Source organism: Streptomyces beigongshangae (assembly GCF_019710745.1).
GTDB classification, from domain to species: Bacteria; Actinomycetota; Actinomycetes; order Streptomycetales; family Streptomycetaceae; genus Streptomyces; species Streptomyces beigongshangae.
Genome location: NZ_JAHKJW010000026.1, coordinates 1 through 57671, shown reverse-complemented (window position 1 = coordinate 57671; position 57671 = coordinate 1). Strand labels below are relative to the sequence as shown.

At 71.5% G+C, this 57671-nt stretch carries 44 protein-coding genes; 28 read left to right on the top strand and 16 right to left on the bottom strand.

The window, feature by feature from the left end:
- Positions 1-42: 42 nt before the first annotated feature.
- The 9 genes from gatC to KM933_RS21175 all read left to right on the top strand — a co-directional run bounded on the left by gatC (position 43) and on the right by KM933_RS21175 (position 11171).
- The gene (gene gatC / locus KM933_RS21215; protein ID WP_149509469.1) at positions 43-339 is read left to right on the top strand and encodes an Asp-tRNA(Asn)/Glu-tRNA(Gln) amidotransferase subunit GatC; all 297 of its coding nucleotides are present in this window, start codon (positions 43-45) and stop codon (positions 337-339) included.
- 5 nt (positions 340-344) lie between these two features.
- A complete protein-coding gene (gatA, locus tag KM933_RS21210; RefSeq protein WP_221354498.1) occupies positions 345-1868 on the top strand; it encodes an Asp-tRNA(Asn)/Glu-tRNA(Gln) amidotransferase subunit GatA in 1524 nt (507 codons plus the stop codon).
- A gap of 5 nt (positions 1869-1873) precedes the next feature.
- Entirely contained in the window at positions 1874-2107 is a 234-nt protein-coding gene (locus KM933_RS21205; protein ID WP_221354496.1) for a hypothetical protein, read from the top strand.
- Positions 2108-2122: 15 nt separating this feature from the next.
- Positions 2123-3634 carry an Asp-tRNA(Asn)/Glu-tRNA(Gln) amidotransferase subunit GatB gene (gene gatB, locus KM933_RS21200; protein ID WP_221354494.1) on the top strand — a complete coding sequence of 504 codons (1512 nt, stop codon included), beginning with the start codon at positions 2123-2125 and terminating at the stop codon, positions 3632-3634.
- A 292-nt stretch (positions 3635-3926) separates the two neighbouring features.
- Positions 3927-6182, top strand: coding sequence for an MMPL family transporter (locus KM933_RS21195; protein WP_221354492.1), 2256 nt, complete (start codon positions 3927-3929; stop codon positions 6180-6182).
- Complete coding sequence (locus KM933_RS21190; RefSeq protein WP_221354490.1) at positions 6160-6732, top strand: GNAT family N-acetyltransferase; 573 nt, start codon at positions 6160-6162, stop codon at positions 6730-6732. The genes KM933_RS21195 and KM933_RS21190 overlap by 23 nt, the downstream gene beginning before the upstream one ends.
- 34 nt (positions 6733-6766) lie before the next feature.
- Positions 6767-7408, top strand: a complete 642-nt coding sequence (locus tag KM933_RS21185) for a hypothetical protein (RefSeq protein WP_221354488.1) — start codon at positions 6767-6769, stop codon at positions 7406-7408.
- Between the two features lie 209 nt (positions 7409-7617).
- Positions 7618-7812 (top strand): hypothetical protein, encoded by a 195-nt coding sequence (locus KM933_RS21180; protein WP_221354486.1) that lies wholly within the window; start codon positions 7618-7620, stop codon positions 7810-7812.
- Positions 7809-11171: a helix-turn-helix transcriptional regulator gene (locus KM933_RS21175; protein ID WP_430727349.1), complete on the top strand. Its 3363-nt coding sequence runs from the start codon at positions 7809-7811 to the stop codon at positions 11169-11171. The genes KM933_RS21180 and KM933_RS21175 overlap by 4 nt, the downstream gene beginning before the upstream one ends.
- Before the next feature lie 64 nt (positions 11172-11235).
- On the opposite strand, the gene KM933_RS21170 is transcribed toward KM933_RS21175, so the two are convergent.
- Both KM933_RS21170 and KM933_RS21165 read right to left on the bottom strand, forming a co-directional pair.
- On the bottom strand, positions 11236-12387 hold the full coding sequence (locus KM933_RS21170; protein WP_221354484.1) for a PQQ-dependent sugar dehydrogenase: 1152 nt from the start codon (positions 12385-12387) through the stop codon (positions 11236-11238).
- 166 nt (positions 12388-12553) lie between these two features.
- The gene (locus KM933_RS21165; RefSeq protein ID WP_221354482.1) at positions 12554-13564 is read right to left on the bottom strand and encodes an aldo/keto reductase; all 1011 of its coding nucleotides are present in this window, start codon (positions 13562-13564) and stop codon (positions 12554-12556) included.
- Between the two features lie 74 nt (positions 13565-13638).
- Here KM933_RS21165 and KM933_RS21160 point away from each other — a divergent pair, with 74 nt between their 5' ends.
- The 7 genes from KM933_RS21160 to KM933_RS21130 all read left to right on the top strand — a co-directional run bounded on the left by KM933_RS21160 (position 13639) and on the right by KM933_RS21130 (position 24765).
- Positions 13639-14580, top strand: coding sequence for a 2-hydroxyacid dehydrogenase (locus KM933_RS21160; protein ID WP_221354480.1), 942 nt, complete (start codon positions 13639-13641; stop codon positions 14578-14580).
- Positions 14581-14984: 404 nt separating this feature from the next.
- The gene (locus tag KM933_RS21155) at positions 14985-17969 is read left to right on the top strand and encodes a putative bifunctional diguanylate cyclase/phosphodiesterase (RefSeq protein ID WP_430727348.1); all 2985 of its coding nucleotides are present in this window, start codon (positions 14985-14987) and stop codon (positions 17967-17969) included.
- 240 nt (positions 17970-18209) lie between these two features.
- Positions 18210-20066 carry an acetolactate synthase large subunit gene (locus KM933_RS21150; RefSeq protein WP_221354478.1) on the top strand — a complete coding sequence of 619 codons (1857 nt, stop codon included), beginning with the start codon at positions 18210-18212 and terminating at the stop codon, positions 20064-20066.
- Between the two features lie 25 nt (positions 20067-20091).
- Positions 20092-20619: an acetolactate synthase small subunit gene (ilvN, locus tag KM933_RS21145; protein WP_221354476.1), complete on the top strand. Its 528-nt coding sequence runs from the start codon at positions 20092-20094 to the stop codon at positions 20617-20619.
- Between the two features lie 115 nt (positions 20620-20734).
- Positions 20735-21733, top strand: a complete 999-nt coding sequence (ilvC, locus tag KM933_RS21140) for a ketol-acid reductoisomerase (RefSeq protein ID WP_173894258.1) — start codon at positions 20735-20737, stop codon at positions 21731-21733.
- A 291-nt stretch (positions 21734-22024) separates the two neighbouring features.
- Positions 22025-23614 carry a phosphoglycerate dehydrogenase gene (serA, locus tag KM933_RS21135; protein ID WP_173894259.1) on the top strand — a complete coding sequence of 530 codons (1590 nt, stop codon included), beginning with the start codon at positions 22025-22027 and terminating at the stop codon, positions 23612-23614.
- A 533-nt stretch (positions 23615-24147) separates the two neighbouring features.
- The gene (locus tag KM933_RS21130) at positions 24148-24765 is read left to right on the top strand and encodes a TetR/AcrR family transcriptional regulator (RefSeq protein WP_221354474.1); all 618 of its coding nucleotides are present in this window, start codon (positions 24148-24150) and stop codon (positions 24763-24765) included.
- 199 nt (positions 24766-24964) lie between these two features.
- On the opposite strand, the gene KM933_RS21125 is transcribed toward KM933_RS21130, so the two are convergent.
- On the bottom strand, positions 24965-26200 hold the full coding sequence (locus KM933_RS21125; RefSeq protein ID WP_221354472.1) for a PucR family transcriptional regulator: 1236 nt from the start codon (positions 26198-26200) through the stop codon (positions 24965-24967).
- A gap of 189 nt (positions 26201-26389) precedes the next feature.
- On the opposite strand from KM933_RS21125, the gene KM933_RS21120 reads away from it, so the two are divergent.
- The 3 genes from KM933_RS21120 to KM933_RS39525 all read left to right on the top strand — a co-directional run bounded on the left by KM933_RS21120 (position 26390) and on the right by KM933_RS39525 (position 29583).
- Complete coding sequence (locus KM933_RS21120; protein WP_221354470.1) at positions 26390-27316, top strand: proline dehydrogenase family protein; 927 nt, start codon at positions 26390-26392, stop codon at positions 27314-27316.
- 64 nt (positions 27317-27380) lie between these two features.
- Positions 27381-29012, top strand: coding sequence for an L-glutamate gamma-semialdehyde dehydrogenase (pruA, locus tag KM933_RS21115; protein WP_221354468.1), 1632 nt, complete (start codon positions 27381-27383; stop codon positions 29010-29012).
- 442 nt (positions 29013-29454) lie between these two features.
- Entirely contained in the window at positions 29455-29583 is a 129-nt protein-coding gene (locus KM933_RS39525) for a hypothetical protein (RefSeq protein WP_260333910.1), read from the top strand.
- 36 nt (positions 29584-29619) lie between these two features.
- Here the strand turns inward: KM933_RS39525 and KM933_RS21110 are convergent, their stop codons facing one another.
- Positions 29620-31206, bottom strand: a complete 1587-nt coding sequence (locus KM933_RS21110) for a purple acid phosphatase family protein (RefSeq protein ID WP_221354466.1) — start codon at positions 31204-31206, stop codon at positions 29620-29622.
- 164 nt (positions 31207-31370) lie between these two features.
- Between KM933_RS21110 and KM933_RS21105 the strand changes: the two genes are divergently transcribed.
- From KM933_RS21105 to cimA, 3 genes are all read left to right on the top strand, one after another.
- Positions 31371-32411: a 3-isopropylmalate dehydrogenase gene (locus KM933_RS21105; RefSeq protein WP_221354464.1), complete on the top strand. Its 1041-nt coding sequence runs from the start codon at positions 31371-31373 to the stop codon at positions 32409-32411.
- A gap of 273 nt (positions 32412-32684) precedes the next feature.
- A complete protein-coding gene (locus KM933_RS21100; RefSeq protein ID WP_221354462.1) occupies positions 32685-33773 on the top strand; it encodes a branched-chain amino acid aminotransferase in 1089 nt (362 codons plus the stop codon).
- 586 nt (positions 33774-34359) lie between these two features.
- A complete protein-coding gene (gene cimA, locus KM933_RS21095) occupies positions 34360-35964 on the top strand; it encodes a citramalate synthase (RefSeq protein ID WP_221354460.1) in 1605 nt (534 codons plus the stop codon).
- 71 nt (positions 35965-36035) lie between these two features.
- On the opposite strand, the gene KM933_RS21090 is transcribed toward cimA, so the two are convergent.
- A complete protein-coding gene (locus KM933_RS21090; RefSeq protein WP_221354458.1) occupies positions 36036-37913 on the bottom strand; it encodes a ricin-type beta-trefoil lectin domain protein in 1878 nt (625 codons plus the stop codon).
- Positions 37914-38175: 262 nt separating this feature from the next.
- On the opposite strand from KM933_RS21090, the gene KM933_RS21085 reads away from it, so the two are divergent.
- Together KM933_RS21085 and KM933_RS21080 are read left to right on the top strand one after the other, a co-directional pair.
- Positions 38176-41196: a glycoside hydrolase family 3 protein gene (locus KM933_RS21085; protein ID WP_221354456.1), complete on the top strand. Its 3021-nt coding sequence runs from the start codon at positions 38176-38178 to the stop codon at positions 41194-41196.
- A 155-nt stretch (positions 41197-41351) separates the two neighbouring features.
- Positions 41352-42740 carry a hypothetical protein gene (locus KM933_RS21080; protein ID WP_221354454.1) on the top strand — a complete coding sequence of 463 codons (1389 nt, stop codon included), beginning with the start codon at positions 41352-41354 and terminating at the stop codon, positions 42738-42740.
- A gap of 129 nt (positions 42741-42869) precedes the next feature.
- Here KM933_RS21080 and KM933_RS21075 read toward each other — a convergent pair whose 3' ends face one another.
- The 6 genes from KM933_RS21075 to KM933_RS21050 all read right to left on the bottom strand — a co-directional run bounded on the left by KM933_RS21075 (position 42870) and on the right by KM933_RS21050 (position 49647).
- Positions 42870-43652, bottom strand: coding sequence for a S1 family peptidase (locus tag KM933_RS21075; RefSeq protein ID WP_221354598.1), 783 nt, complete (start codon positions 43650-43652; stop codon positions 42870-42872).
- Between the two features lie 264 nt (positions 43653-43916).
- On the bottom strand, positions 43917-44417 hold the full coding sequence (locus KM933_RS21070; RefSeq protein WP_221354452.1) for an N-acetyltransferase: 501 nt from the start codon (positions 44415-44417) through the stop codon (positions 43917-43919).
- A gap of 265 nt (positions 44418-44682) precedes the next feature.
- Positions 44683-45342 carry a hypothetical protein gene (locus KM933_RS21065; RefSeq protein WP_221354450.1) on the bottom strand — a complete coding sequence of 220 codons (660 nt, stop codon included), beginning with the start codon at positions 45340-45342 and terminating at the stop codon, positions 44683-44685.
- Positions 45343-45523: 181 nt separating this feature from the next.
- Complete coding sequence (locus tag KM933_RS40315) at positions 45524-46786, bottom strand: CHAT domain-containing protein (protein WP_221354448.1); 1263 nt, start codon at positions 46784-46786, stop codon at positions 45524-45526.
- On the bottom strand, positions 46783-48813 hold the full coding sequence (locus KM933_RS21055; protein WP_221354446.1) for a hypothetical protein: 2031 nt from the start codon (positions 48811-48813) through the stop codon (positions 46783-46785). The genes KM933_RS40315 and KM933_RS21055 overlap by 4 nt, the downstream gene beginning before the upstream one ends.
- Before the next feature lie 222 nt (positions 48814-49035).
- The gene (locus KM933_RS21050; RefSeq protein WP_221354444.1) at positions 49036-49647 is read right to left on the bottom strand and encodes a YceI family protein; all 612 of its coding nucleotides are present in this window, start codon (positions 49645-49647) and stop codon (positions 49036-49038) included.
- A gap of 394 nt (positions 49648-50041) precedes the next feature.
- On the opposite strand from KM933_RS21050, the gene KM933_RS21045 reads away from it, so the two are divergent.
- The 3 genes from KM933_RS21045 to KM933_RS21035 all read left to right on the top strand — a co-directional run bounded on the left by KM933_RS21045 (position 50042) and on the right by KM933_RS21035 (position 54452).
- Positions 50042-52450 carry a polysaccharide lyase 8 family protein gene (locus tag KM933_RS21045; protein WP_221354442.1) on the top strand — a complete coding sequence of 803 codons (2409 nt, stop codon included), beginning with the start codon at positions 50042-50044 and terminating at the stop codon, positions 52448-52450.
- Between the two features lie 154 nt (positions 52451-52604).
- Positions 52605-54197 carry an acyl-CoA carboxylase subunit beta gene (locus KM933_RS21040; protein WP_221354441.1) on the top strand — a complete coding sequence of 531 codons (1593 nt, stop codon included), beginning with the start codon at positions 52605-52607 and terminating at the stop codon, positions 54195-54197.
- 60 nt (positions 54198-54257) lie between these two features.
- Positions 54258-54452 (top strand): acyl-CoA carboxylase subunit epsilon, encoded by a 195-nt coding sequence (locus KM933_RS21035; protein ID WP_221354439.1) that lies wholly within the window; start codon positions 54258-54260, stop codon positions 54450-54452.
- A gap of 107 nt (positions 54453-54559) precedes the next feature.
- On the opposite strand, the gene KM933_RS21030 is transcribed toward KM933_RS21035, so the two are convergent.
- The 4 genes from KM933_RS21030 to KM933_RS21015 form a co-directional block, all read right to left on the bottom strand.
- The gene (locus tag KM933_RS21030) at positions 54560-54997 is read right to left on the bottom strand and encodes a hypothetical protein (RefSeq protein ID WP_221354437.1); all 438 of its coding nucleotides are present in this window, start codon (positions 54995-54997) and stop codon (positions 54560-54562) included.
- The gene (locus KM933_RS21025) at positions 54997-55158 is read right to left on the bottom strand and encodes a hypothetical protein (RefSeq protein WP_221354435.1); all 162 of its coding nucleotides are present in this window, start codon (positions 55156-55158) and stop codon (positions 54997-54999) included. The genes KM933_RS21030 and KM933_RS21025 overlap by 1 nt, the downstream gene beginning before the upstream one ends.
- A gap of 76 nt (positions 55159-55234) precedes the next feature.
- Positions 55235-55441, bottom strand: a complete 207-nt coding sequence (locus KM933_RS21020; protein ID WP_308013488.1) for a DUF397 domain-containing protein — start codon at positions 55439-55441, stop codon at positions 55235-55237.
- Between the two features lie 5 nt (positions 55442-55446).
- Positions 55447-56301 carry a helix-turn-helix domain-containing protein gene (locus KM933_RS21015; protein ID WP_221354434.1) on the bottom strand — a complete coding sequence of 285 codons (855 nt, stop codon included), beginning with the start codon at positions 56299-56301 and terminating at the stop codon, positions 55447-55449.
- Between the two features lie 285 nt (positions 56302-56586).
- On the opposite strand from KM933_RS21015, the gene KM933_RS21010 reads away from it, so the two are divergent.
- Positions 56587-57168, top strand: coding sequence for an ATP-binding protein (locus KM933_RS21010; RefSeq protein WP_430727347.1), 582 nt, complete (start codon positions 56587-56589; stop codon positions 57166-57168).
- A gap of 178 nt (positions 57169-57346) precedes the next feature.
- Here the strand turns inward: KM933_RS21010 and KM933_RS21005 are convergent.
- The coding region (locus KM933_RS21005) for a GTP-binding protein (protein WP_221354430.1) at positions 57347-57671 on the bottom strand (325 nt) is incomplete at its 5' end.

Below are 57671 nucleotides of genomic sequence, written 5' to 3'. Positions count from 1 at the left end.
GATTGGGGCACATCACACGTACTCACCCCTGAGGATCGCCGCATGGCTGGCATCACGCGCGAGGAGGTCGCCCACCTCGCCCGACTGGCGCGTCTGGAGCTGAAAAGCGAAGAGCTCGACCACTTCGCCGGGCAGCTCGACGACATCATCGGCGCGGTCGCCCGCGTCAGCGAGGTCGCCGACCAAGACGTACCGCCGACCTCCCACCCGCTGCCGCTGACGAACGTCATGCGCGCGGACGAGGTCCGTCCGTCGCTCACCCCCGAGCAGGCGCTCTCCGGCGCCCCGGCCCAGGAGCAGCAGCGTTTCAAGGTGCCGCAGATCCTGGGGGAGGACTAATCACCATGACGGACAGCACGATCGACAACGTCGAGAACGTCGACATCATCAAGCTCACCGCCGCGCAGATCGCCTCCGCGGTCGCCTCCGGCGAACTCACCGCCGTCGAGGTCACCGAGGCCCACCTCGCGCGCATCGGGGCCGTCGACGAGAAGGTGCACGCCTTCCTGCACGTCGACCGCGAAGGGGCGCTCGCCCAGGCCCGCGCGGTCGACGGGAAGCGGGAGCGGGGCGAGAAGCTCGGACCGCTCGCCGGCGTGCCGCTCGCCCTCAAGGACATCTTCACCACCGAGGGCGTCCCGACCACGGTCGGGTCGAAGATGCTCGAAGGCTGGATCCCGCCGTACGACGCCACGGTCACCAGGCGGCTGAAGGACGCCGACGTCGTCATCCTCGGCAAGACCAACATGGACGAGTTCGCCATGGGGTCCAGCACCGAGAACAGCGCGTACGGGGTCACCGGCAACCCCTGGGACCTGACGCGCATCCCCGGCGGCTCCGGCGGCGGCTCGTCCGCGGCCCTCGCCTCCTACCAGGCACCCCTCGCCATCGGCACCGACACCGGCGGCTCCATCCGCCAGCCCGCCGCCGTCACCGGCACGGTCGGCGTGAAGCCGACGTACGGCGCGGTGTCGCGGTACGGCATGGTGGCCTTCAGCAGCAGCCTCGACCAGGGCGGGCCCTGCGCCCGCACGGTCCTCGACGCGGCCCTGCTGCACGAGGTCATCGCCGGGCACGACCCGCTGGACTCGACCTCCGTCGACGAGCCGGTCCCGGCCGTCGTCGAGGCGGCCCGCAACGGCAGCGTGGACGGCATGCGCGTCGGCGTCGTCAAGCAGTTCCGCGGCGAGGGCTACCAGGCCGGTGTCGTGCAGCGCTTCGACGAGTCGGTCGAGCTCCTCAAGGAGCTGGGCGCCGAGATCGTCGAACTGGACTGCCCGTCCTTCGACCTGGCCCTGTCGGCGTACTACCTGATCGCCCCGTCCGAGTGTTCGAGCAACCTCGCCCGCTTCGACGGCCTGCGCTACGGCCTGCGCGTCGGCGACGACGGCACGCACTCCGCCGAGGAGGTCACCGCCCTCACCCGTGAGGCGGGCTTCGGCGACGAGGTCAAGCGCCGCATCATGCTCGGCACGTACGCCCTCAGCTCCGGCTACTACGACGCGTACTACGGCAGCGCCCAGAAGGTCCGTACGCTCATCACCCGGGACTTCGAGAAGGCGTTCGAGCAGGTCGACGTGATCGTCTCCCCGACGACCCCGACCACCGCCTTCCCGATCGGCGAGCGCGCCGACGACCCGATGGCGATGTACCTCGCCGACCTGTGCACCATCCCCACGAACCTCGCGGGCAACGCCGCGATGTCGCTGCCCTGCGGCCTCGCGCCCGAGGACAACCTGCCCGTCGGCCTGCAGATCATCGCACCGGCCCTCAAGGACGACCGCCTGTACAAGGTGGGAGCCGCCGTCGAGGCCGCGTTCGTGGAACGCTGGGGCCACCCGCTGATCGAGGAGGCTCCGTCGCTGTGAGTGCCATGGCCAAGAAGGCAAAGAACTTCAAGAAGTCGAAGACCGGGCTGTACGTGTCGCTCGGCAGTACCGCGTTCGGCATGATCAGCGTCGCCAAGCAGGCCAAGCTGGCCCGCAGCGACGGCGACACGCTGAGGCTCGTCGACGCCGCCGTGTCCGCCGCCGCCATCGTCACCGGCCTCGCCATCCTCTACCGGGAGCTCAAGCGCCTGGGCGACGAAGACGTCCTGCTGGGCTGAGAGGGAAAGTTCACCGTGACTGCCACGACTGACCTGGTGTCGTACGAGGACGCGCTGGCGTCGTACGACCCCGTCATGGGCCTGGAGGTCCATGTCGAGCTCGGCACCAGGACCAAGATGTTCTGCGGGTGCTCCACCGAGCTGGGCGCCGCGCCCAACTCGCAGACCTGCCCGACCTGTCTCGGCATGCCCGGCGCGCTGCCGGTCGTGAACGCGATCGGCGTCGAGTCCGCCATCAAGATCGGTCTCGCGCTGCACTGCGAGATCGCCGAGTGGTGCCGCTTCGCCCGGAAGAACTACTTCTACCCGGACATGCCGAAGAACTTCCAGACCTCCCAGTACGACGAGCCGATCGCCTTCAACGGCTACCTCGACGTGCAGCTGGAGGACGGCGAGGTCTTCCGCGTGGAGATCGAGCGCGCCCACATGGAGGAGGACACCGGCAAGTCCACGCACGTGGGCGGCGCCACCGGCCGCATCCACGGCGCCTCGCACTCGCTGCTCGACTACAACCGCGCGGGCATCCCCCTCATCGAGATCGTCACCAAGCCGATCGAGGGCGCGGGCGAGCGCGCCCCCGAGGTCGCCAAGGCGTACGTCGCCGAGCTGCGCGAGCTCATCAGGGCGCTCGGCGTGTCCGAGGCCCGCATGGAGATGGGCCAGATGCGCTGCGACGTGAACCTGTCGCTGCGCCCGCACGGCCGGGAGAAGTTCGGCACGCGCAGCGAGACGAAGAACGTCAACTCGCTGCGTTCCGTCGAGCGCGCGGCCCGCTTCGAGATCCAGCGGCACGCGGCCGTGCTGAACGACGGCGGCACGATCATCCAGGAGACCCGCCACTTCCACGAGGACACGGGCTCCACGACCTCGGGCCGGGTGAAGGAGGAGGCGGAGGACTACCGCTACTTCCCCGAGCCGGACCTCGTCCCGGTCGCCCCGTCCCGCGAGTGGGTCGAGGAGCTGCGCGCGGGCCTGCCCGAGCTGCCGCTGGCCCGCCGCAACCGGCTGCGCGAGGAGTGGGGCGTGAGCGCCCACGACATGCAGTCGATGCTCAACGCCGGGGCCATCGACCTCATCGTCGCCACGATCGCGGCGGGTGCCGACGCGACGTCCGCCCGCAAGTGGTGGATGGGCGAGCTGGCGCGCACGGCCAACGAGACGGGGGTGTCCCTGGACGCCCTCGCCATCACGCCCGAGCAGGTCGCCCGGGTGACCGCCCTGGTCGCCGAGGGTTCCCTCAACGACAAGCTGGCCCGCCAGGTCATCGAGGGCGTCGTCAAGGGCGAGGGCGCGCCGGACGAGGTCGTCGAGAAGCGCGGTCTGAAGGTCGTCTCCGACGAGGGGGCCCTGACGGCCGCCGTCGACGAGGCCATCGCCGGCAACCCGGGCGTCGCGGACAAGATCCGCGGCGGCAAGGTGGCCGCGGTCGGCGCCCTGGTGGGCGCCGTCATGAAGGCCACGCGGGGGCAGGCCGACGCCGCCCGTGTCAAGGAGCTGATCCTGGAGAAGCTCGGCGTCGAGGGCTAGCCCTCGGTCCTTCCGCCCAACCGAAGGGGCGGGGCACCCGATCACGGGTGCCCCGCCCCTTCGCGTTCCGCCACCGGGCGTCCTGGGGCCGCGCGGCTCCCCGCGCCCCCATGGGACGACAGAGTCCGTCGGATCGTCGTGTGAGTCGTGTGAACCGCCCCGCACTCCTGTGAGTAACACCACGAACAAGACCAACGATCACTTTTGGCTGCAAGGGTGACAAGGCATCGTTCATGTGTTCTTTGCGGGCGATTCCCGATGAAGATCCACGAATCACTCAGGGAGCTCGTCCGTGGCAGCCCCAGCACGCTGGTGCGTCCAGCACCGCCTCGCCACCCTCCTGCTCTGGCTGCTGGCGCTCGGCGGCACCGCCGTCGCCGCCTCCGTCACCGGATCCGCGTACTCCAACGACTACCAGGTGCCGGGCACCGAGTCGGGCCGTGCCACCGAGCTCCTCCAGGACAACTTCCCGGGCCTGGAGGGCGACAGCGCCACCGTCGTCTGGCGCTCCGGCCCCGGCACGGTGCGTGCCGCCGACGTCGAGCAGACCATGACCCGCGCCCTCGACACCGTCGCCGGTCTGCCGGGGGTCGCCGGGGTCGACGGCCCGTACCGGGGCCGCGCCCCGGAGCGGATCAGCGAGGACGGGCGTACGGCCTACGCCACGGTGGCCTTCGACGACCCGGCCGAGGACGTCGACCGGGGCGAGGCGGCGGCGGTCGTCCGTGCCGCGAAGGCCGCCGAGGCCGACGGACTCCAGGTGGAACTGGGCGGCCAGGCCATAGGTCTCACCGAGTCCCCGGACGGGCACCTCGCCGAGACCGTCGGCGTGGCCGTCGCCGCCGTGGTCCTCTTCCTGGCCTTCGGCTCCCTCGCCGCCTCGCTGCTGCCCATCGCCACGGCCCTGGTGAGCGTCGGCACCGCGTACGCGGGGATCGTGCTCCTCGGCCACGTGATGACCGTCGCCGACTTCGCGCCGATGCTCGGCCTGCTGATCGGGCTCGGCGTCGGCATCGACTACGCGCTGTTCATCGTGACCAGGCACCGCCGCGGCCTGAAGCGCGGCCTCCCCGTCGAGGAGGCCGCACGCAGCGCCGTGGCCACCACCGGGCGCGCGGTCGTCTTCGCGGGCGCCACCGTCTGCATCGCCCTGCTCGGCATGCTGATCCTGCGGCTCGGCTTCCTCAACGGCGTCGCGATCGCGGCGTCCCTCACCGTGGTCCTGACCGTCGCGGCCTCGGTGACCCTGCTGCCCGCGCTGCTCTCCTTCATCGGCACGCGCGCGCTGAGCCGCCGCGAACGCCGTCTGCTGGACGAGCACGGGCCCCGGCCGGAGGTCCCGGCCGGGCTCGCCGCCCGCTGGTCCGCCTTCGTCGAACGGCACCCCAAGCTCCTGGGCGGCGCCGCCCTGGCCGTCATGGCGCTGCTCGCGCTGCCGGTGTCCTCCCTGCACCTGGGCACCTCCGACCAGGGCAACAACCCGGGGACGACCACCACACGGCAGGCGTACGACCTGATCGCGGACGGCTTCGGGCCCGGCCTGAACGGGCCGTTGACCCTCGTCACACCCGTCACCGGAGCCCAGGACAGACTGGCCCTCGACGACCTCGACGCCACGCTCCGGGGGACCGAGGGCGTCCGGAGCGCGACCCCGGTGACGTACGACACCGACGGGGACACCGCCCACCTCACCGTCGTACCGGAGTCCGCGCCGCAGTCCCGGCGGACCAGCGAACTCGTCGACCGGCTGCGCGAGGAGGTGCTGCCGCGGGCCGAGCGCGGCACCGCGCTCGACCTGGACGTCGGCGGGACGACCGCCGGGTACGACGACTTCGCCGATGTCGTCGTCGGCAAGCTGCCCCTCTTCGTGGGCGTGGTGATCGGTCTCGGCTGCGTCCTGCTGCTGCTCGCCTTCCGGTCCGTCGGCATCCCCCTGAAGGCCGCCGCGATGAACGTCGCGGCCGTCGCCGCCGCCTTCGGGGTCGTCGTCGCGATCTTCCAGTGGGGCTGGGGCAGCGAACTGCTGGGTCTTGGCCGGGCGGGCCCGATCGAGCCCTTCCTGCCCGTGATCATGGTCTCCGTGCTCTTCGGGCTCTCCATGGACTACCAGGTGTTCCTGGTCAGCAGGATGTACGAGGAGTGGCTGGAGACCGGTGACAACCGCCGGGCCGTCCGCGTGGGCCTCGCCGAGACCGGCCGGGTGATCAACTCCGCCGCCGTGATCATGATCTCGGTCTTCCTGGCCTTCGTGCTCAGCGGCGACCGCGTCATAGCGATGTTCGGCATAGCCCTGGCCGCCGCCGTCGCCCTGGACGCCTTCGTGCTCCGTACGCTCCTGGTGCCCGCCCTGATGCACCTGCTGGGCGGGGCCAACTGGTGGCTGCCCGGCTGGCTCGACCGGCGGCTGCCGCACCTGAGCATCGAGCCGCCGGAAATCCGTACCCCCGGCGAGGGCCGCCGTGCGAAGATCCCGAAGGCGCGCGGGGACGCGCCCGTGGACGTGAGGGTGAGGGAGCGGCAACCGGATGTACGCGATATCGCTGGGTGACGACGGAGCCGAGCTGCGACCCCTGGAACCCTGGCACGCGGAGGAGTTCCTCGCCCACCTCGACCGCGGACGCGGGTTCGTCCAGCAGTACATCCCCTTCGGGTCGCGCGCCACGGACGTGGCCTCCGCGCGCGAGCTGCTCCAGTTGTTCGCCGACAAGAAGGCCACCGACACCGGCGGCCTGCACGGCGTGTGGCTGGACGGACTGCTCGTCGGCGGTGTGCTCTTCCGCACCTTCGACGCGGAGCAGGGCACCTGCGAGGTCGGCTGCTGGCTGGAGCCCGCCGCGGTCGGCCGGGGCCTGATCACCCGCGCGGCACGCGTCCTCATCGACTGGGCGGTCGACGAGCGCGGCATCCACCGGGTGGAGTGGTACGCGGCCGCCGCCAACGAACCCAGTCTGAACGTGGCACGACGGCTCGGCATGAGCCGCGAGGGCGTCCTCAGGGAGAACCGGCTCCACCGCGGCGTCCGCCAGGACACCGAGGTCTGGTCGGTGCTCGCACCGGAATGGCGCAACGCCCGCGCGCGTCGATCGGGGAATCTTTAAGAAATTCTCAGACAGCGTCCGTACGGTGCGGAGCATGGGAACCAAGTCAGAGAACGAAGCCGGAATCGAGACCGGCACCGGGGCACGGCGCGACGACGAGGCAGTGAGGCTCGACAAGGCCGCAGGGACCGCAGGGGCCGGGGAAGCCGGACAGATCGGAGAGGTCGAGGAAGCCAGGGAGGCAGGGGAGACAACAGGGGAGCCCGAGAGGGGCGGGGAGACCCAGGAGGGCGAGGGAATCGGGGACGAGCGGGCCGGGGCCGCGGCGCACACCGCCCCGGGCGTGGCCATGGGCGCCGCCGCCGTCGTCTCCGCCGGACTCGGCGTCGTCTCGCTGACCGGCAGCTGGGTCGGCACCGTCGCCCAGGCCCGCGACTCGCTGTACGGCCAGCTCGAAACCGTGCAGGGCGCGCCGGTCGCCACCCAGATCGAGCAGGTGTACGCCGACTCCTGGAACGCCAACGCGCTGGTCGCCGGCTTCTTCGCGCTCGCCGCGCTGATCGTCGGCGTCGTGGTGCTGGTGCGCCCCGCCTTCGGCAACCCGGACCGGATCCCCGCCCAGTCCCCGTGGGTCAAGTCCGTCGCCTGGGCGGGCGTCTCGCTCGGCGTCGTCGGCCTGCTGCTGGCCGCGCTCAAGTACTCCGACGTCCTGCTCGGTGTGCCGAGCACCGGCTGAGGGACCGCAGGTCCTGAGGGGCCTTAGTTCCCCCGTGAGGCACTCACGGGGGAACTAAGGCCCCTCGTGCGTCCAGGATGCGGAACCCTCCCGATGCGGCGCACCCCCCTCAGGAACGAAGGTCGAGCCATCGCCACGGGCGAGACCGGGCGAGACCGGGCGAGGCCGACAGCGACTTTCGACGAGTCGCTCTTCACGAGGGGTACGACATGCTCGCGTACGAGCTCCAGAAGATCCGTTCCGCGGAGATGATCCGCGACGCCGACGACTACCGCAGGGCCCGCGAGGCCGTCCGCGGCCGCCGTACCGCCGGGCACGCGTCCGCGCGGTCCGGCCGCGACGACGGCGAGGGGCGGGTGAACGGCCGCCGTCACCGCAGGCTCCGGTTCGCGCGCACGGCATGAGCGCGGGAGCGGGAAAGGGCGGCCGGGCGGGAGGGGGCGGCCGGGCAGGGGGCCGGGCCGTGACCGGATCGCCGGCGGCCGGGGCCGCGGTGACGGACCCCTGTGCGATGCTCGGCGCTGTGGAGACCCGGTCCGTCAGCCCCGTCTTCGTCGGCCGGACCGACGAACTGGCCGTACTGGACGAGGCGCTCGCCCGCGCCGCCGCGGGCGGGCCGCAGGCGCTGCTGCTCGGCGGTGAGGCCGGCGTCGGGAAGACCCGGCTCATGGAGGAGTTCGCGGTGGGCGCCCGCCGGAAGGGCGCCGTCGTGGCGGTCGGCGGCTGCGTCGAGATCGGCGCCGACGGCCTGCCCTTCGCCCCGTTCTCCGCCGCCCTGCGGGCCCTGCGCCGCGAGCTGCCCGCCGCACTGGCCGCGGCGGCCGCGGGGCAGGAGGGGGAACTGGCCCGGCTGCTGCCCGAACTGGGGGAGAGCGCGCGGGGGCGGCACGACGAGGACGGCACGGCCCGCCTCTTCGACCTCACCGTCCGTCTCCTGGAGCGCGTCGCCGCCGAGCGGCCCGTCGTCCTCCTCCTGGAGGACCTGCACTGGGCGGACGCCTCGACCCGCCACCTCCTCGCCCACCTCCTGCGGACCCTGCGCGACGGACGGCTCCTCGTCGTCGCCACCTACCGCGCCGACGACATCCACCGCCGTCACCCGCTGCGCCCCCTGCTCGCCGAACTCGACCGGCTGCGCACCGTCCGCCGGATCGGGCTGGGCCGCCTCGGCCGGGCCGAGGTCGCCCGCCAGATCGCCGGGATCCTCGCCCGCGAACCCGACCCGGCCCGGGTCGACGACATCTTCGCCCGCTCCGACGGAAACGCGTTCTTCGTCGAGGAGCTGGCCGTGGCCGCCCGGGACGGCGGCCCCACCGGCCTCACCGACACCCTGCGCGACCTGCTCCTCGTCCGGGTCGAGAACCTGCCCGAGGACTCCCGGCGGGTCGTCGCGATCGTCGCCGGGGGCGGCTCGGCCGTGGAGCACCGGCTGCTCGCCGCCGTGGCCGGGCTCTCCGGGGACGACCTCGCCGAGGACGCCCTCATCGAGGCCCTGCGGGCCGCCGTCGGCGCCCACATCCTGCTCGCCGCACCCGGCGGGGACGGCTACCGCTTCCGCCACTCCCTGGTGCGCGAGGCCGTCGTCGACGACCTGCTGCCCGCTGAGCGCGCCCGCCTCCACCGCCGGTACGCCGAGGCCCTGGAGGCCGACCCCTCGCTCGTCCCGGCGGAGGAGCACGCCGCCCGGCTGGCCGGCCACTGGTACCACGCGCACGACGCCGCCAAGGCCCTGCCCGCGGTCCTCGACGCCGCGGCCGCGGCCCGCCGCCGCCACGCCTACGCGGAGCAGTTGCGGCTCCTGGAGCGGGCGATGGAACTGTGGGACAGGGCTCCCGAGTCCGTACGCGCCGGACTGCGGCCCGTCGACCGCACCGGGACGTACCCCTCCTCCCCGCCGCCCGAAGGACGCGGGCCTGGCGGGTGCGGCTCCGAAGGACGCGGGGGCATCCCCGGTGACGGCACCCCGGCCGCCGCGCCGCCGCGCTACCTGGACCTGATGGCCGAGGCCACCGTGGCGGGCCGGTTCTGCGGCGAGCGCCGACGCGCCCTGCGGATCACCGAACGAGCGCTGCGCCTGCTGGAGGACGGGCGGGACCCCCTGCGCGCGGCCTGGTTCTGGATCCAGCGCTCCCGGCTCGTCGAGGGGCAGGGCCTCGGCGACGGCCGGCGGGAACTCGCCACCGCGCAGGAACTGGTCAGGGGATTGCCGCCGTCCGGGGTGCACGCCGAGGTCCTCGCCAACGTCGCCAACTGGTCGATGATCCACAGACCCGGCCCGGACGCGCTCCGGGCCGCCGAGCGCGCCGTCCAGTACGCCCGCATGGTCGGGGCCCGCGACATCGAGCTGAACGCCCGGCTCACCCTGGGCGGGCTCCTCGTCGAGTCGGGCGACGTCGAGGCCGGACTCGCTGAGGTCCACGCGGTCAGGGAGCACGCCGCGGAATCCGGCGCCACCTACGTGACGGGCCGCGCCCATGTGAACCTGCCGGCCCATCTGGAGGGCGTCGGCCGCTCCCTGGAGGCCGTGCGCATCCTCCGGGAGAGCGTCGGGGTCGCCCGGGGGCTGGGCCTGCCGGACACCGAGGCATGGGTCTGGAGCAACCTCGGCGAGTCCCTCTTCTCGCTGGGCCGCTGGGACGAGGCCGCCGAGGCCGGCCAGCACGCGGAGCGGGTGGGCCGGAGCGTCCGGTCCCGCGGCCTCCGCGCCACCCTGCGCGCCCAGATCTCGCTCGCCCGCGGCGACCTGGCCACCGCCGGCGAACAACTGGCGCGGGCGCGCGAGCACTTCGGCGTCCACGACACCGTGCCCCAGCAGGCGCTGCCGCTCGCCACGGTCGCGATCGGCGCCGCCGCCGCGGAAGGCCGTCTCGCCGACGCCCGCGCGGAACTGGACGGGGCGCTGGGCCCCGGCATCCCGCCGGGCGCCCAGCGCTACGGGTGGCCCCTGCTGATCGCCGCGGCCGCGGCGGAGGCCGACGCCCGGGGACTGCCCGCCGCGGGGGAGGGCCGCGCCGAACTCGTCGAGCGCCTCCGCGCGACCGCGAAGTCCCTCGCCGCGAACGTGCCCGTCTGGCGGGCGCACGAGTGCTGGACGCGCGCCGAACTGCTGTGTGCGGAGGGCCGGGACACCCCGGACGACTGGTTCGAGGCGGTCTCCGCCTTCGAGACGCTGGAGCGTCCGTACGACCTGGCCCGCGTCCGGTACCGGCTCGCGGAGGCGCTGCTGTGCTCCGGCGGTACGGAGGAGGAGCGGGGCCGCGCCACCGAGCTGCTGCGGCTGGCCGGGGCCGTGGCCGACCACCTCGGCGCGCGACCGCTCTCCGACGCCGTGTCCCTGCTGGCGCGGCGCGCCCGTCTCACGCTCGCCGGTCCGCCCGGACGGACCCCGTCCGCTCCCGCCGACCCGGCCGGGGCGCTGGGCCTCACCGGCCGGGAGCGCGAGGTGCTGCGGCTGGTGGCCGCCGGCCGCAGCAACCGGCAGATCGCCGGGGAGCTGTTCATCTCCCCGAAGACGGCCAGCGTGCACGTCTCGAACATCCTGGCCAAGCTCGGGGTCTCCGGGCGGGGCGAGGCGGCGGCGCTGGCGCACCGGATGCGCCTGTTCCCACCGGAACAGACCGGTCCGCCGGTCACCGGCGCGCCTGTCAGCGGCGGGTCCGTCACCGGTCCGTCCGTCACCGGTCCGCCCGCCACCGGTCCGCCCGCCACCGGCGAGTCGGTCGCCGGCGAGTCGGTCACCGGTCCGGCCGGCCGGACCGGCTGAGTTCCGGGTGCCCGGAGCTCAGCCCTCCGGCCGGGCCGGAGGCCGCCGCGCGGACGGCCCCGGCTCACTTCACCCGCAGCTCCAGGATCCGGTCGCCGGTCGCGCCCGAGCTCCCCCGTCCGTCCGTCTCGCTCGTGACCAGCCACAGCCTGTCGCCGCCCGCCGCCACCACCGTGCGCAGACGGCCGTACTCGCCGGTCAGGAATGCCTGCGGGTCCGCCGACTTCCCGGTGCCGTCCAGCGGGACACGCCACAGCCGCTTGCCGCGCAGGCCGGCCATCCAGACGGAGCCCTTCGCGTAGGCGATGCCGCTGGGGGACGCCTCGTCAGTGCTCCACTGGTCGACGGGGTTCTCGTACCGGGAGTCGTCGGCCTCGCCCTCCGCGTCCGGCCAGCCGTAGTTGCCGCCCGGCTTGATGTGGTTCAGCTCGTCCCAGGTGTCCTGGCCGAACTCCGAGGCGAAGAGGCGCTGCTCGGTGTCCCAGGCGAGACCCTGCACATTGCGGTGGCCGTACGAGTAGACCGGCGAGCCGAACGGGTTGCCCGGTGCCGGCTCGCCCTCCGGCGTCAGACGGAGGATCTTGCCGCCCGTCGACTTCTTGTCCTGGGCCAGCTCGGTGACGTAGGTCTCGCCCGTGCCCACGTACAGCATCCTGTCCGGGCCGAAGGCGATCCGGCCGCCGTTGTGGTTTGTGCCCTTCGGGATGCCCCGGAACACCGTGTCGGGGGCGCCCAGCTGCTCACCGGCCGGCTTCTCCGCGTCGTACTGCATGCGCACGACGCGGTTGTCGGAGTCCGAGGTGAAGTACGCGTAGACCATGTGGTCCGACGCGTAGGACGGGGAGAGGGCCAGCCCCATCAGACCGCCCTCGCCGCCGGGGGCGACTCCGGGCACCGAGCCCAGCTCGGTCTTCTTCCCGGTCCTCTCGTCGACCCGGGTGATCGTCCCCCCGTCCCGCGAGGACACCAGGAGGCCGCCCTCGGGCAGCGGAGCGAGGCCCCAGGGCGACTTGAGGCCCTCGGTGACGGTCCGTACGACCTTCACGGAGCCCTTGGCGGGCGGTGTCGGTGCGGCCGCCCGCCCGGAGGCCGGGGCCGAGGTGCCGGGCTCCGGGCTGCCCGGGGACGAGCTCCTGCCGTCGCCCGGACCCTCCCCGCCGTCCGAGGAGCAGCCGGCCGTCAGCAGGAGCGCGGCTGCGGCCAACACGGCCGTCACAGCTCGACGTTGCACGATCAGGTTCCCTTCGCCGCGGCACGTTCTCTTTTTCATACACCGCCCGGACCCCACGAGTTCCCGATCACGGAGACCGAATCGCCGGTACGCCGCCGGAACCGGGCGATCCGGCCCCGGAGGGCCCGCCCGGTACCGCCGGGAGTCCTGTTCAGTCCCAGGACCCCAGTGCCGGGGGCAGAGCCGCGATCTCGGCCAGGTCCCCCTCCGTGAGGCGCAGCCCGGCCGCTCCCGCGTTCTCCGCGACCCAGCACTCCCGCTTGGCGCCGGGCACCGGAACCACGTGCGGCCCGCACGACAGCACCCACGCGAGAGCCACCTGCGCGGGGGTGACGTTCGCCCCCCGCGCCGCCGAGTGGCGGGCGGCCACGCGGCGCAGACCCACGACTATCGGCTGGTTCGCGGCCATCATCTCGGCGGTGAACCGGGGGTGCCGGGCCCGCATGTCGTGGCGCTCGAACCCCTCGCCGGGGGTGAGCGTCCCGGTCAGGAAGCCGTTGCCGAGGGGCATCGCCGCCAGGAACCCGACACCGCGCGCCCCGCACCACGGCAGCAGGGCCTCCAGCGCCTCCGGCGACCACACCGACAACTCGGCCTGCACCGCGCTCACCGGGAAGACCTGCTGCACCCGCTCCAGGGTGCGGATCGTCCCGTCGTACGGCCGCGCCCCCGGCCTGCGGCGGAAGTGCGCCCCCACCGCGCACAGCCCGAGGGCCCGCACCTTCCCCGCCGTGACGAGTTCCGCCATCGCGCCCCAGGTCTCCTCGACCGGCACCTCCGGGTCCTCGCGGTGCAGCTGGTAGAGGTCTATGACATCCGTCTGGAGCCGGCGCAGCGAGGCGTCGCACGCCCGTCTCACGTAGCTGGGGCGGCCGTTGGCCACGAGGTGCTGCTCGCCCACCAGCAGGCCGACCTTGGTCGACACGAAGGCCCGCGCGCGCCGGTCCTTCAGCGCGCGCCCCACCAGCAGCTCGTTGGTGAAGGGCCCGTACATGTCGGCGGTGTCCAGCAGCGTCGCACCCCGGTCGAGGGCCGCGTGCACGGTCCGCAGCGACTCGGCGCCCCGCTGCCGCGAACCCGAGTACGCCCAGCTCATCGGCATGCAGCCGAGGCCCACAGCCCCCACTTCGAGCGCCGCCGCCCCGATCGTCCTGCGCTCCACCGGCCGCGCCCTCCCTTTCCTGGCACCCCAAACTAACCCCTGCGTCCACGGGTGCTTCGCATAGCCTCCTGACCATGACGTACGAAGTGTGGCTCCCGTTTCCCGCAGCCGAACTCGAAGGACTTCCCCAAGGGCCCGACTACCGCCACTGGGACGGCGGGGACGGCTTCCCCGGCGACCCCGCGCACTGCTCCTTCTACGTCGTGCCGTACATGAAAGGCAGCGAGGTCTCGGTGCGCCCCCTGGCCGGCATGACGTCAGTGGAGGTCGTGCAGACCCTGACGGCGGGGATCGACCATGTCGAGCCGGGACTCCACCTGCTGCCTTCCGGAGTGCGGTTGTGCAACGCGCGCGGGGTGCACGACGCCAGCACCGCCGAACTGGCCCTCACCCTGATCCTCGCCTCGCTGCGCGGCATCCCCGACTTCGTCCGCGGACAGGACCGCGAGGAGTGGCGAGCCGGATTCCGTCCCGCGCTCGCGGACCGGAGCGTCCTGATCGTCGGCTACGGGGCGATCGGCTCGGCCGTCGAGGACCGGCTCGTACCGTTCGAGCCCGCGCGGGTGGCGCGCGTCGCGCGCTCCGCCCGTGAGACGGCGCGCGGCTCCGTGCATCCGATCGCCTCCTTGCCTCGACTTCTCCCCGAGGCCGATGTCGTGGTGCTCGTCACGCCCCTCACCGAGCAGACGAAGGGCCTGGCCGGCGCCGACTTCCTGGCCCGGATGAAGGACGGGGCGCTCCTGGTGAACGTGGCCCGCGGCGGGATCGTCGACACCGGGGCGCTGCTCGCCGAGCTGGAGAGCGGCCGGCTCCGGGCGGCCCTGGACGTCACCGACCCCGAGCCGCTGCCCCCGGGACACCCCCTGTGGCATGCGCCGAACGTGCTCATCAGCCCTCACGTGGGCGGGCCGACCTCGGCGTTCCTCCCACGCGCCCGACGGCTCCTGGTGGACCAGTTGAACCGTTTCGTGAACCGCGAGCCCCTGCGGAACGTGGTCCTTACGACGGGCTCGTAGTCCTCCCCGCTCCCGGCCGCGCGCGAGCGGGGAGCGCCCGCGGGCACCCTCCGCAGTCCCCCGAATGCGCACCGTGGCCGTATCCCCGTTGATCGTCACGGAGCGTAGAGGTGCTATGTCCCTGAGTGACGAGTCTGGTGTATCGTCCCGACAGGGGACGCGCCACGCACGATTCGGCGCCGGGGACTGAGACAGCAGCAGTGAGGGGGGCGACGGGCGATGCATGGCCTGAGGACCAACGATCCGACGCGGCGGGACCGGCGACAGCGACCCTGGTGTCCACCCGCGCGCAGAAGCCGCCACGGCGGCCGGCACCTCCGGCGGCCGGGCGGCCGCCGCAGGCACGGTCCCCCGGCGCACCGGGACCAGAGGGACTCGGGGGCGGCTCGGACCGGGGAAAAGCAGTGAGCACCCCGGGGGTACTGTCGGCCCGCGGGTCGGTCGCCACGGGCAGGGCGGGCGCCGTCCCGCAGCTCGTCCTCGTCCTGATGTGCGCGGGGTACGCCGCCGGCGCCGCGCTGGGCTGGGGCTCACCCGAACTCGCCCTGATCATGGGCGACTTCGGTCTGAGCGCCGCCGCCGCCACCGCGGCCGTCTCCTGCTTCCTCTGCGCCCGCACCCGGCGCAGCCGCTTTCGACCCGCGTGGCTGCTCTTCTCGCTCTCCTCCGCGATGGCCGCCGCGGGCAACTTCGTCTGGGGCTGGTACGAGGTCGTCCTGGGTGTCCCGGTGCCCAACCCGAGCTACGCCGACCTGTTCTTCCTGTGCTTCGCGCCGCCCGCCATCGTGGGACTGCTCGTCCTCGCCAAACGGCCCGTGAGCAGGGCCGGCTGGGTCTGCCTGGGACTCGACGCGTGGCTGATCGGCGGCTCGCTGCTCACGCTCTCCTGGAGCCTCGCACTCGCCCAGGCGGCGAAGGCGGAGGGGCCGGGCGTCCCCCACACCGCGCTGTCGCTCGCCTATCCGCTGCTGGACATCGCCCTCGTCAGCATGGTGCTCGCACTGCACTTCAAGCGCTCGGCGGTGAACCGCTCCGCGGTGAACACCGCGATCGGGGCGCTGGCCCTCACGGTGGTGTGCGACGCCCTGTTCACCTCGCCGCTGCTGCACGACGACTACCGCTCCGGGCAGCTGCTCGACGCCGGCTGGTTCGCCGGCTCGCTGCTGCTCGCCTACGCCCCCTGGATGGGGCACCGAAACGGACCCACGGAAGAAGAAGGGCGCACGCGCGTGGTGCACGGCTACGTGCCCGGGCCCCGGCAGGGACAACCGGCACACGTGCCCCTCCAGGAAGGAGGCCACAGTCGGTATCCGGCCAGCCGGCCCCTCACCAGCTCGCTGGCGGCACTCACGCCCTACCTGGCCGCCGCCGTCTGCACGCTGGGGATCCTCTACAACGTGCTCAACGGCCGCAGCGTCGACCGCGTGGTGCTCGTCACCGGCGGGACGGTCGTGCTCGCCCTCGTCGTGCGCCAGGGCATCATGCTCCTCGACAACATCACGCTCACCCAGGAACTGGCCCAGAAGGAGAACCACTTCCGCTCCCTGGTGCAGGGCTCCAGCGACGTCATCATGATCGCCGCCCCGAACGGCATCCTCCGGTACGTCAGCCCGGCCGCCGCCGGGGTCTACGGACGCCCCGCCGAGGAACTGGTCGGGTCCGAACTCGCCTCGCTGATCCATCCGGAGGACCTGGACTGCGTGGTGCACGAGCTGCGCCGCTTCCTCTCCGCCAGCCCCGCCGAGGAACCCACCACCCGCATCGAGTGCCGCTTCCGGTCCGGCGGCGGGGGCACCTCCCGCTCGAACGGAGCCGGGGGAGGCTGGCTCAACGTCGAGTCGACCGTCAAGCGGCACCACGGCAACCTCATCCTCAACAGCCGCGACGTGACCGAGCGGGTCCGCCTCCAGGCCCAGCTGCAGCACAACGCCGAGCACGACCCGCTCACCGACCTGCCCAACCGGGCCCTGTTCACCAAGCGCGTCGGCCAGGCGCTGTCCGGCCGGCGCTCCTCCGACCACGGCACCGCCGTCCTCTTCATCGACCTGGACGGTTTCAAGGCGGTCAACGACACGATCGGCCACCAGGCCGGCGACGAGCTCCTCGTGCAGGCCGCCCGCAGACTCCAGGACGCGGTCCGCAAGGGGGACACCGCCTCCCGGCTAGGCGGCGACGAGTTCGCGGCCCTGATCGTCGGCGACGGCTCCCGCGACCGCGCCGCGCGCGAGCGCCACATCTTCGAACTCGCCGACCGGCTCCGTACGACCCTCTCGCAGCCGTACCGCATCGACGGCAACGATGTCCGGGTCGCCGCCTCCATCGGCGTGTCCTTCTCCGAGCCGGGCCTCGGCGCGGGGGAACTGCTGCGCAACGCCGACCTGGCGATGTACCGCGCCAAGGCGGCGGGCAAGGGCCGTGTCGAGCTGTACGCGCCCCAGATGCAGCAGGACGTCGTACGGAAGGCGGAGCTGGCCACCCGGCTGCGCGCCGCCCTGCACGACGGCGAGTTCACGCTGCTGCACCAGCCCGTGGTCTCCCTGCAGACCGGCCGCATCACGGCGGTGACCGCGCAGGCGCGCTGGCGCTCGGCCCAAGGGGTGCTCTTCACCCCCGACGAGTTCCTGCGCGTGGCCGAGGACGGCGAGCGCAGCGCCGAGCTCGGCCGCTGGATGCTGGAGGAGGCCGTCGAACAGGCCGCCGAGCGCACCGCCACCGGGCACGCCGTGCCCGTCGCCGTCCGGATGACCGCCCGCAGACTGCTCGACCGCTCCATGCCCCTCAGCTCCGTGGAGGCCCTGCTGACGCGGTACGGACTGCCCTCGGGCGGCCTGATCGTCGAACTGGCCGAAACCGACCCCAAGGTGTCCCTGGACGAGCTGGAGCGCCGGCTGAAGGCGCTCAGGCGGCTGGGCGTCCGGATCGCCCTCGACGGCTTCGGCAGCGGCTGGGCCGGCGTCACCGCGCTGCGCCGGCTGCCCCTGGACGTACTGAAACTGGACCGCGGTCTGGTCGAGGGGGTCGTCGAGTCCGCCCGGCTCCACAAGATCACCAGTGGGCTGCTGCGGATCGCGAACGACCTGGGGCTGCAGTCCGTGGCCGAGGGGGTGGACCTGCCCGAACAGGTCGTCGCCCTGCGGTCGATGGGGTGCACCCACGGGCAGGGCCTGGCCTTCTCCGGGCCGCTGGACGAGTACCGGCTGCGCCGCGCCCTGGCGTCCGGCGGCCACTCCGTGCCGCACGGTCCCATCGAGCCCGTCTTCGTGGGAAGCGGCAGCGGCGTCTACGCGGGCGGGGGCGCCAGCGCCTACGCGGCGGGGGCGGCCTCGGGAGGCTACGGAACCGGGACCGCTCTGCGCTCACATGATGAGACTCCCGTCCCACCCGCTTGACACGCACAGTGCGCCAGGGAGAGGGTCTGTGCCATGCGCACCCGAATTCTCGTACTTGGAAAGCGCGTCGGCTGAGCTGGGATGCGCCGGATCGGATGATCCGGACCCCCCGGTGACCGCACCCGACGCGCTCCCCTCGCCTGCCTCACGGCACGAGGGGTTTTTTGTTGCACGAGTGCCTGTCGACCAGTAACCGCACACCGCGCAAAACGCGCAAAAACCCTCAGCATCGAGAAGAGAATGCCGATGACCGAGCAGGCCACCGGGGCCCATCACCCGCAGCCGCGGCCCCGTTCCGGAGGACAGCAGTCCGCCCCTGAGCAGGTGACGGGAGCGCAGTCCCTCATCCGCTCCCTCGAGGAGGTCGGGGCCGAGACGGTATTCGGCATTCCCGGCGGTGCGATCCTTCCGGCCTACGACCCGCTGATGGACTCCAAGCGGGTGCGGCACGTGCTCGTCCGCCACGAGCAGGGTGCGGGTCACGCGGCCACCGGTTACGCCCAGGCCACCGGCAGGGTCGGCGTCTGCATGGCGACCAGCGGCCCCGGCGCCACCAACCTGGTCACCCCGATCGCCGACGCGCACATGGACTCCGTGCCGGTGGTCGCGATCACCGGTCAGGTCGCCTCCAAGGCGATCGGCACGGACGCCTTCCAGGAGGCGGACATCGTCGGCATCACCATGCCGATCACCAAGCACAACTTCCTGGTGACCAAGGCCGAGGACATCCCGCGGACGATCGCGGAGGCCTTCCACATCGCCTCCACCGGCCGCCCGGGACCGGTCCTGGTCGACATCGCCAAGGACGCCCTCCAGGCGCGGACCACGTTCCAGTGGCCGCCCGTCCAGGACCTGCCCGGCTACCGCCCGGTCACCAAGCCGCACGCCAAGCAGATCCGCGAGGCGGCCCGGCTGATCACGCAGGCCAGGCGCCCCGTCCTCTACGTCGGCGGCGGCGTCATCAAGGCCGGCGCCACCGCCGAGCTGAAGGTCCTCGCCGAACTCACCGGAGCGCCCGTCACCACCACCCTGATGGCGCTCGGCGCGTTCCCCGACAGCCACCCGCTGCACGTGGGGATGCCGGGCATGCACGGTTCGGTCACCGCCGTCACCGCGCTGCAGAAGGCCGACCTGATCGTCGCCCTCGGAGCCCGCTTCGACGACCGCGTCACCGGCAAGCTGGACAGCTTCGCCCCGCACGCGAAGGTCGTCCACGCCGACATCGACCCGGCCGAGATCGGCAAGAACCGCGCCGCCGACGTGCCGATCGTCGGAGACGCCCGCGAGGTCATCGCCGATCTGGTCCAGGCCGTGCAGAAGGAGCACAGCGAGGGCCGCACCGGGGACTGCACCGCCTGGTGGAAGGACCTCGACCGCTGGCGTGAGACGTACCCGCTCGGCTACGAGCAGCCCACGGACGGCTCGCTCTCCCCGCAGCAGGTCATCGAGCGCATCGGGCAGCTCGCGCCCGAGGGCACGATCTTCGCCGCGGGCGTCGGCCAGCACCAGATGTGGTCCGCGCACTACATCCAGTACGAGCAGCCCGCGACCTGGCTGAACTCCGGGGGCGCCGGGACCATGGGCTACGCGGTGCCCGCCGCGATGGGCGCCAAGGCCGGCGCGCCGGACCGCACGGTCTGGGCGATCGACGGCGACGGCTGCTTCCAGATGACCAACCAGGAGCTCACCACCTGCGCCCTGAACAACATCCCGATCAAGGTCGCCATCATCAACAACGGCGCCCTCGGGATGGTCCGCCAGTGGCAGACCCTCTTCTACAACCAGCGCTACTCCAACACCGTGCTGCACTCCGGCCCCGACGCGGACGGCAAGCAGCCGAGTGCCGGCACCCGCGTCCCCGACTTCGTGAAGCTGTCGGAGGCCATGGGCTGCCACGCGATCCGCTGCGAGTCGCCGGACGACCTCGACAAGGTCATCGAAGAGGCGAACGCGATCAACGACCGCCCCGTCGTCATCGACTTCATCGTCCACGAGGACGCCATGGTGTGGCCGATGGTCCCCGCCGGCACCTCCAACGACACGATCCTGGCCGCCCGGGACGTCCGCCCCGACTTCGGCGACGGCGAAGACGACTGAGAGCCGTAGGTAAAGGAAGCAGACCATGTCCAAGCACACGCTCTCCGTCCTGGTGGAGAACAAGCCCGGTGTCCTCGCCCGGATCACCGCCCTCTTCTCCCGCCGCGGCTTCAACATCGACTCGCTGGCGGTCGGTGTCACCGAGCACACCGACATCTCCCGCATCACCATCGTGGTGAACGTGATCGAGGAGCTCCCGCTCGAACAGGTCACGAAGCAGCTCAACAAGCTCGTCAACGTCCTGAAGATCGTCGAACTGGAGCCGGGCGCGGCCGTCCAGCGCGAACTCGTCCTGGTGAAGGTGCGCGCCGACAACGAGACGCGCTCCCAGATCGTCGAGATCGTCCAGCTCTTCCGCGCCAAGACCGTCGACGTCTCCCCGGAGGCCGTCACCGTCGAGGCCACCGGCGCCAGCGACAAGCTGGAGGCCATGCTCAAGATGCTGGAGCCGTTCGGCATCAAGGAACTCGTCCAGTCCGGCACGATCGCCGTCGGCCGCGGCTCCCGCTCCATCACCGACCGGTCGCTGCGCGCACTGGACCGCTCCGCGTAGGCCCCGTACGCCCACGCGGGATTCGTACGCCCGCATTCCGAGACCCCGGAACCTGCCCCCACCCCACCGGCATACGGTGGGGAGCAACACCTGCACACCAAGGAGAGAACCCAAAGTGGCCGAGCTGTTCTACGACGCTGACGCCGACCTGTCCATCATCCAGGGCCGCAAGGTCGCGGTCATCGGTTACGGCAGCCAGGGCCACGCCCACGCGCTGTCGCTCCGTGACTCGGGTGTCGACGTCCGGGTCGGTCTGCACGAGGGCTCCAAGTCCAAGGCCAAGGCCGAGGAGCAGGGCCTGCGCGTGGTGACCCCCTCGGAGGCCGCCGCCGAGGCCGACGTCATCATGATCCTGGTCCCGGACCCGATCCAGGCCCAGGTCTACGAGGAGTCCGTCAAGGACAACCTGAAGGACGGCGACGCGCTGTTCTTCGGCCACGGCCTGAACATCCGCTTCGGCTTCATCAAGCCCCCGGCCGGCGTCGACGTCTGCATGGTCGCCCCCAAGGGCCCGGGCCACCTGGTCCGCCGCCAGTACGAGGAGGGCCGCGGCGTCCCGTGTATCGCGGCCGTCGAGCAGGACGCCACCGGCAACGGCTTCGCGCTGGCGCTCTCGTACGCCAAGGGCATCGGCGGCACCCGCGCCGGCGTGATCAAGACGACCTTCACCGAGGAGACCGAGACCGACCTGTTCGGTGAGCAGGCAGTCCTCTGCGGCGGTACGGCCGCGCTGGTCAAGGCGGGCTTCGAGACGCTGACCGAGGCCGGTTACCAGCCGGAGATCGCGTACTTCGAGTGCCTGCACGAGCTGAAGCTCATCGTCGACCTCATGTACGAGGGCGGCCTGGAGAAGATGCGCTGGTCCATCTCGGAGACCGCCGAGTGGGGCGACTACGTCACCGGCCCGCGGATCATCACGGACGCCACCAAGGCCGAGATGAAGAAGGTCCTCGCCGAGATCCAGGACGGCACCTTCGCGCAGGCGTGGATGGACGAGTACCACGGCGGTCTGAAGAAGTACAACGAGTACAAGACCCAGGACGAGAACCACCTCCTGGAGACCACGGGCAAGGAGCTGCGCAAGCTCATGTCGTGGGTCAACGACGACGAGTGACTCCGCCGGTTCGGCCGCGGTGCCGGGACGTCCCGGTGCCGCGGCCGCGCCTGTCCGCCCGAGGTGCCGTCAGGGGCTCTGCCCCGGATCCCGCCCCTCGACCACCGGAGGGGCCGAAGTCCGCACGTGCGGGTGATCCTTCTGCGGAGGCGCGTGAACACGGCGCGCGACCACTAGACTGCTCAACCAATACGCGTCGGGCCCACAGCGTCGTGCGTCTCTCAACGCGGCAACCCTCCACCGCCTGCGGCCGTCGGGACGGCCGTCCGCAATGGACTTGTGAGGACTCACGTGAGCTCGAAACCTGTCGTACTCATCGCTGAAGAGCTGTCGCCCGCGACCGTCGACGCCCTGGGCCCGGACTTCGAGATCCGGCACTGCAACGGCGCGGACCGCGCCGAGCTGCTGCCCGCCGTCGCCGACGTCGACGCCATCCTGATCCGTTCCGCGACGAAGGTCGACGCCGAGGCCGTCGCCGCGGCGAGGAAGCTGAAGGTCGTCGCACGAGCCGGCGTCGGCCTGGACAACGTCGACGTCGCCGCCGCCACCAAGGCCGGCGTGATGGTCGTCAACGCCCCCACCTCGAACATCGTGACCGCCGCCGAGCTGGCCTGCGGTCTGCTCCTCGCCACCGCGCGCCACATTCCGCAGGCCAACACGGCCCTGAAGAACGGCGAGTGGAAGCGCAGCAAGTACACGGGCGTCGAACTCGCGGAGAAGACCCTCGGCGTCGTCGGCCTGGGCCGCATCGGCGCGCTCGTCGCCCAGCGCATGTCGGCCTTCGGCATGAAGGTCGTCGCCTACGACCCCTACGTACAGCCCGCGCGGGCCGCGCAGATGGGCGTCAAGGTCCTCTCGCTGGACGAGCTGCTCGAAGTCAGCGACTTCATCACCGTCCACCTGCCGAAGACGCCCGAGACCCTCGGCCTCATCGGCGACGACGCGCTGCACAAGGTCAAGCCGTCGGTGCGGATCGTCAACGCCGCGCGCGGCGGGATCGTCGACGAGGCCGCGTTGTACTCGGCGCTCAAGGAGGGCCGCGTCGCCGGCGCCGGCCTCGACGTGTACGCGAAGGAGCCCTGCACGGACTCCCCGCTCTTCGAGCTCGACCAGGTCGTCTGCACCCCGCACCTCGGCGCCTCCACGGACGAGGCGCAGGAGAAGGCCGGTATCGCCGTCGCCCGCTCGGTGCGCCTCGCCCTCGCCGGCGAGCTGGTCCCGGACGCGGTGAACGTGCAGGGCGGCGTCATCGCCGAGGACGTCAAGCCGGGTCTGCCGCTCGCCGAGCGGCTCGGGCGCATCTTCACCGCGCTCGCGGGGGAGGTCGCGGTCCGCCTCGACGTCGAGGTGTACGGCGAGATCACCCAGCACGACGTCAAGGTGCTCGAACTCTCCGCGCTCAAGGGCGTGTTCGAGGACGTCGTCGACGAGACCGTGTCGTACGTCAACGCCCCGCTGTTCGCGCAGGAGCGCGGTGTCGAGGTGCGGCTGACCACGAGCTCCGAGTCGCCGGACCACCGGAACGTGGTCACCGTGCGCGGCACCCTGGGCGACGGCCAGGAGGTCTCGGTGTCCGGCACGCTCGCCGGCCCCAAGAACCACCAGAAGATCGTCGCCGTGGGCGAGTACGACGTGGACCTGGCGCTCGCCGACCACATGGTCGTCCTCAACTACACCGACCGCCCCGGCGTGGTCGGCACGCTCGGCCGGATCCTCGGCGAGGCCGGCATCAACATCGCCGGTATGCAGGTCGCCCGCGCGGACGTGGGCGGCGAGGCACTGGCCGTCCTGACGGTGGACGACACGGTTCCGCAGCCGGTGCTGACGGAGCTGGCGGACGAGATCGGCGCGACGCAGGCGCGTTCGGTCAACCTGGTCTGAGGCTGCCCGAACCACTGAGGGCTGCCGCCCTCAGACCTCCGCCCCCGGACCTCCGCCCTCAGACCCCGCCCCCGGGATTCCGTCCGCGGCTTCGGTGGGGAGGGCTGGTCGCGCGGTTTCCCGCGCCCTGGGTACCCAGGGCGCGGGAAACCGCGCAGCAGAGGTGCGAGGGCGGGAGCGAGGTGCTCCGTGGCGCCGACCCGTACCCGGCGTGGCGTCGGTACGGTCAGGGCCGCCCCGCCCAGCAGGAGGGATCCCGGGACTCCTCATCACCGCGGACCACAGGCCGATCGCTCCGGAGCGCTCGCCGGGATCGGTGAAGAGGGTGCGGACCATCGCCAGGGTGGACGGCGTCGGCGTCACGACGCCGACGAGGAGGAGCCTGCGCCGGCCGGGAGTGGGTGCTCGGGCCCGTCGGGCTCAGGGGATGCGTCATGTCGCGGACTGCACAGACGCGTTACACGGTTGTATATTACGACCGTATAGAACATTCGTCTGGAACAGATCTCTGTCGCAGCGCTACGCTGACCCGCATGGGACACCGCGAGGATCTGCTCGAAGGCGCCAAGCGCTGCCTGCTGGAGAAGGGTTTCGTGCGGACGACCGCGCGTGACATCGTCAGGGAGTCGGGGACGAACCTCGCGTCGATCGGCTACCACTACGGCTCCAAGGACGCGTTGCTCGCACAGGCGTACATCGCCCTCGTCGAGGCGGTCTCCGACACCTTCGAGGACGGGGGGCACCCTCCGGCCGGTACCGAACCGGGCTCGCTGGAGAGGTTCCACGACGTCTGGCGGAACGTCATCCGGACCATGCGCACACCCGGCTCGCCGTGGCACCTCAGCATGGAGATCATCGCCATGGGCGACGAGCTGCCCGAGGTGCGCGACCACCTGGCGAAGGCCCAGCGCGAAGCCGCGCGCGGTGTCATCCCCATGCTGATGGGCGGCCTGGAGGAGGACGTCCCGGAGGACGACGTCGACACCCTCGGCAAGTTCTACATGACCCTGATGATGGGGCTCATCGCGCAGTGGACCTTCGACCCCGGTACCGCGACCCGCGCCGACGAACTCACCGAAGGGCTGCGGCGGGTCGTCGAGGCATCGGGCGGGAAGGTGCCCGGGCCGGCGGCGGCGGGGGAGCCGTCCTGACGGTCCGACCGCAGCATGTCCGGTCACCGCGTGTCCGGCCCACCACGGCGGCGGCGGTGGCGCCGACGGACGTCAGCCGGGATCCGGCCTCGCCCGTCCCCGTCGCGCCCCCGTCGTACCGCGTGCGTCCCCCGGCCGCGCTGCTGGATCAGCCGCGCTGCTGGATCAGCCGCGCTGCTGGATCAGCCGCGCTGCTGGATCAGCCGCGCTGCTGGATGCGTTGCGCCTTCAGCGCCATGTGCAGCAGCAGGCGCGCCTCGCCGTCGTCCAGGTCCAGGCCGGTGAGTCGCTCGACCCGGGACAGGCGGTAGTAGAGGGTCTGGCGGTGGATGCCCAGTCCGGCCGCGGTGCGGCCCGCCTGGCCCGCGCAGTCGAGGTACGCCTCGGCGGTGCGGGCGAGTTCGCGGTGGGCGGGGGTGAGCAGCGGCCGTACGACCGGGTCGTCGGCGGCGGCCGGCGGCAGCGTCGTCAGCAGGCGGTACGGGCCGATCGACGACCAGTGCGCGACCGGGCCCAGCCGTGGCTCGGCCAGCGCCGCACGGGCCGCCGCCGATGCCTCCCGCCAGGCGGCGCCGAGATCGCCGAGACCGGTGCGGGGCGTCGCGATCCCGCACACCGTGGCCCCGGGCGTGGCGGGGTCCGCAGCGGCCGGTCCGGGCCGGGCGGCCCTTCGCACCTCCTCCGCCCTCTCCAGCAGACGCGAAGCGGCCGTCGTCACCGGGGCGAGGACCTCCGGGGAGCGCAGCCGGACCAGGAGGGCCAGACTCCGGCCGTCCGGGTCCCAGGGAAGCGCACACAGGGCGGTGGCGCCCGGGATCGTGCGGACGGAAGGAGCCTCGTCGGGGTCCGGCGACGGCCACGGGGCCACGCAGACCAGCGCCAGCGGGCCCTCGCCGCGCGGGCCGAGCGCCGTACGGAGTTCCGTCGCGGCCAGCTCGTGCTGCCAGCCGCTGCCGGCCGTGAGGACGGCCCGGAGCTCGCGGCTCAGGTCCGCCCCCGTCTGGGCCTCGTCCGCGAGCAGCGCGCCGATCCGCGGGGTCACCTCCATGGCCGCCGCGAGCTGCCGCTCGGTGGGGCCCGGGTCGTCGGCCAGGAGCCAGACGTAGCCGAGGACCACCCCCCGGTGGCGTACCGGCAGGCAGATCCGGCCCCGGTGGACCCCCGCCTCCGGGGTGGGAGGGATGCGCACCGGTCCCGTCGCCCGGGTGATGCCGAAGCCCTCGAACCACTCCCGGACCGCCGCCGTGGAGCGGCGCGTCAGGATCGAGCGGGCCCGCACGGGGTCCAGCGCGGACGCGTCCAGCTCGCCCTCGCTGTCGTACGCGGCGAAGGCGATCAGCTCGAAGCCGCGGTTCTCCAGGGTCGCCGGGGCGCCCAGCAGCTCCGAGACCTCGTCGACCAGCTCCTGGTAGTCGCCCCTGTGTTCCGGTGTCACCTGGGCATTCTCCCTCAATTCCCCGGCCCTTCATACATCTGTCTGAGATCCGGCGCGCGGATGCGTGACAGCTGTCGATGGCGGCCGGCCGGAGCGAAAACTAGGTTTCACGGTGGTTCTCCGTGCCGTGTCCGAACGGCCCCGCCGGGGCGGACACGGCTTCCGTCGGCCTTGTTGTGGAGGTGTCCCGTGCTGGGTCCCGTGATTCTCGCCGCCTCGCGCAGCGACCGGATGCGTCGTCTGATCTCGGCCGCCCCGGTGACCAAGCCGGTCGTCGACCGCTTCATCCCGGGCGAGAGCGTCGACCAGGTCGTACCGATCGTCCGGGAGCTCACCGCCAGGGGCCTGGAGCTGACCATGGACGTGGTCGGCGAGGACATCACCACTCCCGAGCAGGCCGCGGCCGCCCGTGACGCCTATCTGGAGCTGATCGGCCGTCTCGCGGAGCTGGACCTCGGGACCCGCGCCGAGATGTCCGTGAAGCTGTCCATGTTCGGGCAGGCCCTGGCGGGCGGGCACGAGCTCGCCCTGGCCAACGTGCGGCCCGTCGTCGAGGCCGCCGCCGCCATCGGCACCACCGTCACGCTCGACGCCGAGGACCACACCACCCTCGACTCGATGTTCGCCATCCACGACGAGCTCCGGAAGGACTTCCCGGAGACCGGCTGCGTCATCCAGTCCTACCTCTTCCGCACCGAGGCCGACGCCCGCCGCCTCGCCGCGAACGGCAGCCGCGTACGGCTCGTGAAGGGCGCCTACAAGGAGCCCGCCGAGGTCGCGTACCAGCGGAAGGCGGAGATCGACAAGGCGTACGTCCGTGTCCTGCGCATCCTGATGGAGGGCGACGGGTACCCGATGATCGGATCGCACGACCCGCGTCTGATCTCCATCGCGCAGGAGCTGGGACGGCGCGCCGGGCGCAAGGTGGACGAGTACGAGTTCCAGATGCTGTACGGCATCCGCAGCGACGAGCACCTGCGGCTCGCCGCCGAGGGCCACCGCATGCGGGTCTACACCGCCTACGGCACCGACTGGTACGGCTACTTCATGCGCCGCCTCGCGGAGAAGCCGGCCAACCTGCTCTTCTTCGCCCGCTCGGTCCTCACCAGGGACTGAGCCCCGGACACCGGCACCGGGCGCGAGCCCCGACACACCCGCTCACTAAGGAGTTACGGAAACCATGGACGCTGTGACCCAGGTCCCCACCCCCGTCAACGAGCCGGTGCACGGCTACGCCCCCGGCTCGCCCGAGCGCGCCCGTCTGGAGGCGAAGCTCAAGGAGCTCGCCGAGAACCCGGTCGACCTGCCGATGACCATCGGCGGCGAGAGGCGGATGGGCGGCGGCGAGCCGTTCCAGGTGGTACAGCCGCACAACCACAAGGCCGTCCTCGGCACCCTGCGCAACGCCACCCGGCAGGACGCCCAGGACGCGATCGACGCGGCCCTCGCCGCCGCGCCCGCCTGGCGCGCCATGTCCTTCGACGACCGGGCCGCGATCATCCTGCGCGCCGCCGAGCTGCTGGCCGGACCGTGGCGTGAGACCCTCGCCGCGTCCACCATGCTGGGCCAGTCCAAGACCGCCCAGCAGGCCGAGATCGACTGTCCCTGCGAGCTCGTCGACTTCTGGCGCTTCAACGTCAAGTACGCCCGTGACCTGCTCGCCGAGCAGCCGCCGGCGAACGCGCCCGGCGTCTGGAACCGCCTGGACCACCGCCCGCTCGAAGGCTTCGTCTATGCGATCACGCCGTTCAACTTCACGGCCATCGCGGGCAACCTGCCCACCGCTCCGGCGCTCATGGGCAACGTCGTCGTCTGGAAGCCGTCCCCGACGCAGACCCACGCCGCCGTGCTGCTGATGCAGCTCCTGGAGGAGGCCGGTCTGCCCAAGGGCGTCATCAACCTCGTCACCGGCGACGGCCTGGAGGTCTCGGAGGTCGCCCTCGAACACCGCGACCTCGCCGGCGTCCACTTCACCGGCTCGACCAAGACCTTCCAGTACCTGTGGAAGACGGTCGGCAACAACATCGAGAAGTACCGCACCTACCCCCGCATGGTCGGCGAGACCGGCGGCAAGGACTTCGTCGTCGCGCACCCGAGCGCCGACCGCGCCATCCTGAAGACGGCCCTGACCCGCGGCTCCTTCGAGTACCAGGGCCAGAAGTGCAGCGCCTCCTCGCGGGCCTACATCCCGGCCTCCATCTGGAACTCCGGCTTCAAGGAGGAGTTCGCGGCCGAGGTGGACGGCATCACCATGGGTGACGTCACCGACCTGTCGAACTTCATCGGCGCCGTCATCGACGAGCGGTCCTTCGCCAAGAACAGGGCCGCGATCGACCGGGCCGCCGCGGACCCGGCCTGCACGATCGTCGCGGGCGGCACGTACGACGACTCGGTGGGCTGGTTCGTGCGCCCGACCGTCGTCGAGTGCACCGACCCGGCCAACGAGGTCTTCACGACGGAGTACTTCGGCCCGATCCTCGCCGTGTACGTCTACGAGGACGAGAAGTACGACGAGATGCTGACCCAGATGGAGTCGGCGTCGGACTACGCGCTCACCGGCTCGGTCATCGCGGGCGACCGCGCGGCCGCCGCGTACACGATGGAGAAGCTGCGCTACGCCGCGGGCAACTTCTACATCAACGACAAGTCGACCGGTGCCGTCGTCGGCCAGCAGCCCTTCGGCGGCGGCCGCGCGTCGGGCACGAACGACAAGGCGGGCGCCCCGCAGAACCTGATGCGCTGGACGCTGACCCGCGCCATCAAGGAGACGCTGGTCCCGCCGACCGACTACCCGTACCCGCACATGGGCTGAGACGTCGCCGCGTCCCGCGCGGTCGGCGTCCCACCACCGAGTCGCCCCGCCCCGTCCGGAAGCATCCTTCCGGGCGGGGCGGTTCGCGTATGCGGCCCGCCGGGTGCGGGTCCGCCGTGGCCGGCCGCGCGGTTCCCCGCGCCCCTGAGGGGCGCACCGGCCGGGCGGCCGCTTTTCCGGAACAGGAAAGGGCAGCTCAGAGCAGTGAGGGCTGATGTGCCGTCTCAGATAGTAGGAAGTCCGACTAACCATGGAGACAGATCCCCGGTCCTCGCCTAGCTTTGAAGGAGCCGAACGTCTCGCTGGACCCAGCGAAGGGCGGTCGTGAGCCGGAGCCCCTGGCAGGCAACCCCTGCGGCACCGCCCACCGCCCCATCCGGTGTCTCGTAATCCCTCACCGCACTTCCGGCGTTCGCCGCCGGAGGCAAGGAGTCGATTCATCATGGCCGAGACGACCGTCCGCCGAGTCCGCCACGTCTCCCGTACCGGCGAGTCCGACCGGAAGAACGCCGCCGCCGCGCTCCAGCGCGCCCTCGACCGCCGCGACAACGGCGGCTCGACCGGCCACTGAGCCGGGTCGGGCCGGACCGGGTCGCGGCGCGGGGCCTCACGCCCCGCGCCGCACCTCGAAGTGGTCGATGCGCCTGCCGTTCTGGGCGAGCGCCGAGACCTTGAGCCGGGGAGCCGGGCCCGCCTCCGCCTCCACCGAGAGGAAGGAGTAGCCGGTGTACCGCACCCGCGACCACTCCACGGTGTCCGGGTTCCGGTCCTTCGACCTCGTCCAGTGGTAGGTCTCCACGGACTCCCGGTCGGCGGCCTTCCCCTCGTAGCTGTCCTTCACCCCCGGCGGGAAGCCGTACAGGCTCTTGCCCGCCCCGCCGGCGGTGACGTACACGATCCCGTCGCGCGTCGGATCGGTCGACGCGCCGACCGGGACCCGCCTGCCCACCCGGCCGTCCCTGATGGCGTCGGTGCGCTCGTACACGTGGTTGTGGCCGTTGATCACCAGGTCCACCTGGTGCTTGGTGAACAGCGGCAGCCAGGCGTCCCGTACGCCCCCGTCCGAGGCGTGCGTCGACGTCGAGTAGGCGCAGTGGTGGAAGAAGACCACCACGAAGTCCACCTCCTTGCGCAGCTCCCCGAGCCGCCTGTCCAGCCAGGCCGTCTGCCGGCCGCCCGAGTAGCCCTTGTTGGCGGGGATCTCGTACGACACGTCGTTCGCGTCCAGCGCCACGATCCCGACGTTGCCGTACGTGAACGAGTAGACGCCCGGGGCGTTCCTCGCGTCGAAGCCGTTGTCCGGGAGCGTGAAGCGCGCCGACTGACCGCCGTAGCCGTTCGGCGAGTACCAGGCCTCCATGTCGTGGTTGCCGGTCGTCACCATCCACGGAACCGTCCTCGCCACCGTCTCCGTCTGCTTGAGGAACAGGTCCCAGGCCGTGGGGTCGTAGATGTCCGTCTTCCTGCCGTGGCCGGTCACGTCCGCGTAGCAGATGTCACCCGCGTGCAGGTGGAAGGCGGGCTCCCGGCCGAGGATCAGCTCGTCGTTGGCGAGCGCGTCGGGGGTGACGCCCTGGTCGCCGAACGCGGTGAACACGAACGTCCGCGCACGGGCCGGAGCCGTCGTGAACGAGCCGACCGTGGAGCGCCGCTCCCTCGACGCCGGGTCGAAGCCCTCGTGGCCGACGCCGTAGTAGTACGTCGTCCCGGGCCGCAGGCCGTCCAGCGCCGCGTGCAGGTAGTACTGGTCCAGGGCGAGCCGCACGCCTTCGACGCCGGGCGTGTGCAGGTCGCGGACCTCGGCCTCGATCCTGCGGCTCAGCTCCCCGGGCTCCAGTCCCACCCGTACGTACGGCTTCCCGACCGCGAGCGGCACCTGCCAGGAGATCCGCATCTGGGTCCTCGGGTCCGCCCCGAAGGCCAGATGGCGCCCGAAGGGGGTGACCACCGCGCCGTCCACCTTCCCGGTCGGGCCGGACGGGGTGGCGGAGGACGACGCGGACGCCGGGGAGGCCGAACGGCCCGCCGCGGCCGTGCCCGGTCCCGAACAGCCGGTCAGCAGCCCGCCGGCCACCGCGCCCGCGCTCACCAGGGCCCGGCGGCGGGAGAACTTCGTGCGCAGGTAGTCGTACTGCTCCGCCATGCTCATGCGGCGTGCGAGCTGTGGCGGGATGCCCACGTCGGGAGTGTCCATGACTGGGAACTTCCCAGCAAACACCGACAACCGCCGTACGTACGGGTGAACGGCGGCCGACGGATCGGTGCCACGCGCCTCGGGCGCATCCCGGGCACCTCCTGCTCCTGTCCGTATGGCGGACGCCCCATGTCATCCCGTGGGACGAGGGGTAGGGTGCCGACATGTCTCGCAGCATCGATCTCGCAGTGATCCCCGGTGACGGCATCGGCCAGGAAGTCGTGGCCCAGGGCCTCAAGGTGCTCTCGGCCGTCCTTCCGCAGGACGTGAAGCTGGAGACCAGGGAGTTCGACTTCGGCGCCCGGCGTTACCACGCGACCGGTGAGACCCTCACCGACGCCGACCTGGAGGCCCTGAAGCAGCACGACGCGATCCTGCTCGGCGCGATCGGCGACCCGTCGGTCCCGTCCGGCGTCCTGGAGCGCGGCTTCCTGCTGAAGCTCCGCTTCGCCTTCGACCACCACGTCAACCTGCGCCCGTCGAAGCTCCTCCCCGGGGTCGCCACCCCGCTCGCCGGCCAGCCGGAGATCGACTTCGTCGTCGTCCGCGAGGGCACCGAGGGCCCGTACACCGGCAACGGCGGCACCATCCGCAAGGGCACCCCGCACGAGGTCGCCACCGAGGTCTCCGTGAACACGGCCTTCGGTGTCGAGCGCGTCGTACGCGACGCCTTCGCCCGTGCCCAGGCCCGTCCGCGCAAGAAGCTCACGCTGGTCCACAAGAACAACGTGCTGACCTTCGCGGGCCACCTGTGGACCAACGTCTTCGGCAAGGTGGCCGAGGAGTTCCCCGAGGTCACCACGGACTACATCCACGTGGACGCCGCGACGATCTACCTCGTCACGGACCCGGCGCGCTTCGACGTGATCGTCACCGACAACCTCTTCGGCGACATCATCACCGACCTCGCGGCGGCCGTCTCCGGCGGCATCGGCGTGGCCGCCTCGGGCAACATCAACCCGAGCGGGGAGTTCCCGTCCATGTTCGAGCCCGTGCACGGCTCGGCCCCGGACATCGCGGGCCAGGGCAAGGCCGACCCCAGCGCCACCGTGCTGTCCGTCGCCCTCCTGCTGCGCCACCTCGGCCACGAGACCGAGGCCGCCCGGATCGAGGACGCCGTCTCCGCGGACCTCGCGGAGCGCGGCACGACGCCCCGTACCACCGAGGAGATCGGCGACGCGCTCGCCGCCCGAGTATCCGGCTGACCCGCCGGTACCACCCCAGCCGCCGGGTCGCACACGCACCCGGCGGCTTTTCGTACGCCTCGCCGGGTGCCACCATCATCCCTGGGCCGCATTCACACCTTTTCGCCCCCGTGGCCCTCCCGGCACGGGGGGTGTCCCATTCGGTCCGTCCCGCGTGATAATCGAACGCGGAGCCGCCGAATGAGGGAATGCTCGGACGTCCTAACACTGGCCACTGGCTGTGGAGGCGTGAGCGCGGCCCGTCACACACAACCGGTGAAGGACAGACCACTCATGACGACGCCCACCATCGAGCTCAAGCCCTCCTCCAGCCCGCTGTCCGACGCGGAGCGCGAGACGATCCTGGCCGGTCCCGGATTCGGCCGCCATTTCACCGACCACATGGTGACGATCAAGTGGACGGAGGGCCGCGGCTGGCACGACGGCCAGCTCACGCCGTACGGTCCGCTCTCCCTCGACCCCGCGACGAGCGTCCTGCACTACGCACAGGAGATCTTCGAGGGCCTGAAGGCGTACCGGCAGCCCGACGGTTCCGTCGCCATGTTCCGCCCGGACCGCAACGCCCTGCGCTTCCAGGCGTCCGCCCGCCGCCTGGCCATGCCGGAGCTGCCCGTCGAGACCTTCGTCGAGGCGTGCGACGCGCTGATCCGGCAGGACGAGGCATGGGTGCCGGCGCACGGCGGCGAGGAGTCGCTCTACCTGCGCCCGTTCATGATCGCCACCGAGGTCGGCCTGGGCGTGCGGCCCGCGAACGAGTACCTCTTCGTCGTCATCGCGTCCCCCGCCGGGGCCTACTTCCCCGGCGGGGTGCAGCCCGTCTCGATCTGGCTCTCCGAGGACCGGGTGCGCGCCGTCCCCGGCGGCATGGGCGACGCCAAGACCGGCGGCAACTACGCCGCGTCCCTGCTCGCGCAGGCCGAGGCCGCGGCGAAGGGCTGCGACCAGGTCTGCTACCTCGACGCCGTCGAGCACAGGTGGGTCGAGGAACTGGGCGGCATGAACCTGTACTTCGTGTACGGGGACCGGATCGTCACGCCCGTCCTCAGCGGCTCCATCCTGGAGGGCGTCACCCGCGACTCGCTCCTCACGGTCGCCCGTGACCTCGGGTACGGGTCCGAGGAGGCCCGCGTCTCCAGCGAGCAGTGGAGGCGCGACGCGGAGAACGGCAGCCTCACCGAGGTCTTCGCCTGCGGCACCGCGGCCGTCATCACCCCCGTCGGTACGGTGAAGAGCGCGTCGGGCGAGTGGCGGCAGGGCGACGGCGGCCCCGGCGAGGTCACGATGAGGCTGCGCGAGGCGCTCCTGGACATCCAGCGGGGCGTCGCGCGCGACGGGCACGGCTGGATGCACAACCTGGGCTGACGGCCCGGGTCCCCCGCACCCTCACGGGACGCGGGGCCCGCCCCGCCGACCGGCCGCCCGCCCGATCGGGCCGGCCGGCCGACCGGCCCTCCCGGTCGCGGGCGGTACCGGCGCTCCGGCGCCCCGGCGGACGGCCCCGACGCTCCGGCGGACGGCGTCCGGCGCCCGCTCCCACCTCCGCAGCCTGCGCGCCCCGGTGGCCCCCGTCCCGCCGGCGGGCCCGCACCGGACGACGGGGCGGGAGTCTCCCCGACGGCCCCGTCCGCCGCCCCCGGTGATCAACCGAGTGCTCGCATCCTGAGACGGACGGTGAGCGCGGAGGCGGTCTGTGCCAGACTGCCTCCGTGCTCTCGTTCGCCATGATTATTGGCAGCAGGCGCGCCGGTCCGCAGTGACCACCACGTACGACCAGGTACGGGTGGACACCGTCGTCCTCGACCCGCGCGCAGACCTCTCGCACCCGCGAGGGGTTTTTCGCTTTTCTGGCCCACCCTCAGCCGGAGGCGAGAGCGCGCGGGACCATGTGAGGGCGGTGGAACCGGTCATTCCGGTACCGACCGAGATCCGATCCCCAGGAGCCTTGACCATGACCGAAACCAGCGAGCTCGACGATTCGTTCCACGTCTTCGACACCACCCTGCGCGACGGCGCGCAGCGGGAGGGCATCAACCTCACCGTCGCGGACAAGCTGGCCATCGCACGGTACCTGGACGACTTCGGCGTGGGCTTCATCGAGGGCGGATGGCCGGGGGCCAACCCCCGCGACACCGAGTTCTTCGCCCGTGCCCGGCAGGAGATCGACTTCCGGCACGCCCAGCTCGTCGCCTTCGGGGCCACCCGCAGGCCCGGCGGCAGGGCGAGCGAGGACCCGCAGGTCAAGGCACTCGTCGCGGCCGGCGCGCCCGTCGTCACCCTCGTCGCCAAGTCCCACGACCGGCATGTGGAGCTGGCGCTGCGCACGACGCTCGACGAGAACCTGGAGATGATCCGCGACACCGTCTCCTACCTCCGCGGGCAGGGCCGCCGCGTCTTCGTCGACTGCGAGCACTTCTTCGACGGCTACCGGGCGAACCCGCAGTACGCGAAGGCCGTCGTCCGGGCCGCCGCCGGGGCGGGCGCCGACGTGGTCGTCCTGTGCGACACCAACGGCGGCATGCTGCCCGCCCAGGTCCAGGCCGTCGTCGCCACCGTCCTCGCCGACACCGGGGCCCGCCTCGGCATCCACGCCCAGGACGACACCGGCTGCGCCGTCGCCAACACCCTCGCCGCCGTCGACGCGGGCGCGACCCACGTCCAGTGCACGGCGAACGGCTACGGCGAGCGCGTCGGCAACTCCAACCTCTTCCCGGTGGTCGCCGCGCTGGAGCTCAAGTACGGCAAGAAGGTCCTCCCCGCGGGCGCGCTGTCGGAGATGACCCGCATCTCGCACGCCATCGCCGAGGTCGTGAACCTGACCCCCTCCACGCACCAGCCGTACGTCGGTGTCTCGGCCTTCGCCCACAAGGCCGGCCTGCACGCCTCCGCCATCAAGGTCGACCCGGACCTGTACCAGCACATCGACCCCGAGCAGGTCGGCAACACCATGCGGATGCTCGTCTCCGACATGGCGGGCCGCGCCTCCATCGAGCTCAAGGGCCGGGAACTCGGCGTCGACCTCGGCGGCGACCGCGAGCTGATCGGCCGCGTCGTCGAGCGGGTCAAGGAGCGTGAGCTGCGCGGGTACACGTACGAGGCCGCGGACGCCTCCTTCGAGCTGCTCCTGCGGGAGGAGGCCGAGGGCAGGGCCCGCAGGTACTTCGACGTCGAGTCGTGGCGGGCCATCGTCGAGGACCGCCCCGACGGCAGCCACGCCAACGAGGCCACGGTCAAGCTCTTCGCCAAGGGGGAGCGGATCGTCGCCACGGCGGAGGGGAACGGGCCGGTCAACGCCCTGGACCGGGCGCTGCGGGTCGCCCTGGAGAAGATCTACCCCCAGCTCGCCAGGCTGGAGCTGGTCGACTACAAGGTCCGCATCCTGGAGGGCAAGCACGGGACGCAGTCCACGACGCGCGTCCTCATCTCGACCTCGGACGGTACGGGGGAGTGGTCGACGGTCGGCGTCGCCGAGAACGTGATCGCGGCGTCCTGGCAGGCGCTGGAGGACGCGTACACGTACGGCCTCCTCCGGGCCGGCGTCGAACCGGCCGCGTAGCCCGCGCACCCCTGTCCGGGGGCCGCGTCCCCTGCCCGGGGGCCGGGGCCGCGGCCCCCGGACAGGAACCCCTACCTCAGCTGCCACTTCTGGTTGGCGGCCCCCGTGCACGACCAGATCTGCGCCCGCGCCCCGTTCGCCGACGAGTTGTCGCTCACGTCCAGGCATCTGTCCGCCGCGGTGTTCACCACGTCACCGGTGGACGCGTTGTACGACCACCGCTGCGCTCCCGACCCGTTGCAGTCGTACAGCTGCACCTTCGCCCCGTCGGACACCGACGCCGACGTGACGTCCAGGCACTTCCCCAGCGCCCGCACGGACCCGTCCGCCGCGACCGTCCAGCTCTGCGCCGCGGAACCGTTGCAGTCGTACAGCTGCACCGCCGTGCCGTTCGCCGACGCGCCGCCCGCCACGTCCAGGCACTTGCCCGCGAGCCCCACGAGGGCCCCCGCCCGGTCGCCGCCGCCCGACTGCGTGCCGGACCAGGTGAAGGTGGCCGACGTCCGGCCGGGCAGCGAGTAGGTCGCGTGCTGCGCGCCCCAGTTGACCGTCACGGTCCTCGCCGTGGCCGCGTCGTTGTACGCGATCAGCGCCTTCGAGCCGTCCGGGTTGCGCCACGCCACGTTCGGCACGGACGAGCTCGCCGTGGAGGCGATGCGGTGCGCGCCGGGCCGGACGAACTTCGTCAGGTGGCCCATCGTGTAGTACTCGATCGTGTAGTCGACCTGTCCGTGCCGGGAGTCCCCGTTGTGCACGGTGACCAGTCCGTCGCAGGTGCCGCAGCCGCCGTTGTGCGGGCCGCGGTTCTGGTCCACGGCCAGCGACCACTTGGTGACCGACTTCGCCCAGTTGCGGGTGTAGTCGATGATGTTGTTCATGTCCTCGCGCTGCTGGTGGGCGATCCAGGTGCCGCCCGAGTGCTCGGTGCCGAAGGCGTCCAGCTGCGGGTACCGGTCGTGCACCGCACTCTGCTTGGCGACGTCGCCGCCGTAGCCGTGCCAGGCGATCCCGCCGAAGTTCGGGTGCGCGCGCACCGCCGCGTCGTCGACGGTCTGGGCCGCGTACGCGTCGTAGGTGTCCCAGTTCCAGTCGTGGGCCAGCACCTTCGTGGCCAGCCCGGCGCCCTGGAGCCCGGGCAGCAGCTCGTTCCTGGTGAAGTACGCGAGGCCGGAGGCGTTCCAGCTCATGGAGGGGTAGCCGGCGCAGCAGGTCGGCTCGTTCTGGGCGGTGACGTAGTCGACGGGGACGCCCTGGTCGCGCCATGCCTGGAGGTACTTCACGAAGTAGTCCGCGTACGTCCCGTAGTGCTCGGCCTTCAGCCAGCCGCCGTCGAGCTGCCCGCTGTCCTTCATCCACGCGGGCGCGGTCCACGGCGAGGCCACCAGCGTGAGGGCGGGGTTGAGCTGCCTGGCCTGCCGGGTCAGCGGCAGCACGTCCTGGAGGTCGTGCGCGATCGAGAACTCGGAGAGGTCGGGGTCGGTCTGCCCGGCCGGCACGTCGTCGTACGTGTAGCCGAAGCGCGCCAGGTCGGAGCCGCCCATCGGGTTGCGGACGAAGGACAGGCCGATGCCGTCGGTGGGGGAGAACAGCTTGCGCATGGTCGCGTCGCGGGTCGCCTGGGAGAGCGCGCCGCTGCCGTCCATCAGCCAGGCCGCGGTGTCGGTGAACGACGCGCCGCCGCCGGAGAAGGTCTGGTAGCGGGTGTTCTCGTCCACGGTGATGTTCTCGCCGCCGCCACCGCTGCCGGCCTGGAACGCGAACGGCGTCTGCGCCTGCAGACCCCGCACCACGTGCCGGCCGCCGGAGTCGTCCGTCGTGGTGAGCCAGACCGAGACCTGCTCGCCCGCGGCCTGCGCGGGCGGGGCGCCGACCGCGCTCAGTCCGACGGTGGTGAGCAGCCCGGCGAGGAGGAGCCGGGCCGCCCGGAGGGGCCTTCTGGGAGTGCCCATGGTGCGCCGCCCTTCTGGAGGTGGGGGATGGGGGCGTGCGAGGCGTGAGTAAATGACGGCGCCGTGTCCACGTCAAGAGGGTGTGCGTTCAGTTCCCGAACGGGCAAGCGCCCTGCTCCGGCCGTGGGTTCGGTCTGTACCGGCTTTGGTGTGAAGTCTTGACGGCCCGGCGGGGCGTGAGTTAACTCACGGCGTGATTTAAGTCTGCGAGATCAAGCCGTGAAGGCTCCGCAACAGCTCCACGCGTACCGAGGGAAGGTCCATGCGAAGAACCGCCCTGCTCGTCTCCGCCACCCTGCTGACCGGTCTGCTGCCGTTCGCGGCGGCCGGCCCGGCCTCCGGGGCGGACGAACCCGCCCCCGTGACCGTCGACGCCTTCGAGGGTGAGATCCCGTTCGCGAACCCGCCCGCCGAGGGGATCTTCACCTGGGGCAGCGACACGGACGACCCGCCGACCCTGGAGCTCGCCGCCCGCGACGACGCACCGCAGGGCGAGAAGGTCCTGGCCGGCACGTACGACATCAGCGGCTACGGGGGCTTCAGCCACGACTTCGCCTTCGACGGGCCGGCCCACGACTGGTCGGCCAGCAAGGGCATCCGCTTCTGGTGGGACGGCCGCAACAACGGCAAGAAGATCAACTTCGAGCTGAAGGACGGCGGCGCCAACGGCGAGGCGTCCGAGCTGTGGACGACCTCCTTCACCGACGACTTCACCGGCTGGAAGCAGCTGGAGATCCCGTTCACCGACTTCGTCTACCGCACGGACTACCAGCCCGTCGGCGGCATCGACCAGGTTCTCGGCCTCACCGGGATGTGGGGGTACGCGCTCACCCTGCCGGTCGGCGTCCAGGACCGGTTCGCCATGGACGGCGTGGAGCTGTACGGCAGGGCCGACCAGGCGCTGCGCGCCAACGTCGTCACCGACGCCGCCGTGTACCCGGTGAAGGAGGGCCGGCGGGCCGCCGTGAAGGTCACGGTCGCCACCACCGGCTCCGCCCCGATCGAGGAGCCGGTCACCGTCGCGTACCGGACGGCGGGCGGCACCGGTGAGTCCGGCGAGGACTACACCCCGGTCGAGGGCGAGCTGACCTTCCCGGCCGGCACGGCCTCCGGCACCTCGCGGACCGTGACCGTGCCCACCCTGCGCGACCGGGCGGACGAGAACGCCGAGACCGTCCCGCTGAGGCTGACGGTCACCGGGGCCAAGGCGCCCACCGAGGACCCCCAGGTCGTGATCGACGCCCACGGGCTCCCGTACCTGGACGCGAAGCTGCCGGTGCACAAGCGCGTCGCCGACCTGCTCTCCCGGATGTCCCCGGCCGAGAAGGCCGGCCAGATGGCCCAGGCCGAGCGCGCCGCGCTCACCAAGCCCGGTGACATCGCGGCGTACGACCTCGGTTCGCTGCTCTCCGGCGGCGGCTCCACGCCGACGCCGAACACGCCGGAAGCCTGGGCGAAGATGATCGACGGCTTCCAGCTCCGGGCGCAGGCCACCCGGTTCCAGATCCCGCTCATCTACGGCGTGGACGCGGTGCACGGCCACAACAACCTCGTCGGCGCCACGATCCTGCCGCACAACATCGGCATCGGCGCCTCGCGCGATCCGAAGGTCGCGTACGACGCGGGCCGGGTGACCGCCGCCGAGGTCCGCGCCACCGGCATCCCGTGGGACTTCGCGCCCTGCCTGTGCGTGGCGCGCGACGAGCGCTGGGGCCGGACCTACGAGGCGTTCGGCGAGGACCCGGCGCTCGTCGAGTCCATGGAGACCGTCATCCAGGGCCTCCAGGGGGCCGCCAGCGGCAAGGACCTCAAGCGCGGCGACAAGGTCCTCGCCACCGCCAAGCACTTCGTCGGCGACGGCGGCACCGAGTTCGGCTCGTCCACGACCGGCTCGTACACGATCGACCAGGGCGTCACCAAGGTCACCCGGCAGGAGCTCGAAGCCGTCCACCTGGCCCCGTACCAGGACGCGGTGGACCGCGGCGTCGGCACGTTCATGCCCTCGTACTCCTCGCTGGACATCCTCGGTGACTCCGAGGGCCCGGTGAAGATGCACGGCAACGCTGAGATGCTCAACGGGGTCCTCAAGGGCCGCATGGGCTTCGACGGCTTCGTGATCAGCGACTGGCAGGCCATCGACCAGCTCCCCGGCGACTACGCGAGCGACGTCCGCACGTCGGTCAACGCGGGCCTCGACATGATCATGGTCCCGTACGCGTACAAGGACTTCCACACCACGCTCCTCGACGAGGTGCGGGCCGGCCGGGTGAGCGAGAAGCGGATCGACGACGCCGTCTCCCGCATCCTCACCCAGAAGTTCAAGCTGGGACTCTTCGAGAAGCCGTACGCCGACACGAGCGGGGCGTCGGAGATCGGCTCGGCCGGGCACCGGGCCGTGGCCCGCAAGGCGGCCGCCGAGTCCCAGGTCCTGCTGAAGAACGCGGGCGGCGTGCTGCCGCTGAAGAAGTCGCAGAAGGTGTACGTCGCCGGATCCAACGCCGACGACCTCGGCAACCAGAGCGGCGGCTGGACCATCACCTGGCAGGGTGCGTCCGGCGACATCACCGACGGGACGACGATCCTGGAGGGCATGCGGAAGGCCGGGGGTGCACTCACCTACTCCAAGGACGCGACGGCGCCGACCGGCGGGCACGACGTGGGTGTCGTGGTCGTCGGCGAGACGCCGTACACGGAGGGCGTCGGCGACGTCGGCAACGGCCACGACCTGGAGCTGTCCGCCGCCGACCGGGCCGCGGTCGACACGGTGTGCTCCGCCATGAAGTGCGCGGTCCTGGTCGTCTCGGGACGTCCGCAGCTGATCGGTGACCAGCTCGGCGACATCGACGCGCTCGTCGCGTCCTGGCTGCCGGGCACCGAGGGCGACGGCGTCGCGGACGTGCTCTACGGGAAGCGGGCCTTCACCGGTCAGCTCCCCGTCACCTGGCCGAGGTCCGAGGCCCAGCTGCCGATCAACGTCGGCGACGCCTCGTACGACCCGCAGTTCCCGTACGGCTGGGGCCTGACCACGCTGACCGAGGTGCCGCAAGGGGGCAGGGCCACCCTGAAGGCCCTCGCCGTCGCCGCGGCGCTGGCCGAGCGGACCGGCTCCGGGGAGGCCGGGCGCGCGGTCGTCGGCAAGGCGCGGCTGCTGGTGCAGCAGCGGGCCGGGCAGGGGATCACCCCGGCGGTGGCCAAGCCGTTCGCCGAGGCGGACCACCTGCTGCTCAAGGGGAAGTACGCGCAGGCGCTGGCGAAGCTGACGCAGGCGTACACGGCGGTCTGAACCGGCTCCCGGTGGGTGGCGCGCGCCGCGAGGGCGCGCGCCACCCACCGGGCCGCACCCGGCCGTGGCCTTCCCGCCGGCCCTTCCGCAGGCCCTCCCGGGGGCGAGCCGCTCCGGCCCGTCGAAAGCTTTGGGCCAGGAGTAGCTTCGAAGATATGAAAGGCGTACTCGAAGGTGTACTCGTACGAGGGCTGTCCGTTCTGCTGATCGCGTTCGCGGGGCTGGCGGCGCTGACCGCTGCGGCTCCCGGCGCCCGCGCCGCCACGGATGTCTCGGCAGTCGCCGAGGCCCTGCGCGAGAGGCCCGTGTACGTCGACCCGGCCATGTCGCGGGAGCTGTCCGCGGCCGACGCCGACGCCCTGGCCGAGAAGATCGAGAAGGCGGACAAGCCCGTCTTCGTCGCCGTCCTCCCGGCGGACTTCCCCACGGAGAACCTCTTCCGGAACCTGCGGACCGCCACCGGCATCACGGGCCTGTACGCGATCCGCCTCGGCGACCGGTTCGACGCGAAGGCCGACTCCACGGTCCTGTCCGGCGCCGGCGTGCGCAACCTCGTGAGCAGCGTCCAGGGCGAGGACGCGAGGACCCAGCTGGACGACTTCACCGACCGCGCGCTCGCCGGCATCGGCGGTTCCGCACCCACCGGCTGGGACGGCGGCGGGGGCGGCGTCGACACCGGCGCCCTGGTCGGGGTCGGCGCGGTGGCCGTGGCGGGCGGCGCCGGGGCGTACGCCCTCGTGCGGCGCAACCGCCGCCGGCGGGAGGCGGAGCAGCGGGCCGCGCTGGAGCGGCTGCGCGTCGTCGTGGACGAGGACATCACCGCCTTCGGCGAGGAACTCGACCGGCTCGACTTCCACCCCGCGGAGACCGGCGCGGACGACGCGATGCGCGCCGACTACGAGCGCGCCCTCGACTCGTACGACAGGGCGAAGTCCTCCATGGCCGCGGCCACCCGCCCCGAGGACGTGCGCGGTGTCACCCAGTCCCTGGAGGACGGCCGTTTCTCCCTCGCCGTGCTCGCCGCGCGCCGCGAGGGCCGGCCGCTGCCCGAGCGCCGGGCGCCCTGCTTCTTCGACCCGCGCCACGGGCCGTCCGTCGCCGACGCCGCCTGGACGCCGCCCGGCGGGGCGCCCCGCGAGGTGCCCGTCTGCGCCGCCGACCGGGTCCGGCTGGCCGAGGGCCACGACCCGGCCGTCCGGGAGGTCGACACCGACCGGGGCCGCCGCCCCTACTGGGAGGCGGGCCCGGCGTACGGTCCCTGGGCGGGCGGCTACTTCGGCGGCGGCATCCTGCCCGGCCTGCTCGTCGGCACGATGCTCGGCTCGATGATGACCGGTCCGGCGTACGCGGCTGGCTACGGCGCCGGGTACGGGGACTTCGGTGCCGGCGGTGGCGCCGGCGGAGGCGGGTACGAGGGCGGGGACGTGTCCGGTGCCGACTTCGACCCCAACGACTTCGGCGGAGGCTTCGGGGGCGGGGACTTCGGCGGCGGCGACTTCGGGGGCGGGGGCGGAGGGGGCGGCGACTTCGGCGGGGGTTTCTGACCCCGGCGCCCGTGCGTCCGCCTGCCTGTCCGCCTGTTCGCCTGCCTGTGCGTTGTCCGTCTCGGGGTACGTGTACGGGTCCGGCGCGCTGTCGGGCGCGCCGGACCCGTACACGTCGTACCCCGTGTGTCAGAGGGTCGCGGCCGCCGACGCGATGGCGGAGGAGAAGGTCGAGACCTCGCTGTAGACGCCCGGCGCGTTGGCGCGGGCGCAGCCTATGCCCCAGCTGACGATGCCGACCTGGATCCAGGCACCGGCGTTGTCCTTGCGGAACATCGGGCCGCCGGAGTCGCCCTGGCAGGTGTCGACACCGCCCGCGGCGTAACCGGCGCAGATCTCGTCGTTCGCGACGAGGCCGCTGTACCCGCTGTAGGTGCGGCAGGTGGCGTCGCTGATGAACGGCACGCTGGCCTTCAGCATGTAGCGCTGCTGGGCGCCGCCCTCACTGGCCGAACCCCAGCCGGCGATGGTGAAGGTCCCGGAGTTGTACGCCGTGGTCGTGGCGATCTTCAGCGTGGGCAGGTTGATCGGCTGGGCGAGCTTGATGAGCGCCCAGTCCTTGCCGTTGCCGTTGTAGCCGGGGGCCCGGTAGACCTTGGTGGACTTCACCTGGACCCGGCCGCTGGTGGACTGCAGGTCCACGACACCGGCGGTAGCGGTGATGCTCGTGTTGTTGCCGGTGGCGCCCACGCAGTGCGCGGCGGTGAGCACGATCTGCTGGGTGTAGAGCGCGCCGCCGCAGCCCATGGAGAGCCGCACCATGAACGGGAACTCGCCCTGCGCGGCGCGGGTCCCGCCGACGACGGGCGCCGGGGCGGCCTGCGCGGGGGAGACGGGCTGGAGGCTGACGACCGCGAGGGCGGCGGCGCCTGCGACCGCGCATCTCTTGAGCAGCTTGAGGAGGTTCTTCACCGTGATGCCTTCCGTGGGGGGTGGAAGTGACAGGTGCATGCCAAATGTGCATCCGACAGGAAGAAATCGCGCCATACCTGGCATGGGCCGGTCAATTTCTGTTGAGGGATTATGGGAACGGCGTGAGCCCCGCCACAAGGGGCGGAAACCGGCCGTCTCTATCCGGTCAGCCGTTCGGTTCCCCTGCTCCCGGATGCCGCCTGCTCCAGGGGTGCAGCGTGCTCCCCGGCGCCGTGCGGGACACGCGGGCCCGTCCGGGCGCCGTCAGGAGCGGTCCCGGTCCGGCAGGGCCAGCCACTCCTTCCACGACAGGTCCCGCCCGATGAACCGCGGCCGCTCGAAGGGCCACGCCCCGGCGATCCAGCGCGGCACGAACGCGTCCAGGTCCCGCTCCAGCGGGGTCCCCACCCGGTCGTCGACGACCCACCAGGAGACCTCGGCGTCGGCGCCGGCCTTCTCCGGCGGATCGATGTAGACGCATCCGTACTCGGTGGTCTCCGCCTCGTCGAACAGCACGTAGTTGAAGGACTCGTGCGCCTCGATCTCGGCCGCGTGCCGTTCCAGGTCCGCCCGGTTGGCCTCGTACGTCATCGTGGCGGCGGGCCAGCCCCAGGCATCCCCGAAGATCGACCACAGCCGCTCCCGCGACCCCGTCACCGCGGGGTAGTCGATCGCGGCGTCGGCCCCGGAGATCGGCCGGAGGTGACACCCGCCGGGCACGTCGACGCGCAGGGGATGGACGAAGTCAGCGGGCAGCCAGGTCATGCCCGGAGGTTAGACCCGGGCCCACCGGCCCCGCATCAGAATATCGCCGGCTTCGCATGTCCGTCCCGCACCTGCACTCACCGCGCGGGACGGCTTGACGCCGGTGCGGCCACCGGTCGAACGCCCACGGTACTGAGCATCAGGGCGGCAGGGCCGAGCAACCGCCCCCCGCCATGCCGTAGTGGTCTGGGGCCGCGAGCCAACAGGGGCGTACAACTCCGCGGGGCACGGACGCCGGCCTGCGGGAGGCGCTCCGCCGCGACGGTCACGGAGAGTCCGGAGCCGGCGCCGTGATGTCTTCGAGGTGCTCGATCTCCTCGCAGTACGGTTCCTGCGATGGTTCCAGGGTTGCCACCCCGCCCGGATCGTGATCCTCGTCCCCGCGCTCGGTGAACCGCGCGGTACGAAGGAGCGGATCGACGACGTGGAACCCGCGCCACAGCAGTGCGGTTCGCTCGGACCCACTGTAACTGGCCTCGATGCCGTCGCCGTTCTCCACCTCGAAGCCGACTGCTGCCGAGGCACCGGCCACTTCGGGCATCCCCGGCACCACCTGGGTGCCGGCCCTGAGCCGTACGGTGACCTCGGCCCGCCCGCCTGCGGACACCAGTACCAGACTCGGCCCGCTCGTCACTACTTCGGTGATCACTACCCACTCCTTGCGCCACTTCTTGCGGCGGTACAGCTCCAGTACCGCGTTCTCGACCGCGAGAAGATCGTTCAGCCGGTGCACACGCGCATCGGTGGCCCGCATGACAAAGGTGCCCGCCCGCTCGAAGCGATAGGTCGCGTCCCCGCGGGCGGACGCAACGACCGCATCCACCGTGACCGGGGAGAGGGCCGCCATGCGGCGGACGCCGTCGCGAGAGGCGTACTCGAAGTCGCTCGACGAACTCGGCTCCGCTGCGTCGGCCGTCACCTCCAAGGCCGCCAGGGTGGTGATCCTGGTCCACCCTCCAACGGTGAAGCACCCGACGTCACCGAGGTCCATGGGTGTGCCCGGCACCCATACCGGCAGACGCTTGTGACGGCCGCGGACCTCGTTCCAGAAGGCGTCCGGGATGCTTGTGGTCTTTTTCATCACTTGCCTTTCGTCAAAGGGTCGGTCAAGCAGTTCCGGCCGGGAGCGGTTGCACCCGGAGAGTGGAGTCGCCGTGCAGCACGTACAGCAGCCCGAGGGGGTTGCGGCGGGTGTGCAGCAGGTCCCACTTCGCCGTGTGGAGCGCTTCCCCGGTGGTGTGCCCGGCGAGAAGCGTTTCGTAGAAGCGACGCGAGAAGGCTTCGGCGAGGCGGTCGGGCAGTTTCGCCACCGTGCCGATCACACCGGGATTGCGGTTGTAGTCGAACGGTTCGAGGAGCGACCCCAGGGAGAGCGGGTCACGGACGGCGGTGGAGCATGCGTTGAGGAACACCAAGGGCATACCGAGCCCGCTCGGCCGCGGCGCCCGGCCCCAAGCCGGGATGAGGTCGGCGAGGACCTTCTCCACCGAGACGTCCACCGTCCGGCCGCCCTCAGAAGCGAGGTGGAAGACCAGTGGGTCGTGGCCCTGGGTTTGACCGCTGCCCGTGGCGACCGTGGTGTGACATGACATATGGAGCACCTGGTGGAAGTGGCGCAGCCGCTGCCCGTCCGTGCTGAGGGCGGGGTCCGCCAATTGTTCGGCGAAGGACACCGCCCCCGGGTAGGGGACTCGGTCGTCAGGATGAGGTCCGTCCAGGTGGATGCCGTCTCGGCTGCGGAAGAAACCCAGCTCGCCGCGGGCTCCCGGATACCGGGCGTGCCAGAGGAAACGCAGGGGCAACCGGCCGCCCGATGTGCGCAGCCCGAGGGGCGTCCGGGCGGGTTGCCCCATCCCGCGTTCCACGATCGCGCTCAGACCGGGAAACATACGGGCCGCGCGCCACAGTTGAGTGAGGTCCTCGGCGCCGCCGTTCCAGCTCAGATCGAACAGGGGAAGCATTTCCCAGGGCAACCACTGCGGGACGCCTCGCTGGACGTGCACCACAGGCACTGTCGCCTCGGGATCCCGCCATGCTGGACACCACCGCCGCATACGGGCGCTCAGTTCGCCGTGGACCTCGTGGGCGTTGCGAAGCGACCGGGTCAGCAGGATGCGACCGGCCTCGGCGAGCACCTGGAGTGAGCGGTCGGCATCGGTGAGAGGCAGCCGCCCGCTGCGCTGCCACAGTGCCAGCACGCGAGCAACGTTCTGTCCGAACCGCGCCCCGTGCTGGCGCAGCACGCTCTGCTCGACGATCTCCAGGACGAGGGGGTCCCGTCTGTCGGGCCCGGTCAGCATCAGTCTGTGCCCGTGCTGGTCGCCGTGTGCGGCGATGGTGACGTTCGGCGCAGCGGCCTGCCCCGTCACGGCTGAGGTTTCCGCTCGTCCGCCCCGGGCTCCATGACGATCACGGTGACCGGCAGTGCCTGTACGGGTCGCCCGCACGCGTAGACCGCCACCCGCACGTCGTATGTCCCGGGCTCGGTGCCCGTCAGTACCGATACGCGGCGGAACACGGCGGACTCGCCCGTACGGTCGAGGCGGACGCTGTGCCGGTCGGGGGTCAGCGCCAGGAACGGGGCGTCCAGGACGATATCGAGTTCCACCGCTCCCGCTGACCGGCCAGCGACGACCAGCATCTCGTCGGCCATGCCGTGACACTCGCCGAGCAGTGCGTCAGGGGTCTCCTGATAGTTCCTGCCCAGCCCGAGGAGCACCACGACGCTCGCTGGTTCACCGGGCCGCAGTCGCCATTCCGGCTCGCCGTCGACGATGTCGACGTCCGCTGCGCCCTCGAAGGTGATCGCCACACCGCCCCGGAAGGCGATGGGCGTGACGGGTTCCAGAGCGGTACGCAGGCTGCCGTCGTCGATCCGCAGGGACACCTCGCCATGGGCCGGATGGGCGTAGTCGAGCGGGGGAGGCGGCACGATATCGGTGTCCTCCGGGGCGGACCGGTGCCCCTCCCTGCGGAACAGCAGAGCCTGGAGGACCACTGTGGTCGCCAAGGCCGCCGCGCTCACGCCGATCCCCGGCAGCAACACGCCGCCCAGTGTTCCGGCGGCGGCGACAGTGCCGCCCGCGGCCAGTGACGTCCCGACGCGGGCCATGACGGCCAGCTGGTACAGCGAGTCCTCCACATGCTCGTCCTCGTCCTGTGCGACGCGGTCCCGGGCGGAGACGGATTCGGTGCTTGCCTGTCTTTCCTTCCCCCCCATGCCACTGCGGCCGTCGTCTTCGATTTCGCTGACGGGCGCGGCGGACTGGCGATCCGGCTGCGCTTCGCGCGGTTCCTCGGCGCCGTGCTCCGTACGGGGGGACCCCGCCGGCAGTGGTCGCGCAGCGGGCAGACCGCCGTCGTCGGCGACGGAGCGCTTCGCCGCGGTCTCCGGGAACCCGCTGTACGCCGTCGGGTCAAACCGGTCGTCCGGAAGGCGTGCCGGATGCCCCACTCGCACTGCCCCGTACGGATGCCACTGCCGGGACAGCGCGCGATTCGCCTCCTGCTCCTCCGTGAGATCACCGGGAGCAGGCAGGTGCAGTGCTTTGTAGAGGTCGAACCGATGGAGGTCGAAGGCCACCCGTACGGTGGTGGCGTATCGAACGGCCGCGCGCACCGTTGCCAGCCTGGCTGCCACCGCGACCGCCACCGGCGCGGCCCACCCTGTTACGTCGTAAGGACTCCACACCAGGCTGGCCGGCAGCACCGCGCACACCGTCAGCATCGCGAACGCCCACACGCAGAGCGCCGCGTCCAGCGCGGCGCGCTGCCAGTCCGACATGCTGCGCAGCCGCGGGCCGAGCACCAGATACAGCCGTGGCCAGGTCAGCAGGACGTCCAGCGCGTAGACGTCGGCAATGTGCTGACGGGCCGCGGACAGTACGTTGCCTACCGCGCTCGCCCGTATCAGAGCGTTGTCCGTCGGGTAGCGGGCGGTGAGCAACTCGGCGAGCCGGTCGACGCGGATGGTCGCCTCCGCCTGGTCGGCGGGAGTCCCGTTCTGCCATTCACAGCTGTGTTGCCGGATGTGCCGGGCGATCCGCGCGCGTCGACGTGTCCACTGACGGCGCAACCAGTCACGTCGCCTGCGGTGCCAGGTACGCAGCAACCCGGTGGCCCGCCAGTACCACTTGCCGCCTTCCATGACCTGTGGCGCGGCCATCAGCGCAGGAAGTACCACCGCCGCGCCGAGGACCCCGGCCGCTAAGGCGCCCCACTGGTATCCCGACAGTCGCAGCGCCCGCTGTTCCACGATCCGCGTGGACAGCAGAGCGCCGTCTGCCGAGCTGAGGTAGAAAGCCGTCACATACCCGGCGGCGAGCAGAGAACAACCGAATATCAACGCACGAGACCGGGCCGGCCGTGGTGGAAGCATCCAGTCATGTTGCTCCAAGTGCCCAATGACGGTGGGAAGTTAACGATTTAACAGATATGGCAGTTTCTTCTCTGATAAAGCGATGCGCGATCGCACGGCTCGCGGTCCGACTCTGGCCGTCCCGCACAGCCGAGCGCCCACCTTCCGCTCGCAGGGAGCCGGAGGGTGGACGCGCTCGGAAAGGGGGGCGGAACCGGGCGATCGGATCAGCCCCGGTACGCGACCGGTCCGGTAACCGGATCAGCCCGCGCTCCTGATCGCCGAGATGTCGAACGTCAGCTTGATCTTGTCGGAGACGAGCACGCCGCCGGTCTCCAGTGCCGCGTTCCAGGTGAGGCCCCAGTCGGAGCGCAGGATCTCCGCCTTGCCCTCGAAGCCGACGCGCTCGTTGCCGAACGGGTCCTTCGCGGCGCCGTTGAACTCCAGGTCGATGGTGAGCGGCCTGGTGGTGCCGAGGATCGTCAGGTCGCCCGTGATGCGGTAGTCGTCGCCGCCGAGGGCCTCCGCCGAGGTGGTGCGGAAGGTCATCGTGGGGAACTCCTCCGTCTTGAAGAAGTCCGCGCTCCTCAGGTGGCCGTCGCGGTCGGCGGAGCCGGTGTCGATGCTGTCCATCCTGACGTCGATGGTCGCCGTCGACAGCGACGGGTCGGTGCCGTCCAGGTGCAGGCTGCCGGTGAAGTCCGCGAAGCCGCCCTTGACGTTCGTCACCATGGCGTGGCGCGCGACGAAGCCGAGCGTCGAGTGGGCCGGGTCGATGACGTAGTCGCCGGTCAGCGCGGCGAGGTCGGGGTTGACGGCGGCGGGCGCCGCGGTTGCGGTGCCATCGGTGTCCTTGCGGCCGAAGATACCCATGACTGACTCCTTGGGGGACGGGCTCCGGCTCTTCACCGAAGCTGTTTAACATTCAACTACGGTGACCATAGACCCATTCCCTACGGGTTTCAACCGTGAGCGTGGCGTGTTGGCGTGATCGCACCCTGTTGCCATTGGTCTACTCCCAAGGTGCTTCGTCGAGCCCCTGGTGGACACGTGTAGACCTCGGGCACCATCGCCTTGCGCCGTTTTTTCTGCCTCGTTCCGCCCTGCGCCGCCTCGTTCCGCCTCGCTCTGCCTTGCTCCGCCTGCAACGCCGTCCCACGCCCCACCGTCAGCACGGTCCTCCGCAGGAAAGGCTTCCCATGAGACTCCGCACCGCCCGGGCCGCCCGGACCCCAAGCGTGTCACCGGTCGCGGCGGACGCCGGGCGATGACACCCGACCGCCGCACATTCCTGCTGGTGGCGGCGCTCGCGACGGGCGTCCCGCTCCTCATGCCCGCCGCCGCGTGCGCGGCGGACGACGACGCGTACGACACGCTCCGCCGTCGCTGGCTGGAGATCGCCCTCGGCACCGGCTACGACCCGGCGGCCCAGCCGTACGCGTCCCGCCTCGCCGAGACCGGCGAACTGGCCCGGCGCCTGCGGGCGTCCATGGCCCCGGCGCCGAACTCGCTGTGGCCGGGCCACCCGTACGATCCGCCGGCCGGCATCACCCGGAGCTACGGCAGGCTGTGGACGATGACGCAGGCGTACGTCCAGGAGGGCACCGGCTCCACCGGTGACCCGGGCCTGCTCGCGGACGTCCTGCGCGGTCTCGACCACCTCTCCGCCACCGTCTACAACCCCTCCACCACCCGCTACGGCAACTGGTGGGAGTGGCAGATCGGCAGCCCCCGCCTGCTCATGGACGTCGTGGCCGCCCTCCACGACGAGCTGACGGAGGTGCGGGTCGCCGCCGCCTGCGCCGCCGTCGACCACTTCGTCCCCGACGACATGCTCCGCGACTACACCGGCACCTCCACCGGGGCCAACCGCGTCGACCTGTGTCGCTCCGTCGCCCTGCGGGGCGTCCTCGGCCGCGCCCCGGAGAAGATCGAGCTCGCCCGCGACGCGCTCTCACCGGTCTTCCCGTACGTCACCCGCGGGGACGGGCTGTACGCCGACGGGTCGTTCGTCCAGCACACCTGGGTCGCGTACTCGGGGACGTACGGACAGGTCCTGCTCGACGGCCTGGGCCGGCTCTTCGCGCTGCTCGCCGGTTCGGCGTGGGAGGTGACCGATCCCGGCAGGCAGATCGTCCTCGACAGCGTCGAGAAGGCCTACGCGCCGCTGATCCACGACGGGCTGATGATGGACGGCGTCAACGGGCGTGCCATCAGCCGGGGTCACCTGAAGAGCGACGACCGGCAGGTCATGCGCAGCGACCACTTCCACGGCCAGGCGATGATCGCCGCGATCGCGCTCCTCGCCGAGGGCGCGAGCGCGGCGGAGCGCGCACGCTGGCAGGGACGGATCAAGGGCTGGATCGAACGGGACACCGTCACCCCGGTCCTGACGGCACGGCAGTTCGGGGTGGCCGATCTGGCCCGGCTGCACGCCGTGGCCGGGTCGGCGCTCCCGGCCGCCCCGGAACCGGTCGGGCACCACCTCTTCGCCGCCATGGACCGGGCCGTCCACCGCGGCCCCGGCTTCACCGCGAACATCGCCATGGCGAGCGAGCGGATCGCCCACTACGAGTGCGGCAACGGCGAGAACCCGCGCGGCTGGCACACGGGTGCCGGAATGCTCTACTGGTGGGCCGACGGACCCGGCGCCCACACCGACCGGACCGGTGGGACCGACCGGGCCGGTGGGACCGACCGGGCCGGTGGGGTCGGTCGGGCTGGTCGGGCTGGTCGGGCCGACCAGTACACGGACTGGTTCTGGCCGACCGTCGACTGGTACCGGCTGCCCGGGACGACCGTGTCCACCAAGCGGCTCGCCGACCGCGAGGGCGGCGAATGGGGGGAGCCGAAACCCGCCGTGCGCTGGGTCGGCGGTACGACGGACGGGGAGTTCGCGGCCGTCGGGCAGCACCTGAAGGGCCTCGGATCGACCCTGGAGGCCCGCAAGTCGTGGTTCTGCCTCGACGACGCGATCGTCTGCCTCGGCGCGGGGATCACCGCCACGGACGGTGTCCCGGTCGAGACGGTCGTCGACAACAGGAACCTGGGGGAGGGCGGGGCCCCCGCCCTCGTCCGGGGCCCCGGCTGGGCGCACCTGGAGGGCCACGGGGGGTGGATCCTCCTGGACGGGCCCGGACTGCGCGCCCTCCGCGAGGACCGCACCGGTTCCTGGTCCGACATCAACACCACGAGCACCACCGAACGCCGCACCCGCCGCTGGCAGACGCTCTGGCTCGACCACGGCACGGATCCGGTGGACGCCTCGTACGCGTACGTCGTGCTGCCGGGTGCCGCGCGCCGCACGGTCGCCGTCCGCGCCACGGACCGCCGCCGGCTGTCGGTCCTCGCCAACGACCCCGGCCGCCAGGCGGTGTCCGTGCCCTCCCTCGGGCTGCTCATGGCAAACTTCTGGCAACCGGGCACCGCGGGCCCGCTCACCGCCTCCGCCCCCGCGAGCGTGCTGCTGCGCCACCGGGGCCGTACCGCCACCCTGCGCGTGAGCGAACCGCCGCGCACGGGGGAGGTCGTGGAGGTCGTCTGGGAGCGTCCGGTGCGCCGGGTCGTCCGCGCCGGGCCGGGCGTGGAGGTGCTCGCCGCCGGGCGGAGGCTGAGACTGCGGATCACCCCGGGGACGGCCTGCGCGACCCACGCGTGTGAGGTGACTCTCAGCTGACGGCTTTGTGCAACCCCTACAAGCCCCAGGCCCTCTGAGCAGTCAGATCGCCTGTACGCGGTAGGGGTTCTGTTCAGGGCTACCAGTAAAACAGGCCGGAGACTGTACGGAGTCGACGGCCCGCTTTCGCCGTTGGACTTCGTAGAGTCGCCACATGACCGTTTTGGACGAGACCGGACCCTCGACCGGCGAGCCCGCGGACGCCCGCGGGCGGGTGGCCGAACTGCAGGCGATCCGCGCGGAGGCTCTTCGCGGCCCCAGCGACAAGGCGACCGCGGCGCAGCACGCCAAGGGCAAGCTGACCTCCCGGGAGCGGATCGAGCTGCTGCTGGACGAGGGCTCGTTCAACGAGGTCGAGCAGTTGCGGCGGCACCGGGCGACCGGCTTCGGCCTGGAGGCCAAGAAGCCGTACACAGACGGTGTGATCACCGGCTGGGGCACGGTCGAGGGCCGCACGGTCTTCGTGTACGCCCACGACTTCCGCATCTTCGGCGGCGCGCTGGGCGAGGCCCACGCCACGAAGATCCACAAGATCATGGACATGGCCATCGCGGCCGGGGCCCCGCTGGTCTCGCTGAACGACGGTGCCGGTGCCCGTATCCAGGAGGGCGTGAGCGCCCTCGCCGGCTACGGCGGCATCTTCCAGCGCAACACCCGTGCCTCTGGCGTCATCCCGCAGATCTCGGTCATGCTCGGCCCGTGCGCGGGCGGCGCGGCCTACAGCCCCGCGCTGACGGACTTCGTCTTCATGGTCCGCGAGACCTCGCAGATGTTCATCACGGGGCCGGACGTCGTCAAGGCGGTCACCGGCGAGGAGATCACCCAGAACGGCCTGGGCGGCGCGGACGTGCACGCCGAGACGAGCGGCGTCGCGCACTTCGCGTACGACGACGAGGAGACCTGCATCGCGGAGGTCCGCTACCTGCTGTCGATGCTGCCGCAGAACAACCGCGAGAACCCGCCGGCCGCCCACACCGACGACGCGGCGGACCGCCGTTCGGACGTGCTCCTGGACCTGGTCCCGGCGGACGGCAGCCGGCCGTACGACATGACCAAGGTCATCGAGGAGCTCGTCGACGACGGCGACTACCTGGAGGTCCACGAGCGCTGGGCCCGCAACATCATCTGCGCCCTCGCGCGCCTCGACGGCCAGGTGGTGGGCATCGTCGCCAACCAGCCGCAGGTCCTGGCGGGCGTCCTGGACATCGAGGCCTCGGAAAAAGCTGCACGCTTCGTCCAGATGTGCGACGCTTTCAATATCCCGATCATCACACTGCTGGATGTACCGGGCTTCCTGCCCGGTGTCGACCAGGAGCACGGCGGAATCATCCGCCACGGCGCGAAACTGCTCTACGCCTACTGCAACGCGACCGTGCCGCGCATCTCGCTGATCCTCCGCAAGGCATACGGAGGCGCGTACATCGTCATGGACAGCCAGTCCATCGGCGCCGACCTCACCTACGCCTGGCCGACGAACGAGATCGCCGTCATGGGCGCGGAGGGCGCGGCGAACGTGATCTTCCGCCGCCAGATCGCGGAGGCGGAGGACCCCGAGGCGATGCGGGTCCGCATGGTCAAGGAGTACAAGGCCGAGCTGATGCACCCCTACTACGCCGCCGAGCGCGGTCTGGTCGACGACGTCATCGACCCCGCGGAGACCCGCGAGGTCCTCGTCCGGTCCCTGGCGATGCTGCGCACCAAGCACGCCGACCTGCCCTCCCGCAAGCACGGAAACCCGCCGCAGTAGTAACCCGACGGACGCGTCGCGGAAACCCCGCGGACCCCTCTCTCACGGAGACTGACACCTATGGACATGCCTGATATCCGCGTCGAGAAGGGCCAGGCCGGCCCCGAGGAGGTCGCCGCTGTGACGGCGATCCTGCTGGCCCGCGCGGCCTCCGCCCCGGCGGACACCGCTCCGGCCCACCGGGGCCGCGCCCGCGCCGGCTGGCGCCGCCTGGAGCGGGAGCCCGGCTTCCGCGCGCCGCACAGCTGGCGCTGAGCTTCACGGTGCGGGCCCCCTCCTTCCGGGAGGGGGCCCTCACGCGTCCCCGTCGTCGCCCCCCGATGCCGGTTGCCGAACACCGGGAGTCCGGCGACGGCGCTCGGTCAACGCCAGTAGCGTGGTGGTTTCTGGCGGGGGTCCTGTGACTCGAAGCGCTGGCCCGGTACCGGGCTCAGGCCCCGGATGTGGACGAGTCGCTGGCAGTCGGCGGCGTCGAGTTCCCGCACGACGAAAGGCATGGCGGCGATGATCGCCCCTATGGCCAGTGCCAGCCCGCCGATGCCGCCTTCCTTCTGCGAGTACCGGATGTGGTGAATGCCGGCCTTCTTGATCGCGTCGGTCTCGTCAGGGTCTTCGAGCCGGCGCCCGTCCCTCGTCGGCAGGGCGTCGTATCCCTTGCGAGCCGCGTCCACGAGGAGTTGAACGTCTTTCTTGCCCGACCACTTCACTTCGGTGACGTGGTCCACCTGGTGCTGGGGCAGCACGTAGCGAAGAGGCGCCAGGAGCTGTACTGCTGTGTTCTCGTCGACGAGAAGGTGCATCAGACGGCGTGGTTTCCGCTCGGGAGGTAGCTGTCGACATAACGGGCGAACTCGGCCGCGTCACGGGCTGCCTCCACCGTCACGTCGGAGGCGACGGCGAGGTTGAGGCGGTTCGCGCCCTCGGTGCTGTACAAGGACTTCTGCCAGGTCGGTCTGCCCACTTCTCACACCTCGCGCATGACGGCATGGAACATATGTCGGGGCTGCGACAGCTTGAAGACTGTATGTATGACGGGGTTACTCGGGCCGGAATCCGGACGGTTGTGACTTCACGCCGTGCAGGAGCGCTCTCAGCACTTCTGGACCGGTAGACAGAACCTCGGTCGGACTCTCGCTCTCGCGGAGGGCTATGCCGTCCTCGGTGGCGGCGACCTCGACGCAGTTGTTGCCCCCTTCGTCGGAGAACGAGGACTTGATCCAGTGCACGCCGGACACGTCTGACACCCCACTTACAGCTCTTCAACGATGGCGCGGATGAAATCCCTCGACTTGGAGGGAGTCAACGCCACCTTTTCGACCAAGTCCAGTCGGGTTCGGAAGTTGGCGAGCTGTGCGGGGGAGTCGATGAAGACGGCTCCTGTCGGCGAGTCCATCTGCACGGTGTCCAGGTGACTGTTCGGAGCCTCTGCGTACAGGACGGACGAGTCGCCGAGCAGGGGGAAGCCGCCGACCGAGAAGGGGATCACCCGCAGCGTGACGTTCGGACGGTCGCTGGCTTCCAGCAGGTACTGGAGCTGCGCACGGGCAACGCCACGTCCTCCGAGCCGCATTCTGAGCGCGGCCTCATGAATCACACCCACGTAGGGAATCGGACGGTCCCCGGTGACCACTGCCTGACGGGCCATGCGATGCGCGACCCGTAGTTCGACTTCCAGTCGGGGCAGAGGTGGTGCGGGGAGCTCGAAGATGGCACGTGCGTGGTCTTCGGTGTGGAACAGCCCCGGAAGGTGAGCAATCTGTACTGTGCGCAGGCGCGTGGCGTAGTTTTCGAGCGCGGAGACATCAAGGAAACTCGGCGGGATCTTGCCTCTGTACTCCTCCCACCAACCGAATTTGCGGCCGCCGGTCAGCTCGACCAGCGCATCTACGAGCGCGGGGTCGTCACATTCGTAGATGCTGACGAGCCGTCGAAGGCGATCCTCGCTGATGCCGAACCGACCCGCCTCCACATTGGAGATGACTGTTCGGTCGGTGCCGAGGTGCTCGGCGGCGGCCGGAGCGGACATGCCTGCTGCTTCGCGGAGCCGCCTCAGTTCGGTGCCGAATCGGCGTTGAAGGATGGTTGGTGCCTGTCGCGGTGCCATGGAATCTCTCCCTAGTTCGCGCACAGTGTGCCGACGCGGCTTCCCGCGGTCCAGCCGAACAGGGCAACTAACCCTTATGGGTGACTAGGTAGCACCGTTATGCATTCTTCCTTTACCGTGTGATGCGCGCCACTGAGTAGCCGCCCAGGCCGGAAGCGCACCGTGTCCCATCCTGCCCACCCGGAGGGCGGGGCGGCGCGGTAAGGCCACCGGCCCCGTCGGCGCGAACACCCCATGTCACATGTCCAGTCGACCTACCACGACCGCGCACCCAGGAGGTGCCACGTGAACACGGAACAGAGCCACGACCAGGGCAGGGCCCAGCACGGGAATCAGAACCGCAACCCCGATCCGGCCTCCTATTTCCTCCCCGCCCTGAATCCCCTCTCCGGTATTCCCCATCCCCCGCCCCTCTCCTTCACCGCTCCCTGGTGCTATGAGCTGCACCTCCCCTGCGATCCCCGAGGGCCGGGCATCGCCCGCGTCACCCTCCGGGCCGTCCTGGACGCGCACGGCCTCGCCCAGCTCGTGGACCGTGCGGAACTGCTCGCCTCCGAACTCGCCACCAACTCGGTACGGCACACGAAGGGCCCCGCGTCCGTACGGCTCCAGTGGCTGCATCCCGTACTGCGGGTCAGTGTCTGGGACATGAGCCCGGACATGCCCGCGATGCCCGGTTCGCGACGGACGGAAGCCGCAGCGCACGCCGAGGAGGGGCGCGGGCTGCTCATCCTCGACATGGTGGCCGACCGGTGGGGCGGGTGCGCCATGGGAGAGGGGAAGCCCGGCCCCGGCGGCAAGACGATCTGGTTCGAACTGAGCCTTCCGGGCGTACCACCGCCGGTGGACTCCACACTCGCCGCGTAAGGGCGGTCGGCCGCACGGACCCTGTGGCCGTTCCTTNTGGCCGGCTGTGTCGGCGGACCCATCTCACCCTCCCTCCGGCGCGGGCGCGGTGTGCAGGACGCCGCGCCGGGTGAGGCCGAGCAGGAAGTCCCGGTCCGGCGCGGGCGGCCACCCCCGTCGAAGCCCCGGGGAGCCCCGGTTACCGCAGCCGCGCCATCAGCGCGTGCTCCACCAGCGTGATCAGCGCCGACTTCGCGTCCGCGCGGTGGCGGGCGTCCGTCGTGATGATCGGTGTGTCGGGGCCGATCTGGAGCGCCTCCCGGACCTCGTCCGGGTTGTACGGCTGGCTGCCGTCGAAGCCGTTGAGGGCGATGACGAACGGCAGTCCGCTGTTCTCGAAGTAGTCGACCGCCGGGAAGCAGTCGGCGAGGCGTCGGGTGTCGACGAGCACGATCGCGCCGATCGCACCGCGCACCAGGTCGTCCCACATGAACCAGAAGCGGTCCTGGCCCGGCGTACCGAAG

Excerpts from the sequence above, each read along its gene's own strand:
- KM933_RS21040 (WP_221354441.1), top strand. The coding sequence starts at position 52,605 with ATGACCGTTTTGGACGAGACCGGACCCTCGACCGGCGAGCCCGCGGAC.
- KM933_RS21190 (WP_221354490.1), top strand. The coding sequence starts at position 6,160 with ATGTACGCGATATCGCTGGGTGACGACGGAGCCGAGCTGCGACCCCTG.
- gatA (WP_221354498.1), top strand. The coding sequence starts at position 345 with ATGACGGACAGCACGATCGACAACGTCGAGAACGTCGACATCATCAAG.
- KM933_RS21105 (WP_221354464.1), top strand. The coding sequence starts at position 31,371 with ATGTCTCGCAGCATCGATCTCGCAGTGATCCCCGGTGACGGCATCGGC.
- cimA (WP_221354460.1), top strand. The coding sequence starts at position 34,360 with ATGACCGAAACCAGCGAGCTCGACGATTCGTTCCACGTCTTCGACACC.
- KM933_RS21175 (WP_430727349.1), top strand. The coding sequence starts at position 7,809 with ATGAGCGCGGGAGCGGGAAAGGGCGGCCGGGCGGGAGGGGGCGGCCGG.
- KM933_RS21205 (WP_221354496.1), top strand. The coding sequence starts at position 1,874 with ATGGCCAAGAAGGCAAAGAACTTCAAGAAGTCGAAGACCGGGCTGTAC.
- KM933_RS21150 (WP_221354478.1), top strand. The coding sequence starts at position 18,210 with ATGCCGATGACCGAGCAGGCCACCGGGGCCCATCACCCGCAGCCGCGG.
- KM933_RS21035 (WP_221354439.1), top strand. The coding sequence starts at position 54,258 with ATGGACATGCCTGATATCCGCGTCGAGAAGGGCCAGGCCGGCCCCGAG.
- KM933_RS21180 (WP_221354486.1), top strand. The coding sequence starts at position 7,618 with ATGCTCGCGTACGAGCTCCAGAAGATCCGTTCCGCGGAGATGATCCGC.
- pruA (WP_221354468.1), top strand. The coding sequence starts at position 27,381 with ATGGACGCTGTGACCCAGGTCCCCACCCCCGTCAACGAGCCGGTGCAC.
- KM933_RS21110 (WP_221354466.1), bottom strand. The coding sequence starts at position 31,206 with ATGGACACTCCCGACGTGGGCATCCCGCCACAGCTCGCACGCCGCATG.
- KM933_RS21160 (WP_221354480.1), top strand. The coding sequence starts at position 13,639 with ATGACGTACGAAGTGTGGCTCCCGTTTCCCGCAGCCGAACTCGAAGGA.
- KM933_RS21080 (WP_221354454.1), top strand. The coding sequence starts at position 41,352 with ATGAAAGGCGTACTCGAAGGTGTACTCGTACGAGGGCTGTCCGTTCTG.
- KM933_RS21130 (WP_221354474.1), top strand. The coding sequence starts at position 24,148 with ATGGGACACCGCGAGGATCTGCTCGAAGGCGCCAAGCGCTGCCTGCTG.
- KM933_RS21070 (WP_221354452.1), bottom strand. The coding sequence starts at position 44,417 with ATGACCTGGCTGCCCGCTGACTTCGTCCATCCCCTGCGCGTCGACGTG.
- KM933_RS39525 (WP_260333910.1), top strand. The coding sequence starts at position 29,455 with ATGGCCGAGACGACCGTCCGCCGAGTCCGCCACGTCTCCCGTACCGGC.
- KM933_RS21185 (WP_221354488.1), top strand. The coding sequence starts at position 6,767 with ATGGGAACCAAGTCAGAGAACGAAGCCGGAATCGAGACCGGCACCGGG.
- KM933_RS21050 (WP_221354444.1), bottom strand. The coding sequence starts at position 49,647 with ATGGGTATCTTCGGCCGCAAGGACACCGATGGCACCGCAACCGCGGCG.
- KM933_RS21090 (WP_221354458.1), bottom strand. The coding sequence starts at position 37,913 with ATGGGCACTCCCAGAAGGCCCCTCCGGGCGGCCCGGCTCCTCCTCGCC.
- gatC (WP_149509469.1), top strand. The coding sequence starts at position 43 with ATGGCTGGCATCACGCGCGAGGAGGTCGCCCACCTCGCCCGACTGGCG.
- KM933_RS21045 (WP_221354442.1), top strand. The coding sequence starts at position 50,042 with ATGACACCCGACCGCCGCACATTCCTGCTGGTGGCGGCGCTCGCGACG.
- KM933_RS21100 (WP_221354462.1), top strand. The coding sequence starts at position 32,685 with ATGACGACGCCCACCATCGAGCTCAAGCCCTCCTCCAGCCCGCTGTCC.
- KM933_RS21015 (WP_221354434.1), bottom strand. The coding sequence starts at position 56,301 with ATGGCACCGCGACAGGCACCAACCATCCTTCAACGCCGATTCGGCACC.
- KM933_RS21085 (WP_221354456.1), top strand. The coding sequence starts at position 38,176 with ATGCGAAGAACCGCCCTGCTCGTCTCCGCCACCCTGCTGACCGGTCTG.
- ilvN (WP_221354476.1), top strand. The coding sequence starts at position 20,092 with ATGTCCAAGCACACGCTCTCCGTCCTGGTGGAGAACAAGCCCGGTGTC.
- KM933_RS21030 (WP_221354437.1), bottom strand. The coding sequence starts at position 54,997 with ATGCACCTTCTCGTCGACGAGAACACAGCAGTACAGCTCCTGGCGCCT.